Raw genomic sequence first — 57,671 nt, 5'->3', positions numbered from 1 at the left:
ATCGGGGATCTTCACCGGCTGAGTGGTGGTGAGACTCACCGAAGTTGAGTTACCATCCTTATCGACCGGGAAGGTCTGCAGATAGGCACCGGCCGAGTTAACCAGGTAGCTGTCGGCGTCCACCTTAAAGGCACCGGCACGAGTGTAGGAGAGATCTTGCGAGCCCACTTCTGATGAGGTGACAAAGAAACCACCGCCATTGATCGCCATATCCAGCGCATTGCTGGTAAATTGCAGACTGCCCTGCTGGAACTGCTGAGCCACCTGGGCTGTGGTCACACCGCCACCGACCGTGGTCTTACTGTTGGCAAAAATAGAACTGGCATACACGTCGGCGAACTCGGCGCGCGACTCCTTAAAGCCTGTGGTGTTCACGTTGGCGATGTTATTCGCCGTGGTATTGAGATCTTTTTGCGCCGCCGCGATACCACTCAATGCAATGTTAAATGACATAAATCACCTCACTAAAAATATATTATCTGTTCTGGACCTAAATGCCCTAACGCTCTGCTTTGTCTAGGTTTCAGACACGGCCAGAACATCACCGAGTTTGATACCGCCTATGCCTCTCAAGTTGAGAATCGCGCCGGTACTTGCCGTCCCCAGCGAAACGCTCGTCACGTGAGCGTAGGTCGATACGGCTAAATCTTCACTCTTACCATCGACTTTGCCCGATGCCTTGATAGAATAATTACCACTGGCAACGGGTTCTCCATCCTTATCCAGCCCATCCCAGGCCACATCTATGTTGCCGCCATCACTGCCGTCGACGGTGAAGGTCTTAACCAACTGCCCCTTCTCATCTTCGATGCGTACCGTGATCGACTCGATCGGCTCCGGCGTACTGATCACCCCTTTCAGCACAGGCTCTTCCGCCGAAATATGCCCGGTATCCGATGGGATCAACACCTTCTGTCCCACTAGTCCCGAGGCCTGCAACGCCTGACTCGAGGTCATCACAGTATTAAGATTGACGATCTCCTCGTTGAGCTTAGTGATGCCGTCCACGGTAGAGAAGGATGCCATCTGAGCGATCATCTGGTCGTTATCCACCGGCTTAAACGGATCTTGCATCGACAACTGCTGACTGAGTAAGGAGAAGAAATCCTCCTGGGTCAGCTCCTGGCTCTTGGCCTCAGGAATCGACGACTCCTCTTGCAGGCGCATGCTGTCGAGAAAAGGATTTCCCGTGGTCTGGGTGGTTGCCTGACTACTGGAAGCCTGAGGCGCCACCGTCTTGGCGCTCTGGGTCGAACTGTTTGGCGCAACCTGAGTATTTAATGGATTAACTAGGCTCACGACTTACCCCCTAGGAATTGCCAATGCGTAAGGTTTGCTGAAGCATAGACTTTGCTGCATCGGCAACCTGCACGTTCATCTGATAGGAGCGAGACGCCGAGATCATGTTGGCCATCTCCTCCATCACATTGACATTTGGCTTATAAATAAACCCATCGGCGTCCGCTAATGGATGATCCGGCGAATACTCTTTCTGCAACGGCTTGTCACTCTCGACGATACCGGCCACCTTTACCGCCTGACTGGTCTGCTGCTGATGGCTGGCCTTAGCCAGCTCCGCCTCAAACACAGGATGGCGGGCGCGATAGGTCTTATCCACACTGCTGGAGACCGAATCGGCATTGGCGATGTTACTGGCAGTGGTATTCAGCCTCACAGACTGAGCAGACATGCCGGAGCCTGCCACATTGAAGATATTAAAAAGGCTCATGATTACGTTCCTTTAAGGGCTTTTTTCAGGCCGGAAAACTTACCGTCAAGAAAACCTAACGACATCTGATATTCGAGCGCATTCTGCATAAACTCAGACTGTTCCTGCTGAATATCCACCGTATTGCCATCACCGGTATCGGGCTGATTTGGTACCCGATAACTAATGTGTTGCTGAGAAAGCGCCGCCAAGTCGAAGTGTTTCTCGTTGCTACGGCTCATCGCCAGCCCGCCTTGGGCCGTGCGCGCCGCCTGTAGCGCCTTATCAAAATCAAGGTCTTTCGCCTTGTAATGGGGGGTATCGGCATTGGCGATATTTGACGAGATCACCTCGGCCCGCGCCGATCGTATCCCCAAGGTATACTGATGTATCCCCAATGCCTTATCGAAACTAATCGCCATAAAATTGCCTCCACACACGAATGTCATAAACAAAGCAATACTTGTGCCAATAAAATCGACTCTAGGTAACTTGCACAGATAGATGCGCGATAGAAAGGCAAGGCATAAAAAATGCCAGCGATTGCTGGCATTTGAAACTTGATAGCGAACTCAGAGAGTTAGCACTTTAACTGGCTAAACTTGCACCCTAGCAAGTGCATCAGGTCCGCTTCTGGTAATAGATACCCGGATTACACCTGACCATGTCAAACTCGTCGGTCAAACCGGCAATCGACTCGGATGCCCCCAGAAACAGTATGCCCTTGGGATTAAGGGCGGCAGCAAATTGCCGCAGTATCTTGGCCTTTGCCTCTGGGGCAAAATAGATAAGCACGTTACGACAGAAAATGATGTCGAACTTACCCAGCAAGGTATAGCTCTCGAGCAGGTTGTGCGCCCTGAAATTCACCAGACGCTTGACGTTGGGCTTCACCACCATGGAGCCAGTGCCCGTGGGTTCAAAAAACTGACGTTTGCGCTCATCGGACAAGCCACGGCCCAGGGCAAGGTTGTCATATTCGGCAACCTTACAGCGCTCTAGCATTGAGGGTGACAGATCCGTTGCCAGAATAGTCGCGCTGCCGGGCAAGGCACCAGGCTTACGCTGCTGGTATTCCAAGATAGTCATGGCCAACGAATAGGGTTCCTGCCCCGAGGAACAGGCGGCCGACCAGATCTTCAGCGGACGCCCCAAGCGGGCATATTCGGGCAAGAGGTTATTGGCTAACAGCTCGAAGGGATAGCGATCGCGAAACCACAGGGTCTCGTTGGTGGTCATGGCGTCGATCACCTCGGCACGAAGTTGCCGCTCGGTGGGCTTCATCGAATGTTTAACCACTTCAGATAATGAGGGAAGATTATATTTCCCCATCAGAGGCGCGAGTCGACTACGAACCAAATATTGCTTATTGTCGCCCAACACAATACCGCTGTGTTGTTCCAGAAATAATTTAAATTGGTTGTACTCGGCTTCGGCAAGTGATTTATTCGGCACCTTGATATCCCAATATCAAAAAAGAAAACAGGCTACAACATACACTATAGCAAGCGTTGCAGAGGTCAGCGTTATACATTAGCTAACTCACTGATACAAGCCTAAACTTACCAAATTTAGGCTCAGGCCCAACTTAGTACAAATTACAAACTAAGATGTTTATTCACCGCTGCCGCTAATTCATCAGGATTAAATTTCGCGATAAAGTCATTGGCACCCACCTTCTCGACCATGGCCTGGTTAAATACGCCGCTAAGCGAAGTATGTAACACCACCTTAATGTCTTTCAATTTCGGGTTGTCGCGGATCTCAGCCGTCAGGGTATAGCCATCCATCTCTGGCATCTCGATATCAGAAATGATCAGAGGGATCTCATGGGCCACGTTATCCATCTCGGCAGCGACTGTCACCAGTTTCTCTAACGCCTCACGACCATCTTTAGCGGTATCTATCTGCAGACTCAATGATTCGAGGGCACGAATAATCTGCTTGCGCGCCACGGCCGAGTCGTCGATCACCATGATGTGATAATGACGCTCCCTGTCTATGGTCAGCTGCTCGTCGACCTCTTGACTGATCTGGGTCTTGACCGGCGAGATCTCATCGAGGATCTTCTCGACATCGAGAATCTCCACCAACTCGCCTTCAATCTCGGTCACGGCGGTCAGGTAAGAGTATCGGCCCGCCCCTTGTGGCGGCGGCATGATGGCTTCCCAATTCATGTTGATGATGCGCTCGACCGACTTAACTAGGAAGCCCTGCACACTGCGGTTGTACTCTGAGATGATGATGAAACAACCTTCGGTATCTTCAATCGGTCTACCGCCGGTAGCCGCACTAAGGTCGATCACCGAAATCGTCTGGCCGCGAATATGGGCCACGCCTCTCACAAAAGGATTAAGCTTAGGCAGACCGGTCAGCGGCGGGCACTGCAGTACCTCTTTCACCTTAAATACGTTAATACCAAACCGTTGCCGCCCGTTTAATTTAAACAGCAATAGTTCTAAGCGGTTTTGTCCTACGAGTTGGGTGCGTTTGTTAACTGATTCAAGAATACTCGACATAATGCCTTTGCCCTGTTGTCGGGTGAATGCGAAGCCGTTCCCATGATAAATATGAGTATAGGCATACTAATTGCTTTATCTAGTTATATGACAACCAGACCTTTACTTTGTCAAATTTATGACACTCATTTCTCACAAAAAAATGGCAAAGCCTTGGCGCTTCAAACGAAGTATAGGTGTAATCTGGCTAATCAAGCTAGTCAATTCATTATGAAAGTAAATTTTGCATATTTTCTGTTTTTGTTACTCATCTCTCTGCCCTTAAAGGCGGCGGAGACGACCAGTGTCCCCTCTGTATCGACCATAGCGCGATTAGCTACAGAGGTAGTACAGGAAAAAATTATCTTACCCCAGGACGCCAAGGTCATTATTACCCCCCAAAGCCTGGATACCCGGCTAAAGCCCCCCGCCTGTTTGGGTGAGCCTAAGGCGGAAATCGCCAGCGACCGAGCCATCAGTAAAAACAACACAGTCAAGATCAGCTGCGATAGCCCAGATCTCGACTACCCCTGGCAGATCTATATTTCGGTTCGTGTCGAGGTGCTCTTCCCTGTGGTGGTCGCCAATCAGACCTTGGGGCCCGGCGGTCTCATCGAGCTGGATCAAATACGTCTCGACTATGTCGAGCAGAACCAGCTCAGGGGCCAGCAATTTGATGACCCAGCGGCGGTGACTGGCACCCGGGTGAAGCGAAGAATCCCAGCCAATCAGCCTCTGTTTGCCGGTAACCTCTGCTTTGTCTGCAAGGGAGATATCGTTGCCATCTATGCGCGATCCGATAATTTCGAGATAAAAACCAACGGTGAAGCGTTAAAAGATGGTAACCTTGGCGATAAGATACGGGTGCGCAATAGCCGCTCTAACAAGACAGTTGATGCACACGTGACAGGCATTGGCGAAGTGGAAGTCAGGATGTGATCCTGATGACCTTTGACGCGCAAAAATTTATACTGTTTTTTGAAACTTTATCCTAAAGCTTTGACCATGAGTGCCGATAGACAAGTATGTTGATCTCATTTATGTAAGTTGGACCCCACAATGCCTATAGATATTAAGCACGTAAATACAAACACTAACAACCGGGTTGGCAATGCCAGCGCGAAAGCCTCGCAGCACAAAGGTGCGACTGCTGCCACTAACGCTCCATCACAGACGGTGAAGAGCGACTCAGTCTCTATCACCTCTCAGGCACAGCAACTACAAAGCGCCCAGGCCAAGTTAAATGACATTCCTGAAATCGATATCAAGAAGGTCGAACAGATTAAGGCCGCGATTGCCGAGGGACGCTATAAGATAGATGCCGACAAACTCGCCACTAATATCGCGCAGTTTGAGAAGGAACTTCAGGATCTTAACTAATTCGTTATGACGCAGATAATCGATATCATCGCCAATCAACACAAGTTACTGGACAGCTTAAAGCAGACCATCACGGCAGAGAAGGATGCGCTGATCGCACAAGATGCGGATCAGTTGCTGCGTCTCGCCAGTGAAAAGGCCCAATTGTTAAATGAGATCAAACTAGGTGATACCGAATTAGCTGCGCATCCTGAACTCCCTAGGCTCACTCAGGAGCCCCAGCTTATTGCCCAGGTCGACAACGCCAAGCAGGCATTAGCGGAGTGTAAACAGCTTAACGAGCAAAATGCCGCGCTTATCGAGCACAGCATGGCCAGCGTCAATCGTTTCTCCCAGGCCCTTCAGGCCAGTCGTAACGCCAATAGCCTCACCTATGACGGCAAGGGCAAGACCTCGACCATCTCGACGCTCGGCAATAATCTAAAGGCCTAGCCATCCCTTAAAAGCAATCTATAGACATAAAAAAAGCCTCTTTAACAGAGGCTTTTTTATTGCTGGCGAATAGGGCCAGTTGCTCTTTCAAGTTTAATTTTTGTTCAATCTAAACGCGTTTTGCGCGAGGCGAGAGCCATGAAGCATAGTTACTCTATGTGAATGGCGAACAACAAAGTGCAGCGCGCGTTTAGATGAACCCGTTGGGCAGCGTTTGTAGGCCATTTCTACGGCGTTATCGCCAGTTTGTGTAGAAGGCTACACGACACAGGCTCTGCCTTGTATAAATCACCTTCAAACTGCTGCAAAAACAAACGGAAAAGATCAACAGGCCCTAGAAATAGGTCACTTCCTTCACCGTCTGCGGTCGATGCTGCTGTTGGTATAAGGCCCATACCTGCTGGAAGTCGAGCTCCAGCTCGGTCACATAATGCTCTCCAACCGGATAGCTCTTTACCACTTTTGCACCGCGGATCACCCCGCTCACCGACGCCTGAATGCTGTCATCGGACAGCATCCAATCCTTCACACTACTGGATGCCGATAGCTGCTGGCCATAAACCTGCTCTGCCAGCTCACGATAGGCGGCGATTTTCGATGCCTGCATCGCCATCAACACTCGCTGCGACGCCTCTTTGGCCGGCTGAGTCGCCAGCGGCGCGTAGCCGATAGCCGTCAATTTAGGAAAACTTTCTGGCGCCTGGGTTTCCCATTGAATGTACCTGTCTTGAGACGCACAGCCACTCAGGACGAGCAGCAACACCACAATTAAATATCTCATTGCTTGACTCCCTTAATCTGTACATCTGCCTGACCCTGACTGTTATAACGGATCAGCTTGCCGTCATGGGCGACCACCTTCTCAGACAGGCTAAGGTAGTCAGACAACTCGGCCTGGCTGACGCTCGCCCCTGCCACAGACACCACACGATTATTAGTAACATTAACGATACGACTGTTTACCACCAGCCCATCGGGCTTCAGACTCATGGTCGATACCAGCACATGTTCAACCGGCAGATCCGCGGGTAATTGGCGCCAGTCCCGCGTCAGCAGCAATTCGCCTTGGTCCGTCACCCTAACGTTCTCGCCCACATTAAGATCCACCAGATTAAACTGATGATCATGCATGGCCGCGATCAGTCCTTGCTGTATCTGCAGTCCCAAGGCGTTAGTCGACTTAAGATTGTCCAGCAAGACAGGCGTTGCCACCAGCAAGGGCTGCTTAGGCGTCAACTGATCGTTTTGGCGCACCAACTCATTTGCCAGCTGTTGAGTCAGGTGTATCACCGACGAGCTAGCAGGCAAACTATTGCCGCTCTGCAAGCTTGGCATGGCAGGCTCATTTGCCGCGCAGGCCCCCAACAGCAACAGGGAAGATATTATCAAAGCGTTTCGCATCATGATGTCCCATGGTTTTCGATATTGACCCAGGCCAATATAGCAACTCGGCTGCGCCATATTTGTGGCCAACCAATCCTATTGGCAATATCTCAGCAATATATATGCCATAAACTTAGCCCGACTCATTTTACACTTGCTCTCACGCTTGACGCGCTAACTTGGCAAAGTCATCAGGAAAATAGGCTCTGACCTCATAACCTTCAGGCATTTTACCTGGGGTTCACCAACTCGGGCATAGATATTGCTTTGAGCTTATTTAGTTAATGGAAACCTTAAAATGAGCGCAAAACTGTCAGCATTTTGGCACCGCCTACGCGCCAGGTAAACCAGCTCAGTCGAGACAGATACGATGAAACGAATTCAATTACTATTGCTGTTACTCGCCGCCTTTAACACTCAGGTAATGGCTCAGTGGCTCGAGGCACAAGGCGAAGCCAAGATCATCAACGGCAATATCACTCAGGCGAGAGAAGATGCCATCGCACAGGCCTTAAGCTATGTCACCCTACAATCGGGCGGCCAGTTTACCAGCGTGCAGCATACCCAAAACGGCAAACTGACACAGACTCAGTTTTCTATGACGCAACAGGCCGAGGCGGGCCGCGTCGAACTGATCAGCGAGCGCATCCAGGACGATACGCTCACCGTCAATCTAAGGGTCGATGTACTGCAAAACGCTAAGGTGCAGACCTGTGGAGCGAGTCAACTCAAGGCGGCGATTCTAGTGCCCCAGGCGCAAATTGCCGATCGCAGCCAACTTAGATATGGCAATCTCGGTAACTTCGAGAAAGCCCTGTCAGAAAAACTCGGCACCATCATAGGCCGGGAAGGCAAGGCGAGCTTTGCCCATGTCCACGCCAATGAGCGACTCGATATCGAGCAGTCCCTCATCGACATCCGCGGCTATCGTCTCCCCAGCTGGCTCAGTGAGATCACCGACAGTCAATATATACTACTGCCGGAAATCATCGACATCTCCACGGCGCCAGTCGAAGGCAGCCTGTTTGGCCTATGGGATAGCTATCCCCAACGCCAGTTTCAGCTACGCCTCTCCCTCTACCATGGCATCAGCGGCGAACAGATCTGGAGTGAATACTATGACGCCCCTGCCCCTTGGGAATTTGAACGCCAGGCGACGGTGCCGGCCCATAGCAACCGTTTCTGGGCATCTAGCTATGGTAAAAACATCGAGATGCTGCTGACCCAGGCCAGCGAAGATATCGACAAGGTGCTCGATTGCCGTCCGCTACTCGGGCAGGTGGTATCCCGCGTCGACAATCGGGTGATCATCAATCTGGGGCGTAACCATGGCGTCAGAGTGGGCGACCAGTTCCAACTGGTGCTGCAGCAAAACCTGCCGGATCGCCTGGATAACATGCGGGCGGTTGCCAGCGAATCTCGAGCAAAGATCACCATAGATCAGGTGACCCAGGAAAGCGCCACCGCCATACTGCAAGGCGCCAATGGTGCAATCAACATACAAATTAACGACATCGCGATGAAAATCTAACTTAATTAGTGCACTAATTAAGCAACTAAATCTAAAGCCTTTTCATCGCGATGAAAAACAGTATAATCACTTGCGTCTCCCTATAGCTCAACAGGATAGAGCAGTCGCCTCCTAAGCGATCGATCGGGGTTCGAGTCCCTGTGGGGAGACCAGTTAGTGAACTAGCCTAATAGATGAAGTATGACTTCGAGGGACAGTGTCAATGACTGAGCTTTTTAATGCCAATCTCAACATCATCAGCCAGCGTTGGCCTATCATTGCCTCTGCACTTCAACAAGTATCATTCGACCATCTCGACGCCGCACTCGTTACCGGCCAGAATCAAACAATAAGTGTTAACGGTATTCAGCTCAGTAGTCGCCATGACAGGCTAGCAGAAGCACAACTCTTGATTAATACCTTACCGAAAGAGACCCAAGAAGTTAACGTATATGGTATAGGTATGGGCGATGTACCGAGTCTGTTAATCGATAACCCTCAGTATACTCAGATCAACATTTTCATCTTGAACTTGGCAGTATTTGCCTTGGTTCTCTCCTATACAGATCAAAGTGAATGGTTAAGTCACTCAAACGTCAGGCTACGGATAAAACCTAATTCTTTACTGAACTATCCCTATGTTGCCATAACGCCAGAGCTCTCTATTTGCGATGAAGAAAACGCTAGAGTAAGGGATCTTTTAACCATTGAGTTAAATCAAGATTTTGCCAATAAAAAACATCAGCTTGATGATCCTTTGACACAAGAAAGATTCAAATGCAATGAAGAACGAATAGTCAATGATCCCGATGCCGCCTCACTAATTAATACCTTGAGGGTAAACGAGGTGATAGTGATCGGCTCAGGTCCCTCTCTTACAGAGCACTACGAGTATTTAAAAACAGTAAGCCAGCAACCCAATAAGCCTCTGATGATTGCAGCCGATACGGCACTCAAGGGGCTGCTCCATCATGGCATCAAACCCGATATTGTCATAACCGTTGACAGCCTTATCGATAGCTACCATCTGCCACTTGAGGATACAAATGGCATTAACCTGGTATATTTCCCCAAGACAAACCCAACGGTGCTAGAGAACTGGCAGGGCCCCAGATTTGTCGCCTATGGCCAGGATGCCCGATATAACGAGTTGGCTAAGCGATACCCTAAATTGAGGCTCTATATCAGTGGTAGCGTCATCCATCCCGTCGTAGACTTAGCTGTCAAAATGAATCCCAAACAGATCACGCTATTTGGCTGTGACTTCGGTTATTGCCATAACATGAGCCATGCATTTTGGAGTACAGCTCGAATTAAACCTGAGGATGAAGAAGCTCGCGCCTGGGTTAAGGCCATTGATAACAACAGGAAAAACGCTCGCCACTGGGTATTAGATGGCCATGGCAATCGAATCACAACCGATCTGAATTTAAGAGCCTATCTAAGATATTTAGAGCTTTATATCGCCAGGCACCCGGAAGTGGCCTTCTATCGCGCAAGTCTTTCAGGTGCAAATATACAAGGAACTCGTTACATGGAGCCAAACGCATGAGCCTAGCTGCGTCTCTTATCAATACTGCGCATCAGTTTCGATTAGGTCACGAAGCAGAAGCCTCTTTGCTACTGCGCCAGTGCATCGATGAGATAGAGAAAGATCACCCTGAAATCATTCAGCAGTCAGAATTTGGCCAAATACTCTCTCCTATGTTGCAAGCGCAAGAGAGGCAAGACTGGCTTGCACTGGCTGATTATTTAGAATATGAGTTACCTCAACTATTTTAGTTGTAACACGCTAATTAAAAAAAGTTATTATCAAGAGTTACCTTACTAACCCTAACCAAAATAATTGTGGACAATTATGACAACACAAGCACCTTTATTCATTGCTGAGGTGTCCAGCAATCATCATAGAGATCTGGACAGGTGTTTCGAGTTTATCAAGGCGTCGGCAGAGATAGGCTGCGATGCGGTAAAGTTTCAACTATTCAAAATCGAGCAGTTATTTGCCCCCGAAATACTCGCTCGAAGTGAGATGCATAGAGCGCGCAAGCAGTGGGAGTTGCCCGTTGGTTTTTTACCCGACCTTAAACGATGCTGTGACAGTTATGGTATCCAGTTTTCCTGCACGCCTTTCTATTTGGATGCCGTCAAAGAACTGGCTCCCTATATCGATTTTTATAAAGTCGCCTCCTATGAATTGCTGTGGGACGACTTACTTATCGCCTGCGCTAAAACTGGTAAGCCAGTAGTTATCTCTGCCGGCATGGCCAATTTCGATGAGATAGATCATGCCATCTCAGTGTTGAAAGATTCAGGTTGCCAAGACATCACCCTATTGCACTGCGTATCGGCCTACCCTACTCCGAAATCTGATTGTAATCTCGCAGTCATTGGCGCGTTCCGCGACCGCTATGGTGTCAAGGTCGGCTGGTCGGATCACAGTGTATCGCCGACCGTCATTCGCCGCGCGGTTAATCGTTGGCAAGCAGATTGCATTGAGTTCCATATTGATCTCGATGAACAAGGAGCCGAATATGCGGCCGGGCACTGCTGGCTACCGCATCAGATACAGCCCGTGATCAGCGAATGTCGTGATGCGACGACCATAGACGGACGTGCAGATAAGGTGCTGGCCCCCAGCGAAGCTCCTGACCGAGACTGGCGCGCCGATCCTAGTGACGGTTTAAGGCCGCTTAAACACCTTAGATAATTAAATATACAGATAATGAACCATTTCTAAGAGGCCATAATGACATTTAGACCTTGTATTGTTTGTCAACATTCTCAATCTACCGAGGTATTTAGTAAACCATATCATTTGACCGATCTCGGAGAGGTGGCCCTGTGTATCACAGTATGTGATAAATGTGGTGCGGTATATCAAAATCCACTGCCTGATCTGCAGAAGATCCGCAAGACCTACAGTGAAATGTCAAACTACACAAATCCTGGTCGAGACGGCAAACCTTCAGCCACTAAAATTGCCGCCCTCGATAGACAGCTTGCCTATTTGTCAGAATTTTTAACGCCAAAGGGCCGCGCATTTCAGATTGGGTGCTCCGATGGGTACACCCTACACAGATTTCAATTGGCAGGTTGGGAGGTCGATGGTATCGATCCTTCTTCACGCGCCATTTCACTAGCAAAGAGCCAATATAATCTGGAATTAAATAATGGCTTTATCGAAGACTTCGATAGCAAGGGGGCCCAGTATGATCTTATTATACTCACCCATGTACTAGAGCATTTTGTCGATCCTAAAGCGGTGTTGCTAAAATGCCTTGAAATGCTGAAAGACGATGGTCATATATTCATAGAAGTCCCCTCTCTCATCGATCAAGACACCTGGCCGACAAGTTACTTCACCTTCGAACATCTTACTTATTTCTCTCCACTCTCCATGACTAACCTTATGCAAACTTGCGGCATAGAGCCTCTAGGACCTGTGGTAACAGATTTAAGTGAAAAAGATCCTTACCCAATACAGATGTGTCATGGCCGCAAAGGTGAAACCATTAGGGCTATAGAGAAGGATGACCAGGCTCTGCCCATGTGTCAGGCATATGTCGCTCGAGATGTAACTCGCTGGCAAGAAATAAATCGTAAAATTAATCATGGTACAATGAAGGCAAAAAGCATTGCTATCTGGGGTGGCGGTGTGCATACAGCACAATTACTAGAAGAAACCAACATACTGGAACACTGTGTACCAATCACCATTGTCGACTCCGATCCACAGAAATGGCAAAAGACGCTATACGACATTTCAATTGCCGCTCCTGGCTCCTTAAACCTAGAAGATCCTGAACTTGCTATAGTGATATCCTCATTTGTATTTGAGCAAGAGATCAAGCAGTCACTAGAGATGAATCCCAATCTAAATGCCCGCATCATTACTCTGTACAGCTAGCTGCCGATGAACAAATCCACATCACCAAATTCGATGGCACGCAACTGGGCCCTTTGTCTAGGCGGCGGAGAAGCCCAACTCCCCCTGATACTTGCGGCCAAACAAAAAGGGCTTTTAGTTTGTGTCGTCGACAAAAATAAGCACTGCATTGCTTCCCCTCATGCAGACAAATTCATTAAGGCCAGCACCTATGATGCAACGCCTCTTCTGAGCATACTCGACAGCATCGAATTGCCCATAGTTACGCTTCTGGCGCGAACCTCTGGACCAGCCCTGTATACCGCCGCTGCCATCGATGAGAAACTCAAGCGATTTGGTCTGAGCCAACAACTTGTCTCTTTGTGTACCATTAAGTCACGACTAAGAGATTATTGTGAGGCGAGTGATATCCCTGTACCTAAAGGTACCGTCAGCGATAATACCAACCTGTTCCCTGAACTACCTGTCGTTGTTAGACCCGACTACCCTCTAAGTGGCAAGAAAGCCGTTACACTTTGCACCCATAAGCATCAGCTTAAGCCAGCGGTCGAATCGGCCAAGGCAGCATCCGCCGATGGAAAAGCCGATGTTGCATGTTTTATCGATGGGAATGACATTAGCTTACTCGCCCACGTTAGACAGGGAAGCGTTACTCCTATAGCTTGGTGGGAAGAGGTCAATCAATTTAGCAATGGAGAATTAAAAGCGAGCGGACTCCTGTTTCCCGCACAGATCACACCAAAAATCAAAATACAGATAATAAATGCAGCAACACAGTTTTCTAATAGTTTCAGCAACTTAAATTACTTACTAGCATTTAGTTTTCGGCTCGACAGGCAGCAACAAGCCAGGCTCATCGAAGTCCATGCAGATCTCACAGGCGACTTGATTCTCGATCGTTTATTACCCGCCGCCACCCAATGTGAGGTATTGCCAGAAATCGTCCAAGGCTTACTAACAGATCACTATCCCGATTACACCCAAGGACAGCTAATACCCACTGCAATACGTTTTGATGAGGGCGAAACCAGACTCCTCCAAGCAACCGACTTTTCAGAGCTTATCAAGCAATTTAACAACACTAGGGAGTCCTCGTGCGATGAGTAACCGTCCTCCAGCCATTCTTATTATTGGCGCAGGCCATATGCAGCGCGAACACATTCGCTGGGCTCATTCTCTCGGTCTGGCAACCATAGTCACAGATTTTCGAGATGATGCACCAGCAATTGAAATGGCCGATGAGTACTACCAGATAAGTGGTAGTGATGAAGAGGCGCTCTCGGCGCTAGCCAGTCAGCTCAATAAAAAGTTCAACCTCATCGGCGCCTATTCAGGCAGCGATTTTGGCCTGCCTGCCGTTGCTAAGATCCATCATCAATTAGGACTCCCAGGGTGCCCTCCTGAAGCCGTCAGCCTGTCACTCAACAAATCAGCCGCCAAAAAGGTTTGGCTATCCCAAGGACTACCGACACCGCAGATGGCCTTATGGAAAGAAGCTCCAGCCAAACTCGACTTACTGAAATTAACCTACCCTATCATCATAAAGCCGCTTGATGCTTGTGGTAGCCAAGGAGTGACTTCTGTCAGCACACCAGATGGCGTTGCTGACGCCGTTACATTAGCTAAACAATATGGCGAACAGGTACTGATGGAGGAGTACTTCGATGGTTATGGCATAGATACTATAGGCATCATGTGGCAAGGAAGGTTCATTCCCTGTGGCATTGGCGATCGCTATTTTTCCAAGCCCCCTTACCATTTTCCAACCCATGGTTTTGCCCCAAGCGCCCTGCCAAACTGTGATGTCGAACAGGCCTATCATCTAACAGAACAAGCCTGCCGAGCTTTAGGCATTGATAACACCCCAGTAAAAGCAGATTTACTCTATAAAGAGGGAAAATTTACCTTATTAGAGGTCTCACCACGCTTTCATGGTGATGTGTTTACTACTAAACTAATCCCTTTTTCAAATGGTCAAAGCCCTGTTCTTCAATGGTTTTCGTTGCTCAAAGGTACAGATGTTCATACCTCTAGATCAAACTCCACCCCAGAGAGAATCGTAATTTGGAAGGCACTATTTCCATTAGCACCTGACATTGACTTTGCCAAGGTCGAACAGTTTTTGAGTGAGCATTCTGACTTGTTAGAATTTTTTTATGAACCACGACGCTATAAGAAGCACCAACGACATAGCGACAACACCAGTCTGGTCGGTTTTTTCTGGATAGCATTTAATAACCGCCAAGATGCAGATAGCTTTTTAACCATTTTTTCGAATCGATTTGAAGGCACATTACTATGATTAAGTTTGATTTTGATGGCAAAGTGGCACTCGTCACAGGAGCCTCCAGAGGGATAGGTAAAGCGATCTGTCATGCATTACTCGAATCCAACTGCAAAGTCATAGGTACCTACGCAAGCAATGACGACGCGGCAAACGAATGTCGCGAGGCTTTCAACATCTATGGTAACCGTTTTATCCTGGTAAAAAGTGATGTCAGCTGTCGTCAGCAAGCCGCTGAATTGTTCACTCAGGCAGATTTACACTTTAACCAAAAAATTCAGCTACTTATAAATAATGCCGGCATTTTACAGCAAGGCGACTTTAATCAACTCAGTGATGAACAGTGGGATAATACTTTCGCCGTCAACCTGAAAGGGCCCTTCATACTCAGCCAAGAATTATTGCGACGTACAGAGTCAGGAGCGGCCATCGTTAATATCTCGTCGGTGGGAGGACAAACAGGTGGCAATAAAGCACCCGATTATGCTGCGACAAAAGCGGCATTAATCAGTCTAACCCGTTCGGTTGCCAGGCTTGGTGCGGAGAAAAATGTGCGCTCAAATGCGGTAGCACCAGGTTGGATTAAGACAGAAATTTTCAATGAACAACAATTAGAAACATTACAACAACAGGCCGAAGCCGTGATCCCTCTTAAGCGAATGGGCACACCCGATGAGGTCGCAAATAGCGTGCTATTTTTGCTATCGGACGCAGCCTCTTATATCACTGGCCACTGCATAAACACTAATGGCGGAATGTACTTCGGATGAAACGATTAGACGCAATAAAGCAACCACATGACATCAAGCAACTTACCGAGTCTGAGTTAGTAGAATTAGCCTCGGAAATCAGGCACTTTCTCATCGATAGTGTTAGCCAAACCGGAGGTCATATTGGAGCAAACTTAGGGGTCGTTGAACTCACCATTGCACTCCACCACGCATTCAATATTCAATCGGGAAAATCTGATGGCGACCACATACTCTTTGACGTAGGTCACCAAGGCTATACCCATAAACTGCTCACGGGCCGCAAGTCTGCCTTCGACACCTTGAACCAAATGGGCGGTATGTCGCGATTCGTATCACATCATGAAAGCGAATATGACTTAATGGAAGCATCACATGCGGGAACAGCAATTCCCATTGCTTGCGGCCTCGCCTATAGCAAGATGCAAAATACGCAGCAAGGAAGCGTGATCGCCTTTATCGGTGATGGCTCCATGGTAGAAGGTATGGCTTTCGAAGGATTAAATTTTTCAGCCGAATATCCCCTGCCATTGTTTATCGTAATCAACGATAACGGCATGAGTATTCCACCCAATGTCGGAGGCTTACACAACCTGTTTTCAGCACCAGATTGGCAACAACGCTGCGCAGATTGGTTCGAAGGTATGGGCTTTGGTTACGTATCGGTCGATGATGGCCACGACATGACTAAGCTCTTAGAAGGAATGGCAAAAGCCCAAACGGCGGCTAGTTACTCCCATACAGGCCCAATAGTCATTCATGTCAAAACAGAAAAGGGGCGTGGACTCGCGCTGGCGGACAATCATCCTTATAAATTGCATTTTTCTATGCCATTCAATCCTGAAACGGGCGAAGGTGTAGCTGCCACACTAACCGGAACAACCTTTCAAGGTATAGTGGGCAATACTCTGATGCAGCATATGGAAAAAGACAAAACTGTCTATGCCCTAACGCCAGCAACGCCCTATGCGTCAGGTGTGGAAGCCTTGATGAAGACTTTTCCCGATCGCGCAATTGATGTTGGTATGGCCGAACAACATGCTGTAGGCATGGCCGCAGGACTCGCCATGGCAGGAAACAAAGTATTTATGTGTTTCCAATCTACCTTCATGCAGCGCGCCTGGGACCAACTATTTCACGACATCTGCTTTCCCAAGCATTCTGTCACAATAGTCAGTGCTCGCTCGGGGTTTGCCGGTTTCGATGGTCCTACCCATCATGGTATCTATGACTTTGGTCTACTTCGCACACTACCCGATATAAAAATCTTCTATGCCGGCACAGCCCGCGATCTTCAGGCCATTATGCAGACTCGCTTGGCCGATACTAATATACCTATCGCCCAAGGCCCTATGATAGTACTACACCCCTATGAAACAGTACCGCAGAATGAAGAGAACTACCTACCAAGTGAACTCACGCCATTGGAAGATGTGGAAGTCGTGCGCTCTGGCGACGATGGCTTGATCATCGCGGTTGCAAATCAGCTACAAACTGCAATCGCCTTGCGCGAAAAAATTAAGTCACAGCGTCAGCAAACCTTTAAGGTAGTAAACCTCAGATGGTTAAAGCCCTTGCCTTTTAAGAGCCTAATTCCACTTCTGCAAAGCCATGCCAAAGCAATTAGCCTTGAGGAGGGCTTAAAAGATACGGGTGTTGGTACCGCTATTAATCAGCTTATCAATGATCAACAACTTGATTGTGATCTTTTGGTCAGCGCACTAGAGCAAGGCATATTACCCGCCGGCGATAAACAGACTCTGGCAGAAATTGGCGCCATTGATACTGACAGCATCTATCAGCAAGCTGCCAAACGTTGGGAGTGGCAGGCATGAGGCTGCATAAGAAAGCACTGTTAGTTTTGGGCGCAGGCTCAGATCAATGCTTTATGATACAAACTGCGCAGCAGATGGGATATTACGTTGTCGCCGTCGATGCTAACCCACTGGCGCCGGGTCTGGCGAAAGCCGATTGTGCTCGCGCAATCGACTTTTCCGACCTATCAGGAGTCATCGACTACTGCCAAAAACTACTCGACGAGGGCATCAAACTTAGTGGTGTATCCACTATGGGAAGCGACATACCACATATTCTAGCCGCTATCGCTAAACATTTTGGTTGGCCAGGTCCCACCGAGGAAACGGGTTATTGGGCAACCCATAAATTGGCAATGAAGCAACGCTTCGAGAAAATGGGCATCCCGATCCCTCCATACGCCCAGGTTGAAAGCGAAGCCGATGTCATGGCCAAGTGGCGAGAGTGGGGCTGCGACAAACTCATTATCAAACCAACCGACAGGGCAGGCTCAAGAGGGGTGCGTATTATTCGCCAAGAGGAAGAGGTCCGTGCGGCGCTCGCCCACGCCAAATCTTTCTCGCTAAACGGCGAGATCCTATTAGAAGAGTTTATCGACGGCCCGCAAATCAGCACCGAAAGCATCATCGTTGGCGAGCAAGCGGCAACCCCGGGTTTCGCCGATAGGGTGTACGAAGGAATGGAGTGCTTCTGGCCCAATATAATGGAAAATGGTGGTTGGTTACCGACTCGTCACCGCCAAGCAGACCAGGCTGAAATTTCAGCCTTGGCAGAACGTGCAGCCAGGGCTCTCGGCATAGAAAGAGGAGTGGCAAAAGGAGATATCGTGGTCTGTCCCACGCGCGGCGCCATGGTTATCGAAATGGCGGCACGCCTTAGTGGTGGCGATTTTTCTGCCAGCCTGGTCCCCCTATCTTGCGGTATTAACTATGTAAAAACTGTCATCAATATTGCGTTAGACAATCCAGTTGATCTGAGTACTCTTACACCTCAGCATGAACTATGGGTGGCAAATCGTTACTTTTTCCTTCCTCCCGGTCAATTGGAGGCCATTGAAGGATTAGAATGGCTTGAGACACAACCCTTCTGCCAAAAACTTGAGTTCTATCCCTCTATTGGCACTCAGTTACCCCCCATCTTGTCTCATGCGAACCGCAGCGGTGTCTTTGTATTGACAGCAAATACATTGCCACAGCTAGAACAACAAATAGAGGCAGTATATAACCAAGTACGATTTAAAATAGAGAGTAACTGGTTCTCGGGCCGCCCAACGTCCATGCAAGAAACTTCCCGTAGCCATTTATGCTTGGGCGAAAAAGGACAATCAAATGACCAGTGAACACATAGGTCGCAAGCTGGGTGCAAAAGAAGGCTATGACATCATAGAGTGTGAGGCATGCGGTTTTACTCATATCTCACCGCTCCCTACATTTGAAGCGCTCGACAAGTTCTATAAAGAAGAGTTTTACGTGACTGAAAAACCAGAATTCTTCAAACAAAAACAGGAAGACGAGGCTTGGCTAAACCTCCAGTATTCTGATAGATACGACACCTTTGAGCAATACTTACCCGTTACCAGACGCACGCTGTTAGACGTCGGAGCCGGAGCCGGTTACTTCTTAAAACATGGTCAACAACGAGGATGGACAGTTAAAGGAATTGAGCCTTCTCCCCAAGCCGTGGCTTATGCACGCGAAATGGGGGTTGATGAAATAATAGGGTACCTCACCGCCGACAGCAGTAAAGCACTCGGCAAATTCGATGTCATTAACGCCAGCCTAGTGCTAGAGCATGTTCCCAACCCGAGCGAATTGATTGAGCTCATGTATGACATGCTCAACGATGGCGGCATCTTATGTATTAGTACACCAAATGACTACAACCCATTTCAACAAACGCTTGCCGAAGTAGAGAACTACCGGCCTTGGTGGGTCTGCCCCAAACACCATATCAACTATTTTTCCCCCGATAGCCTGCAACGGCTACTTGAGAAACATGACTTTAGTGTTGTCCATAAGGAAACCAGCTTTCCATTAGATATGTTCTTGCTAATGGGTGACAATTACATTGATGACGGCAATTTAGGTCGAAGCTGCCATCACAAACGTGTTCGATTCGAGAGTAAGCTTGCACAGGCTGGTCGAAACGATCTCAAACGTGCCCTCTATCAAGCCTTTGCCACACTTAATATTGGCCGAGAGATTTGCATATATGGACGAAAGTAAACCTTGACTGAGACATTATCGAAGCAGAGCAACATCATGCATTCTTCCACTTATCTATATACTGTCTTTCATCTCAACCTAGCGTTTTCTTCCATTGATAGCGCCAGCCACCCTCAGGTTGTCACTTCCTGTTATTGGCCGCTACTCGAAATAGCCGACTCAGGCATTCCACTGGGTATTGAAATGACTGCCTATACGCTGGAATCAATCCAAGCAGTCGATGAAGCTTGGGTCGAAAAATTTAGACAACTACTGCATCAAGGCAAGTGCGAGTTAATCGCCAGTGGCGACAGCCAGATTATTGGCCCCTTGATCCCAGCGAATGTGAATCAAGCTAATCTGAGACTGGGTCAAACCACTTATCAGTCAATATTAGGAATTACACCTAAGATAGCCTACCTCAATGAGCAGGCGGTCTCCGCCGGATTATTGGATATTTACATAGATGCAGGTTTTGATGCTGTTGTCGTCGAGTGGGATAATCCTTACTCTCACAACAGTGACTGGCAAGCCGAACGACTACACAGGCCTCAAACATTAAAGGGTGCCAGCGGGCGCAGAATTAAGGCTATCTGGAACCATGCCATCGCCTTTCAAAAATTTCAGCGCTATGTCCACGGTGAGCTAACCCTCACTGACTACGACCATTACCTTGAGAAAGTGCTACAGCCAGATACTCAGGCATTTCCAGTCTATGGCAGTGACGCAGAGGTTTTCGACTTTCGCCCTGGCCGCTACCATACCGAGGCGGAGCACATAAGCGGCGAATGGCAGAGAATAAAACAACTCTTTAGCTTTCTAGCGGGCAAAAAAAAGTACCACTGGAATACACCTTCACAGATATTAACGCAGTGGCGTAACGATGATCCACTAGCGCTGACCAATGCCCAACACCCAATCTCGGTCAAGAAACAGGCAAAATACAATATATGCCGCTGGGGGATCAGCGGCCGAAATGATCTTCAGCTCAATACCTTGTGCTATCAGAGACTAAAGGAATTAGAATTAAAGCCAAATAATGACGACCAATGGCGAAGCTTATGTCGCCTCTGGGCCAGCGACCTGCGCACTCATCTAACCCAAAACCGATACGAGGCATTATCGCTGCCCCCAATCGAAAATCCTGCCCCCGTTTTTGCTCCTTGGAAAGTCCAAAAAGATATCAACATTCAATACGATTCTGAACGCCGCAGGCTGCATATCACCACTCCATGGATAAAACTGACCCTAAACGGTCACCGCGGGTTGGCCATCGACTCTCTGGCATTTGCCTGCCACCAATTTATCCCGGTAATAGGAACATTGTCCCATGGTTACTTCGATCACATCAGCTATGGCGCCGATTTCTATAGTAATCATCTGCTCCTGGAGCGCTTTCGAGATCGCGACAGAGTAGCTGATCTAAACCGGGTGGAATATCAGTTAGGTGAGCAAAACGGCTGCCTAGTCATCTACTGTCAGCAGACGCTTAAGAGTGGCAGCATAGTAAAATGGTATCGTCTCGATGGGGAAAGCCTACACACAGGTATTCATTTCGGCGATACAGAAAGACCCGAAGCCTCGATTCGACTTGGCTATTTAACTCTGCTCGATTGCCAGCAACGCGCTTGGTATCAGACACACCTCGGTGGCATGACTACAGAATTTTTCCAGCTTTACCAAGACATAGATCAAGGCGCGCCAATCTCCTCTATCGTATCCAGCAGCAGTGCCCTAGGAGCCACAAAGGGGGTTATTCGCTTTGGCAACCAAAATCGAGCAATACAAGTCAGCTGGGATCCAGCCCTTTGCGCAGCCTTGCCCATGATCTCATCGAAACAGATAGATACTCAGTATTTAAACCGTCTATGGTTCTCACTCGCCGAAGCCGATGAAACCCTTAAACCTGGCGGTAGCTTGCTCGACCTCAACTTTAGCATCACCCCAACAAAGGAGCCGCAACTGTGACAAAGACTCTCGCCCTTGTCGGTGCCCGGCTTAATTCGAGTCGCCTCGCAGGAAAGCACCTATTGCCTTTATACGGCGCCCCTATGATTGCCCACATCTGGCGACGTCTGGCACTCTGCAGCGAAATCGATTGCAGCGAACTGGCAACCACAGCCGATAATTTCAATCAGCCACTTGTTGACTGGGCGCGCGAGCAGCAGATCGATTGCCATCCCTTTAACGGAGACGTTAACAACCTGATGGCGAGGCTTGATACCATCATCCAAAGGCAAAACCCAGATTATATTCTCTACATATGCGGTGACTGTCCGCTAATCGATCCGGAATTTATTGATCATGGTCTAAAGGCCCTAAAAGAGTCTGGTAAAGATGCAGTGATATTAAAAGAGGGCACTAATACCTTGCACGAGGGACTCTCTTTCTATAGTCGAAATGGTTGGAACAAGTTGATGGCGGCTAGCCAATGCAAGATGTCGCAAGAACATGTAGGTTACGCCGATAAGCTGACGCCAGTACTCGATAGAGTAGTCATTAATGATAGTGATGACTATGGCCGAGTAAAACACCGGATCTCTGTGGATACTCAGGCTGATTATCACTTTATGGCAGAGGTATACCGTCGTTGGTATACGAGTCATGAAGCCGAATCTATTGTCAGCTTGGCTTGGGTACAGCAACAACTTTTACATGATACCCAATTGGCCAAGATCAATGCCCATGTCACCCAAAAAGCCGCTGATAAACAATACGCTAAAGCCAGCCTTTACTGCCACCTTGGCGGAGATATCGGTTTAGGGCATTTCAAACGTACAGTGCTCATTGCCGATGCAATGCAAGAGTATTTAGGCATAGGCTCCACCATACATGCATTATTTGATGGCGAACCGCTAACTAATTGTTCGACCAAAATTAATTGGTACCGCACAGAGGAAGCACTGTTAAACGCCATGACAGAGGATAGAAATCCACTATTATTCCTCGATTTTCATCCAGACTTTATAGCGCCTATTTTACTAATACAGGCCTTAAAAGGCCCCAAACAGAGCGGCGCTAAGCTTGTTGGCATAGATAAGTTATCTCCCTTGATTGACATTCTTGACTGGTTATTTATTCCAAGCTTTTATACCGACTTAACAGACGAAATAGTCTCTAATGGCTGGCAAAATTACCTGTTTAACATCACGCCGAAAGAAGAAAAGCAAAGACAAATTTTAGTATTAACCGGGGGTAGCGACGCATTAGGCTATGGTGAGCTTTTACCTGCCATGCTAACAGAATTACAGTTAGACTGGCCGATAACTTGGATACAGGGACCTTTGGCACCCACGCCCACTATTCCGCCAAATAGCAATATCACCCTGTTACAAGACCCACCGGAATTAGATAAATTAATAGCCAGCTCCGAAGTGATCATAACATGCTATGGTCTTTCATTATTTGAAGCCATCTATTCTGGCGCCGCAACCCTATTGCTACCACCTCAACATCTGGTTAATGCCAATGAATTGCAGCAACTTGCAGTGGAAAAATGCTGTCTCATCAGCAACTCACTAGAGCATGCCTGCACACAACTAACTGACTTAATTGCACGCAAGCCGTTAAGAGAGGCATTACAAAATCAAACTAAACGTGTCTTTGAAAATCATCAGGGAATAATACGGCTAGTGAAAGAGATAAAGGAAATGATGGCCGATGGTTAATTATCGGTGTTAAAGAATCAAGCTAATCAATTGGTTGTTTCAAGAAAATAGAGTTAATCGGCGAACCTAAGCAAAAGCCTGGCAATTTATGCCAGGCATGCCGCTAGCTCGTTTATCACCCTTTGTTGATCGCTGGATGCTAAGGTCGGATAGAGTGGCAGGGTCAAAATTTGCTGATAGAAAGCCTCTGCGGAAACAAAGTCACCTTCCTTAAAACCACGTCCCAGATAATATGGCTGTAGATGCACAGGAAAATAATGTACGTGTACCTGAATTCCCTTGGCACGCAGGATGTCGAAGATCTCTCGTCGCCTTTCGCTCTGATGTAAACGTATCATGTAAAGGTGGCGTGCACTTTGTGAGCCAGTTAAGGGGTCTACTGGCGTAACAGGTAAATCACTGCAGTAACTGTCATAGATAGCCGCCAAACGATTACGTTCTGCGACAAAATGATCTAGCCGATTCAGTTGCGACAAACCAAGCGCCGCATGCAGATCCGTCATGCGATAATTGAACCCCAGCTCATGCTGCTCGTAGTACCAATCTCCCTCGTTTGGTCGCAACATAGTATCAGGATCCCGGCGAATCCCGTGACTGCGAAAGAGCGCCAACTTATCGGCCAATAATCGACTCCGGGTCAGTGCCATTCCACCTTCGGCACTGGTAATTATTTTTACCGGATGAAAACTGAAAACCGTGATATCCGAGTACCCACAGCTCCCCAGTTTATGGCCCTGATAACTGCCGCCGATGCCATGAGAGGCATCTTCAATGATCTTAAATCCATACTCTTTACCAAGCTCGAATATGGCAGCCATGTCACAGCTGTGGCCACACAGGTGCACGGGGATCACAACCTTAGGTAAAGCTCCCTGGCTCTTTGCCTGAATAAGCTTGATTCTCAATGCCTCTGAAGACATGTTACCTGTGCTGGGGTCTACATCGACAAAGTCAACTGTGGCGCCGCAGTATAGTGCACAGTTAGCTGATGCCACAAAGGTGATAGGCGATGTCCACACCCTATCGCCGGGGGCTACACCAAGCGCTAGGCAAGCGATGTGTAAAGCTGACGTAGCACTGTTTACCGCTACCGCAAACTTAGCGCCGCTATAGTCACATAAAGCCTGCTCAAAAGCGGGGATATTGGGGCCCTGAGTCAACCAGTCGGATTGCAGCACCTCAACAACTGCATCGATATCATCCTGGCTGATATCCTGTCTGCCGTATGGGATCATGCGTCAGCATCCAATTTAACGATATCTTCCCCCGTCAGGAAATGTGAATTGGTTCCCGAGTTGTATTCAAACCCCATGGCCACAGGCTTCCCTTTCTCGCCAAGGCCATTGGTGCAAAAGTCTGTTTCCCGTCCAAAGAAGCGAATACTCGGCGTAAGACGAAGTGATCGTCAAACTCTAGGGTATGATGTGAATCATCGGCAGGACACATGATTTCATGCATCTTCTCACCGGGGCGGATACCGATAATGTCATGATCTAAATTGGGCGCGTAGGCCTTGGCCAAATCTGTAATGCGAATCGAGGGGATTTTTGGCACAAAGATCTCTCCACCCTGCATTCGATCGAAGTTCTTCAACACAAAGTCGACACCATCTTGCAAGGTTATCCAAAACCGCGTCATATCTGGATGAGTAATGGGGAGTGATTGAGAACCTTCAGCGATCAACTGCTTGAAAAAAGGCACAACAGAGCCACGGGAACCGACAACATTACCATATCTCACAGCCGCAAAACGTGTCTTGCCGCCCCCAACAATATTATTAGCGGCAATAAATAACTTGTCAGAAGCCAGTTTGGTGGCGCCGTAAAGGTTAATCGGATTGGCTGCCTTATCTGTCGATAACGCTATCACCTTAGCGACATTGTTGGCGATTGCCGCTCGTATGACATTCTCGGCGCCATGAATATTTGTCTTGATACATTCGGTGGGATTGTACTCGGCAGCGGGGACTTGTTTAATCGCAGCAGCATGGATGACATAGTCGACCTCTTTAAACGCCTGCATCAATCGGTCGCCATCTCTCACGTCACCAAGAAAATAACGCATACAAGGGGCGTTAAATCTCTGTTGCATCTCATATTGTTTTAATTCATCACGAGACAAAATGATTAACCGCTTCGGCTTGTATCGCTCTAATATGGTCTTAGTGTACTTCTGACCAAAAGAGCCTGTGCCACCTGTGATCAGGATAGATTTATTATCGAACATTAACGCTCCATATTCGCATTAAACTCAGCATCACTAAAATAAGAAGTTATTAAAGCAAAGCCTTTGGTTACGAGCCCATGGCTTAATTTTAATCGTCAAAAAGGTAAGGCAAATTTCGTACCATAACAGCTAGCTCAGATATTCAACCGACAATTGTCTCAAATTGCCACCACCGATCAATATATAATAAACATCTTTAATCTTAGTAACTTAATATCTAATGTCTAACCTTATTTTTCAACAAGTCCCTAAGTGGTCTCATTTTGGCTAAATTTTAATCCCCTTCTACTTCAAATACTTACTATAGGCTGTCTGGCATAAAATTCGCATACATATCGGATTAATCCCAGATTAACATCGCGCTTGTGTCGTATTTGAGTCAGACTCTAAGCCATGCAGCGATTTAAATCGGCAAAAGTCGGCCAGAGTGTCAATAAATTGTCTACAAACATCGAATTGAGGGTGCAATGCAGAACATTCAATCTGAAATAACCAATACCTTTGCCGTCAGCCAGTTTGGTGAATGTTACCTGCCAAGCGTCAACCGCAACACCTTCGAAAAAATCGATTCGACGACCCTCTTCGACAATAAACTCAAAAAAGCGTTATCAACCCCGGATACGCTGCATATCATTGCTGGGCTAGACTCTGGCCTACTGGCAAACTATGTGATGGAGCAACCCATCCCCACAGGTAGCAAGTACATCTTTGTCGAACTCGATGAGATCTTATCTCTACTCTCTATCGAGATCCCCTCGCCTCTTTCTGATGCTATTCAGGTCGTTCCCCTCGAACAGTTTTCGACGTTAATTCAATCCTATGAGAACAATTTATTCATCGTAAAGCAGCAATTTAAATTACATAGATCCGTTGCGGCTGACGGTAACTATCTCGATAGCTATAGCTGGCTACACGCCCAAATAGACAACGCCGTCAGACAGGCTTATTTCGAGAATAGCATAGGCTTCACCCAAAAAATCTTCGTCAAGACTCAACTAAAGAATGTCGCGGAAACCCTCAGACCGGCATCGATTTTAAGGGATCAATTCAGAGGCAAGAGCTGTATCATCCTAGGGGGTGGCCCCTCGCTGGATAACCATGCTCAATGGATAAAGGCAAATAGCGATAACTTGGTGATCATCGCCGCTTCTCGCATCATAGGCAAACTCAACCGACTGGCCATCAAGCCTAACATTATCGTCTCGGTCGACCCTCAGTCCGTCAGCTTCGATGTCAACAAGGATATGATGTCACTTCCCCATGACACCCTGCTCACCTGTTCATACCATGTGACGCCGCAGATCTTGGGGCAGTGGCGTGGCGCCTGCCTATACACAGGGCCGCGCTATCCCTGGAATGATTTTGCCAAAGACAAGAATATTCAATCCATAGGTCCGACCGTGATCAATAGTGCGATGGAAATTGCACGGGAGATGGGATTTAGCCAGATATTGCTCAGCGGCGTCGACTTCTGTCATTCCCAAACGGGCGCCAGCCACACCTCGGGCACCTATGCTGCTAGCCTTGGGCCAAATTTGGGCGCCGTCATGGAATGGGTTGAAACCTATTCAGGAGAGATGGCCGAGACCCCAATGCAGTTATTGCAGGCCATCGGCGCGACCGAGGATCTAATCGCCTCTCACCCCCAGCAAGCTAACTATATCAATCTATCCGCCGATGCAGCCAAGGTAAAAGGTATCCAACATCACCCGGCAGATACTATCGCCCTCACACAGATAGATGCTGTCCAGCGACATCTACTCGCACCAGAGGTACACCTTGCGAACGATGCCGAGTGGATGGCGCATTTCACTCGTACTCTCAAAGAGTTGACCACAGCTCGACAGGCTTTAATACAGCTCAATAGCAAGAATAATGACGCGCTGGCCATCATTGGTAAACTGGAGAAAGAAAGGACAAATGAGCGCATCGCGCAACTCGCCAACAAGCTGGAAAGCATCGAACAGAGCATCAATAAAGAACACAAGGTGCTAGCAAGCCTCATTAAATTCTATGGTTACTACGAATTCAGTCATTTCTTATCTACCCAACAATCCGATGACTGGTCCCAAGAAGAGATCAACAAGCGCACGCGCATCTACTACAGCGCCTTCAAAGAGATGAGCGAGCAGCTCCTGGACCAGGTTCAATCGGCGATCGAGAGAACAGAGTCTCGCCTAGCCGAATATCAACAGAAAGTCGACGTAGAGGCACTGTGCCAAAGATGGGCTCAGGATAAGCAGTGGGGCCGTGCGTTACTTTGGCAGGAGCGACATCCCCAGCAGTATCAAAAGCTGTCAGCCGCAGAGCGAGAAATGCTTACCGAGTGCCAGAAGACCTTTGATGCCTTGTTTGTCGTCAAGGAATACATAGATCATTCGGCTGAGCGTACCGCCCCAATCATGGATAACGCCTTTAAAAAACTACAGTTACTCAGGCAGCAAAAACACCTGCTGGGCATCACTAAGATGGTGCAATATACGGCGCCTCATATTGATGAAGATCCCGAGATTGCCCGTTTATACAACCTGGCACTCAGCTATCGTTACCTACTGGAGAATCAATTACAGGCCTCACTCGATGCCGTGCTGAAGACCCCCTTAGCCGACCGCCAAGAGGAGGAGCTAAAACAGATCATTCAGCTTTCCCTGCAGCTCAACCAACTGCCGCTGGCCCTAGAGCACTATGCCAAGATAATCGCCTACAGCGACGAATATCTGCCGCAATATGCCCATGCATTGAACTTGAGTGGCGATCCTCAGGCGGCGCTGGGTATCTACCTGGATTACCTGGACAAGTACCCGCAGGACATTCCTGTCATGTTGAAATTAGGGATATTTCTGGCCCAGGCGGGTCAGATCGACGGCGCCGCCTCCTGTTTCGAAAACGTCCTCATGCTGGATGAGCATAATCAGGCGGCGCTTAACTATCTCAATCAAATAAAGCCCTAAGGAATATTTAGGCGCCAAAGGTTCAATTATCCTGCGGCGCAGTTTCCCTTGCCCGGTGGCAGGCCGTATAATGTCGGGCGTTAACAACTTACTGCCGATAGCGAGGCCCTGTGGCGCACACCTATATCCCACTCGAACAATACAAACGCAAATGGATCTTTAACCATAAAGATCTTCCTGTCACAGATGAAGACAAGGCCTGCATCAAGCCCCTGGATCAAAAATCATCCATGACGGTGTGGAATCAGTGGGTGAGCAACAAGAGCAGCCGCAGCGAGCAATTTACCAAGGGCGACTGGGCCGCCAAGGGCGATGCCTGGCAGGAAACCGACCACTGGCAAAGCGCCTGGGACAGCGACTCCCCCGCCCTGCCCGAGCTGTTTCAGGGCCACTTCGATTGGAGTGATGATACTCAGGTCTATTTCTGCTACGACAAGTACCAGATCATTGAGACCCGCTGGGACATCTTCGTGCGTAACTGGAAGTGCTTTCTCTTCTTCGATGACGGCCCACTACTAATCGCCCCCAAGAAGAAACAGGCGGCGCTTTTCCACCAGAGCGGTCAATATCAGCTAGGTAAACGCGGCTAGTCCAACTATTACAATATTGATAAGAGGTTATATGAAGTCCCTCCTACGCCAACTACTCCTGATGACAGCCGTGGTCAGTGCTCCACTTACCGCCGACACACTGACCAGCAACATGCTGGCCGACGTGCCACTCGCCGACGAGGTAAACCTAAGCGGACAGCCTTTGGCCCTCAACGGCGCCGGCATTCGCAGCAAGTTTTTCATGGATCTCTATGTGGGTAGCTTGTACACCACCAGCCCAAGCCAAACCCTCGATAGCGTGCTCCAGGCACCGAGCGTAGCGATTCGTTTAAATATCGTCTCGGGAATGATCACCTCAGAGAAGATGCAAGATGCGATCATCGACGGCTTCGACGACGCCACAGACGGCGAGCCTCAGGCGATTCAGCCCCAGATAGATGCCTTCATGGCCCTCTTCTCGGCGCCGATCATCGAAGGGGACCAATTTACCCTGGAGGCGACCAAAGATCTCGGTGTCACCGCCTATAAGAACGGCGAAAAGCAGGCCACGGTTGAGGGCGAAGCCTTTCGCCAGGCGCTGCTGAAGATCTGGCTAGGCGATAAGCCAGCGCAGAAGAGCCTCAAGCGGGCAATGCTAGGCGAATAAACAATAGCTGGGGCTAACTGAAAGCTAAATGACAGCTTAATGAAGAATCATAAAAAATGGCCTGACGGAATGTTCAGGCCATTTTTGTATGCATCACATTTTCTGATTCATCACATTTTCTGATTCAACATTAGCATCCTAGAATCGATACTGGGCGGAAAATGCCAGTGCCAGCTGATCCTCAAGCGACACCTTTGTTTTCGGCGAGGAGAGCTCTAGTTCGCCGCTGAAAAAATACCCCAGGTAAGCGTCGAACTTCAGTGGCTCGCTTGCCTGCCAGCCCGCCCTGACAAAGCCGACCCACTCGTCGATCTCCAGCGTCACATCCTCATCTTCCACCAGAAAACGCTGGGTACGCTTAGAGCTGCCAACGCCCACATCGAGCGTGTCATACCACTGGTAACTCAGCTCCAGGCCGGCGGGACCGCTAAAGCCCGCCGAGAAGGGGTTAGCCAGCTTCAGCTTGTCGGTTATCTGCCAGTTCACCGCCAGATAAGGCAAGGTGCGCACCTCGGAGATGTCATTGAGGTAGGCCACCCCAAGCCCCAACATGTTGCCGCCATTGAAGCGGTACATGCCCGATGCCACCACACCATAGCTTTGGGCATTAGACGCCGAGGCGCCATCGGCGTAGGCATATTGCAGCTTGGGCGCCAGCAGGAACAGCCAACGATCGTTGGGGCGATAGCTGAGCCCCACACCCACACCATATCTGTCTACGTTAGACCAGGGGGCAAGATTACCATTCAGTAGCGAGCCGCGGCCGCTCCAATCATAATCCAGCCTGTCGTAACTAATGTTGGCACTAAGCGACCATTGCCTGTTTAGGGCAAAGCTGGTCTTCGCCCCAAAAAGCCAGGTATCACGCTGCAACGCCAAGCCGCCGTCACCCACATCGACCTCACCGACGCCGATACGCGAAACCGACAGGGTCAGCGGCGATTGATGTCGCTGTCCGCCTTGGGCCGCCTCGGCTGCGATGGGTGCCAGGCTGGCAAACGCTAAAGCCAACGCGTTAATCTTCAATAAAAATGTAAGGCTATGCTTCATACCCTCTCCCTAGGGAATATTCAGACCGACTAAAATATCGACCGGCTTGGATGTTATCCCCTCAGGCCAATTAACAATCTTCAACTAAATAGGTTAAAGCTTAGTACGATGAAACAGGCTAAAAGATCACTCTTTACTCAGGCTTTGCTCAAAGTTTTTTGCCCAAGCTCTTGGCTTAAGCTCTTTGTTCTAGCTCTTGGCTTAAGCGCTTTGTTCTAGCTCTCTACTCAAGCTTTCCCCAAGCTCCTTATTTAAGCTTTCCCCGCAACTAGCCTCCACGGGCAGCATTAACAACGATAGGCGCGCAAAAACATACTCACGGTATCCTTGATATAGGCGGGGCGCCTTGCAACTAAATCATCGACCGGCAAGCCTAGCTCTTGTTTCAGGCGCATCTCGCCAAACAGCATCATACATAGCCTAACCGAGGCATTGCGCAGATCGCCAAAATGATACTGACCTAGCTTCTCCACCTGGGCGAAATAGTTTTCTAAAAGGTTCAATAAAAATTCAGGCCCGGCATTAAAAAACAGCGCCGATATTTCCGGGTGGGTATCGGCCTGGGCGACACAGGTCTTAAACACCTCGATCGCCTCGGGCGAGACGATCATCTCACCAAAATAGTTACCGAAATGTAGCAGCGCCTGCTCGGGTTGCTCCGGGCTGGTAAACAACTCGGCCGTGACCTGATGCACGACACACTTAGATTCGATAGAGGCAACGAACAGATCATCCTTGCTGCCAAAATGCGAATAGACGGTCTGTTTAGAGACGCCCGCCAACTTCGCGACCTCATCCATGCTGGTATTGGGAAATCCTTGCCCACAGAAGAGCTCTATCGCCGCATTTAAGATCTGCGCCTTCTTCTGTTCACTGCGGCTAAGGTGTGTTTGTACCATTGAAACTTCCTATAAGGTCTTCATTTATATCACGACATATTTATACACAAACTAGACTAGACAGTCCAGTTTCTGCAAATTAGACTAACAAGTCTAGTTTAACGATTTTTTCACCAACTGTTAACCACGGAAGCGTATCAGTATGACGATGTTTACCGCCAAATCCCTCGCCAGGGTGTTGTTATGGAGCAGCCTTAGCCTAGTGGCCAGCGGTTGCCAGCAGGCCCAGTCTCCGGAAAGTGCTCAAGGCAGCAGCGAACACTTTCCCAAGGTCTCGAGTCAGCGCCTGATACGCTCGACGAGTTATGACACGGCCCAGGTCTTTACCGGCAGCATACGCGCAGGTAACACCACGGCTATCGGCTTCGAGCTGGCGGGTAAGATAAAGCACCTGGCGGTCGATAGCGGTAATCATGTTAAACAGGGCGACCTCTTGGCCGAGCTGGACACCTCCCTGCTTGAGGCCGAGAAGCGCGAGCTGCAGGCAAGCCTTGCCCAGAACCGCGCCGACAAGGAACTGGCCCAGAGCACACTCAAGCGTAGCCTGGCGTTAAAGAAACAGGGCTACGCCTCGGCCCAGCAGCTCGATGAACTCAAGGGACAACTCAGCAGCCTACAGGCGGCCGAGCAGCGACTGCGCGCCGCCATCGACGCCAACGCGCTTAGGATAGCCAAATCCACTCTGGTTGCCCCCTTCGACGGTGTTATCGCCAAACGCAACAACAACTTAGGCGAGGTGGTGGCCCTGGGCGCGCCCCTGTTTACCCTGATCCAACATAACAACCCCCAGGCAATTGTCGGCGTCCCCGTGAGCCTGGCGCAGACCCTGGAAGACAGCCAGCAGCTGACCCTGACGGTGAAAGAAACGCCCTACCTCGCTACCGTGGCGGGCATAGGTGCCGAGGTCAACCTGGTGACCCGCACAGTGCCGGTGCGCCTGACCCTCCCCAAAGATGCCAAGGTGATCAACGGCGAGCTGGCCTACCTGCATTACAACAAGACAGTAGATAGTGCCGGCTTCTGGGTGCCCATCAGCTCACTCACCGACGGCCTGCGCGGCCTGTGGAACCTCTATGTGCTGGTAGAACAGGCGCCAGAACAATATCTTATCGAGCGGCGAGACATAGAGATCCTCTACACCCGTGGCGATCAGGCCTTTATTCAGGGGGCGGTGAGCGAAGATGAACGCTTTGTCACCCAAGGGCTGCACAAGGTCGTGGTGGGCGAGCGCGTCATGCTCAACACCCAAGTGGCGACGAGGTAAGTCATGATTAGAGCCTTAGTCGAAAATGGCCGTCTGGCCAGCCTGGTCATCGCCCTGCTGATCGTGGCGGGCCTAGGCGCCATTACCAGCCTACCCCGCATGGAAGATCCCAGCATCACCAACCGCTTTGCCTCTGTGGTCACCCAATATCCCGGCGCCTCGGCGGAGCGAGTGGAGGCCTTGGTCACCGAGGTGCTGGAAAATCAGCTCAGACGCTTAGAAGAACTCAAGCTGGTGCAGTCCACCTCGCGTCCGGGGATCTCCGTCATCCAGCTTGAGCTCAAAGACAGGATAACCGATACCGATCCCGTCTGGTCTCGGGCCAGAGATCTGGTCAACGACGCCAAGGCACTGCTGCCCCCCGGAGCGCAGAATGCCCTGCTCGACGATCAGCTGGGCTATGCCAATACCGCCATCTTAGGCCTGGTATGGAAAGGGGCCGGTGAGCCTCGCCAGGATATCCTCAACCGTTATGCCAAGGAGCTGCAGAGCCAACTCAGGCTGATCCCGGGCACCGACTTTGTCAAACTCTATGGCGCCCCCACCGAAGAGATCTTGGTACAGATCGACGCCCAAAACGTCAATCGCATCGGCCTGAGCGCCGCTGCTATCGCCCAGATCCTGGCCAATGCCGACACCAAGGTGTCCGCCGGCGAGATCACCAACGACGCCTTTCGCGCCCTGGTGGAGGTCTCTGGTGAGCTAAACTCGGTCACCCGCATCAAGCAGGTGCCGCTCAAGGTGGATGATGACGGTCAGATCATCCGCCTCGGCGAGGTAGCCAACGTGCAGCGACAACCCAAGACCCCGGCCGCCAGTATCGCCCTGATAGAGCAGGCTCAGGGGATCATGGTGTCTGCGCGCATGCTCAACAACACCCGGGTCGATCTCTGGCTGCAACAGGTGCACGGCGTGGTCGAGAAGGTACAGGGGGATCTTTCCTCCAACGTGGAAATTCAGTGGCTGTTCGACCAGGAGGGCTACACCACTACCCGCCTGAGCGACCTCATCGCCAGCCTGCTGCTGGGCTTCATCATCATCCTGGTAGTGCTCATGCTGACCCTGGGGCTGCGTAACGCGGTGATCGTCTCACTGTCGCTGCCGCTGACCGCCCTCTTTACTCTGGCCTGCATGAAATATGTCGGCCTGCCGATTCATCAGATGTCGGTCACGGGTCTGGTGGTGGCGCTGGGGATCATGGTGGATAATGCCATCGTCATCGTCGATGCCATCGCCCAGCGCCGTCGTCAGGGGCTGGATCGCATCAGCGCCGTGGGCGAGACCCTCAAACACCTCTGGTTGCCGCTGGCGGGCTCCACCATCACCACCATGCTGGCCTTTACCCCCATCATACTCATGCCGGGTGCGGCGGGAGAATTTGTCGGCGGCATCGCCATCTCGGTGATCTTCGCTCTGCTGGGCTCCTATCTTATCTCCCATACGCTGATCGCCGGCTTCGCGGGCCGCTTCGGCGCCGAGGGCGATGCCAGCCATTGGTATCAGCGAGGCGTCAACTTCCCCGTCATCGCCCGCGCCTTCAGTGCTACGCTACATATCGCTCTCAAACGCCCCCTGCTGGCAGGCGTGGTGATAGGCATTTTGCCGATAACCGGCTTCATCGCCTCGGGGCAGATGACGGAGCAGTTCTTTCCGCCCTCAGACAGAGACATGTTCCAGATAGAGGTGCACCTGGCGCCTCAGTCCAGCATAGACAACACCCGTGCCCTGGTGAGTCGTATCGATGCCAAACTCAGGGCCACAGGTGAGATGCAGAGGCTCGACTGGGTGATCGGCGGTAATGCGCCCTCCTTCTACTACAACCTGCTGCAACGCCAGCAAGGGGCGGCCAACTATGCCCAGGCAATGATCAAGGTCGCCGACTTCGAGCGCGCCAACCAGTTGATCCCCAGGCTGCAAACCCAGCTGGACAGCGAGTTTCCCGAGGCGCAGATCCTGGTGCGCAAGCTTGAGCAGGGCCCGCCCTTCAATGCCCCGGTGGAGCTGCGTATCTATGGCCACAACCTGGATACCCTGAGGGAGATTGGCGATGAGGTGCGGCGAATTCTGATCACCACAGAGCACGTGCTACACACCCGTGCCACCCTGAGCGCCGGCGCGCCCAAGGTCTGGTTTCAGATCAACGAAGATGCCAGCAAGATGAGCGGCCTGAGCCTCACCGACATCGCCAACCAGATCCAGATGGCCACCACGGGCATCAACGGCGGCAGCATACTCGAGCAGACAGAATCCCTGCCCATCAGGGTACGGACCCAAGATCTGATGCGCGAGCAGCAGACCGAGCTGTCGCAGATCAACCTGCTGTCAAACAATGGCGTCGGTATTCCGCTCTCGGCCCTTGCCAGCAGCCGTATCGATGTCAGCCTGGGCGCCATCCCGAGGCGTGACGGCCAACGGGTCAACATCATAGAGGCCTACCTGGAGAGCGACGTGCTGCCCCAGCAGGTGCTCGACCAGGCGAAGGCGAGAGTCGACGCCCTCCCCCTGCCCGCCGGGTATCGTATCGAGGTGGGCGGCGAGAGCGCCAAGCGTAACGAGGCTGTGGGTAACCTGCTGTCGAACATAGTCCTGGTGATCACTTTGCTGCTGGCGACCGTGGTGCTGTCGTTCAACTCCTTCCGCCTCACCGGCATCATACTGCTCAGCGCAGTGCAGTCGGCGGGCCTGGGGCTACTGGCCGTATACCTGTTTAACTATCCGTTCGGCTTTACCGTGATCATCGGCCTGCTGGGCCTGATGGGGCTGGCGATCAATGCCGCCATCGTGATCCTGGCGGAGCTTGAGGATATGCCAAATAAACGTGAGGCGAGTATCGAGGCCATCGTCCAAGTGGTTAGCAGCTGTGGCCGCCATATCGGCTCGACCACCATCACCACCATAGGCGGCTTCCTGCCGCTGATCATCGCAGGCGGCGGCTTCTGGCCTCCCTTTGCCATCGCCATCGCCGGCGGTACGGCGCTCACCACCCTCTTGTCCCTGGTCTGGGTGCCGACCATGTATCAGCTACTGATGCGCAAACGCCAGACGATGACCGCGCCCGAGCTTCAGCACGGCTAATGTTTAAGCAGCACTGGATCGCCCATAGTGAGGTGAGTGATCCAGTGCATATTTAGACTAATTGCCAACATGGCGCGCATTTTTTCGTTTACTTAAATAGACCTACGTCAAAACAATCTCATACCACCTTAGTTACATTGGCTGGAGTATAACCATAAGGTGGATGACCAAAATGAATTATAAGAACTGGACTATCGCCAAGCAGATAGGCGCCCTCGCCCTGATCCTCACCATAGTTGTTTTTGCCACTCTCAGCAGCGTCTCCTACCTCACCGCCGCCGACGTGCTGGAAGAGAAAGGTAAAACGGCCGTTAAGGCGCAGATGCATAACACAGCCGATCTGGTTGAGCTCGAATACAACAGCTTCCTCAGCCTGGCCAGGCGCAACGCCGACGTGCTCAGAGCCATGTACCCCGGGCAATTCTTTAAGCCAGACAAAACCGTTAAGGTGATGGGTAAGCCCACCCCCGCCCTGGTACACGAGCGCGAGCAGATCAACGCCTCCAAGAGTAAAGTGGATCGCTACTCTAACCTTACCGGCGGTAACGCCACCGTCTTCGTGCGCGATGGCGACGACTTTATCCGCATCTCCACCTCACTGAAAAAAGCCGACGGCAAACGCGCCCTTGGCACCTATCTGGGTAAGCAACACCCAGGCTACGCCGCCCTGATCGCGGGTAAAGAATATGAAGGCTATGCCAGACTGTTCGGCAGAGACTATATGACCGTCTACCGCCCCATCAAGGGCCCCCAGGGGGACATCATAGGCATACTCTATATCGGCTTCGATATCTCAGACGCCCTGACCGAACTGCAACGCTCGATGAACCAGCTCAAGCTGGAAGAATCAGGCTACTTTACCCTGATCCGCAACGTAGATAACGCCATCATCGCCCAGCCCAACCAGGAACCGGGCACCATACTGACCGAGGCGATGCTCGACGGGTTAAGTCTGGAGCAGGCCAAGCATGGCGGAGAGGAGAGCGAATACCTCAACCACGACGGGCAGCCCATGTATGCCTACGCCGTCACCATCCCAGGCTGGCAATGGACCCTGCTTGGCCAGGCCAAGAAGCGTGAGCTCAACGAAGAGAGCCTTAAGTTGCTGAGCATCAATGCCGGTGTCGCCGCCGTCGGTGTGCTGCTGATCACCCTGCTGCTCTCTATGGTGCTGATTAAGACCCTGCGCCCGCTGCGTCAGCTGCAACACCAACTCACCGCCCTGGGCGAAGGCGATCTGACCCAGGCGTTTGCGCAGATCAGCCCGGACACAGACAATGAGGTCGATAAGATCACCCACGCCGCCCGCCAGATGGCCATGAGCCTAAGAGAACTGGTCGGCGCCCTGCGCGTCTCGGTCAACACCCTTGAGGAGCAGGCCGCCAGCGCCCAGGAAGTGGCGCGGCTCAACGGCGAAGAGGCCCAGTCGCTGATGGCACAAACCGACCAGATAGCCACCGCCATCGAAGAGATGTCCACCTCGGTGCGTGACGTCGCCAACCATGCCAGCGAAGGCGCGATGCAGAGCCAGCAGGTCGACAACGCCTCACGCGACGGCCACCAGCAGCTGGATCAGCTGGTACAGGGGCTTGGCAAACTCAGCGAGCAGCTTGACGCCAGTCACCAGAGCGTCGAGAGCGTCAGCAAGGAGAGTGAGGCGATTAGCCAGGTCACCGAGGTGATCAACAGCATCGCCGAGCAGACCAACCTGCTGGCACTCAACGCCGCCATCGAGGCCGCCCGCGCAGGCGAGCAAGGCCGTGGCTTCGCCGTAGTGGCCGACGAGGTGAGAACCCTGGCGCAGCGCACCCAGACCTCGATCTCTGAGATCAGCCAAACCATCACCGGGTTGCAGCAGCAAATAAAGGTGACCGCCGAGCAGATGGGTCAGAGCCACCAGCTGGGCACCGCCTCGGCCACCCAGGGTGAAGAAGCCGCCACCAACCTCAACCAGATCACCATCGCCATCGGCGAATTAGCCATCGCATCGAGCAGCATCGCCAGCGCCACCGAGCAGCAGAGCGCGGTCGCCGACGAGATCACCCGCAACCTACATGAGATCACCGAGCTGGCCCGCGACGGCGAGCAGCGCGCCGGCGACACGGTCGACGCCGCCCAAAACCTCTCCACCATCGCCGCCGACATCAAACAACAGATCAGCGTGTTTAAGTCGTAAACACTGGCTAACGCTCATCTCAACGAAAAAAGCCGCTTCAAAGCGGCTTTTTTATGTCTGTTAGGCTCAGCCATTTCGGCTATCTATGTGGTGGTCTGTAGTGGTCAACTAAAATTGGGCAGAATCTCACTTCCGTAAAATTTTGAGAGCAAAAGCTATCTAACATTCGGCCAAATTCAGTATTGGCAATGCAAGCCGTAACCATGGCTTTATGGTGTATCAATTGCCTGCCGCAGGCCTTATGTGCAAACACATTTGTGACACGCTGCAAGCACCTCCCTGTGAGCTCTACCTCGGCATCCATGCCTCGAAAGGTCACAAATGTGTTTACACCGAGTTATCACTCTCTTCGATTTGACCTGGTGCGAAGCTTTAAACATTCTTGAGATAGAATTTTAGCCCTAACCTAATGAGTGAGATTCGGATTAAAACTGCTATAGGCTAAGGCCGCGTTAAGTAACAACGCGACCACCTAACCAAAACCGTTATGCCGTAACCGCTAAAGCTAAATCAAACTGAAAATGCCAAGCGTTGTGAATCTGTCTTGAACGCTTTGTTATGTTACTGTATACGATTGCTTTGTATCTATTTTAGCTACAGCTTGAAAAACACCAATTTTAACATTTACATCCTGCCTCATTGCCATATATACACTTTCATCAGGATTATTTTTATTCAATAGTATGAATTGATTTACAATGTCAAAGAGTTCACTTGCTTTAACACGAACATCATCACTGCCAATGACTTGAATATGGTTGTACGACTTCAAATATGCGAAATATTCTGGAGTATCAAAGGTACTACTTACGTGAATATGCTCATAAACTAGTTGATGTGATTGCGATAGAAACTCAACATACATAGCTTTTTTCTCTTCATTTATAGCATAAAAACGTTCTCGTTTTTCTTTATCTACAGCATGAGAGTTTGTTTTACAAAGAACCACATAACCCGAAATTGCCGAGATGAAAGCACCTAACCCAATTTTGATCGCTGTATCAATAACATCAAGATAAGTAAGCAAATTTCCTCCAAAACTCGATTGCAACATAACGCCGTGCTCTGGGGCAAACCGAAGCGCAGCATAGGTTTGTCCCTAGCAGCACTTTGTTAGGCATTGTTTGCCTCAGCAGCAGCAATCGTTTGGTTTCCAAACGGACTCACTTCTAAGCCCGAATTATTGATCTCGACAATTAGTTTGGCAACGGCCTTAAAAGTTGACCGTATTTGTTCAACCCTTACATCCTGACCATCCAATTTGTCTATATCAAGATCCTTAAAAGTATTTTCGATTCGAGAAATCCATTTAGAAATTTCTGGGTCATTAGACTCAAGCATCGATTCAAACTCTTTAAATCCAATAACATCAAAATCTCTTGCATCGGATTCCGACTTACGAACCATCAACTCCCCGATTCCCGCTTGCCAGTCTCGATATATCCACGCCTCACGAATAGAAAGTCGTCGGGCAGACTGTTGCATTGTTTCCTTAATCAATTCGTCTCGAATTTGGTTACAACCAAGCTGACCACATAAATAATCTGCACAGTCCTTACAAAGATCGAATAAGTCTTGCTCACCAAGCTCTGTGGCTAGAGTAACACTCTTACTTTTAAGGAAGGATTTGTGCCTTTTTTCTAAAGCAATTGACAAATCAATAGATTTTTGGGGAGAGCATTCTAGCGACCATAATTCGACAAGACGTGTCAGCCTTTCAGTTTCCACATGAGGACCATCGGCAAGGGCAGACTCAAATACACGCATGGATTCTGATATAGATGCCTGTGACACGGCACCAACAGGCTTCATGTAAGATTGTTCTTTTTTAATCGCATAAATCCAGCCGATAAGAGATGCCAACCGATACAGTGTACTTTTATATTTGTAATCTTCGAAACCTGTTATTATGTCACTTCTTATTAAGAAATGAGCCCGCCCCTTAACATTAAATATTTCATTGAGCCTCCAAAACATGCTTTCGGCTGCGGCCGCCAAGGGCTCCGCATATTTTTTATACACATCTTGCGTACTTTTCGATTGATCACGTTTCTCCTTTAATTTTTGAAAAACGAAATCCTTCAGAAAAATTCCGAGCAATGTCACAATTGATGCTATTAGAGCGGCTTGTATTTTTACATCCAATGTTTGAATCCAACTCATTATTTATGTATGCCTAACGCTTATTAGCGAGAATGCCGCCTATGCAAATCACTTCCTACTAATGTACATCGCGGCAATTTTTTTAACTATCTGAAATTTATATCAATAACAGCATTACATAACAAGGAGAAAATAAGCAGCCCGAAAACAAAGCGAGAATCGCAAGATTACATAGTAGGAAGCGAAAGGGGCGCTTTTTTTCAATATCCCATTATACCTCCATAGATGCGCAGTCTAGCGAGTAGGGTTTGGCAACCTGCCGAACACTCACCTAGCCCTCCTACTCACATCAAATGAGGCCAAATCGAAGAAACGTTAGATACCGAGTGTAGATACGCCAGTGAGCTTCCGTGACAGGGCCGCTCTTTAACATCCATGTCAACGCGGCATTCGTGAGTCCTTTCAAATCAGATGTTTCGGCAGAGCCTAAAGGGACTTATTCACGGCGTCTCACAGGCGTATATACACATCCCCCGCCGGGCAGGCGTTAGATAACCATGAAGGTGTGACTTTCATGTCCATAGTAAATACCCAAGCAGCCAAACGCTACAACCCGAAAGCATTCCCACATTTCCCCCGCTGGGTAGACACTAAGTTACTATGAAGTAACATCCTCTAGCTGATTAGCTACTCGTATCACATACCGCTAAATCGAAGAGACGTTGGACACCCAGTGTAGATGCATTTGCGGACGTCGATGGCAGGGATGCCATCGTCGAGCCTCCACGGATGGATTCACGGCGTGTAGCAAATGTATCTGCACATAAGCGAGCCGCAGGCTATAGGTAGCCATGAAAGTGTGACCTTCAATGTACTAGCCAATACCAATTACTGCCATACGCAAATACCACTCCCCCCCGCCGGGCAGGCGTTAGGTTGCCATGAAGGTACAACCTTAAAATGATCTCAACAAACGCCAATGAAGTCTGCGGCAAGCACTAAACATCAACAAAAGTTCGACCTTCAAATCCCCAGCCAACACAAATACCACCAAACGCTAAACCACTGTCAATCCAAAACGTTAGCCCGTGCGCCTAAACCACGGGCAATAAAAAACCCCGTATTCTCATACGGGGTTTCTCATCAATCGCGATTCATGGCTTAATCGTTAAGCTCAGAATCCCTATCCATGTTCTCAGTATTCTCTAACCACAAGGCGTTGATGATACCGAAAGAACACGCCAGCAAAATGCCTAATATCCAAGCAAAATACCACATAGTGTCGGCTCCTGTTAGTAAAGTGACGTCTTGTTGTCTTCGATGTAGCTACGACTCAGGCGGCCAAACATCTTGAAGTAAGTCCAAAGGGTGTAGCTTAGCACGATAGGAACAAATATCGCCGCCGCCCAGGTCATTACCGTCAGTGTCATGTGACTCGCGGTCGCATCCCACATGGTCAGACTCACATTTGGCTCGAGTGATGATGGCATCACGAACGGGAACATGGCCGCACCACAGGTCAGGATCACCATGGCTACCGCCAGTGAGCTGAACAGGAAGGCAAAACCAGAGCGATTGAAACGACTCGCCAGCAGCGCCAGTACAGGCATGGCGATACCCAGGATTGGGAACAGCATGGTCACTGGATACTTGTCGTAGTTGGCCAGCCAGGCACCCGCCTCTACCGCAACCGTCTTAAGGGCTGGGTTAGACGCGCCGTGGGTGTCGATAGTCGAGGTCACCACATAGCCGTCGATACCATTAGCCAGCCATACACCGGCCAAGGTAAAGAGTACGGCTACCAGCGCCGCAGCTACCTGAGTCGCCGTCGCCGCACGCACACGCAGCTCGCCTTCTGTCTTCATCTGTAACCAAGAGGCGCCTTGCATGATGATCATCGATACGCTCACCAGACCGGCCAGCAGACCGAAGGGGTTTAGCAGGCCGAACAAACCACCGTGGTAGGTCGCACGCAGGTACTCGTCGAAGTTAAACGGTACGCCTTGCAGCAGGTTACCAAAAGCAACGCCTATGATGAGCGGCGGAACGAAGCCACCCACAAACAGCGCCCAGTCCCAGGCCTTACGCCATCTTGGATCTTCGATCTTAGAGCGGTAATCGAAGCCCACAGGGCGCAGGAACAGGGCAAACAGCACCAACATCATGGCCACATAGAAGCCAGAGAAGGAGACCGCATACACCATAGGCCAGGCCGCAAACAGCGCGCCACCTGCGGTGATCAGCCACACCTGGTTACCGTCCCAGTGCGGGGCGATCGAGTTGATCATAATACGACGTTCGGTATCGTCCTTACCTATGATAGGTAACAAGGCACCCACGCCCATGTCGAAACCGTCGGTGACGGCGAATCCGATGAACAGCACACCAATGAGCGCCCACCAGACAAATCTTAATATTTCATAATCAAACATAATCAGATCTCCGGTTTAAGCTTCTAGGTTTTCAAAGTGATAACGGCCCGTCTTGAGACTGCTAGGTCCCTTACGTGCAAACTTGATCATCAAGAACAGCTCGATCACCAACAGCACAGTGTAGAACAGAGTGATAGAGATGATACTGAACCAGAGATCCGCCGCGCTTAGGCTAGAAGCCGACATGAAGGTTGGCAGCACCTCGGAGATGGTCCAAGGCTGACGGCCGTACTCGGCGACGAACCAACCACACTCGATGGCGATCCAAGGCAGTGGCAGGCTGTATAGCGCCGCCTTAAGTACCCAAGGCTTCTCTTCGATCTGATGACGTGTGCTCTGCCAGAAGGCCGCCGCAAACACGAACAGCATAATGACACCCAGACCAACCATCACACGGAAGCTCCAGAACATAGGCGCAACCGATGGGATTGAGTCCTTGGCGGCCGCCTTGATCTGCTCCTCGGTGGCATCAACCACATTGTCTGTGTAACGCTTCAGCAGCAGGCCATATCCTAAGTCGACTTTAGCTTCTTCGAAGGCCGCACGAAGCTCTGGGGTTTCGTTACCGGCGCGCAGCTCGGTCAACATGGCATATGCCTTCATGCCGTTGCGAATACGCTCCTCGTGCTCGACGATAAGGTCACGAATACCGGTAACCTCTTCATCGATAGAGCGGGTCGCGATGATACCCATGGCGTATGGGATCTTGATGGCATAATCTGTGTGCATGGTTTCCTGATTCGGGAAACCCACCGCAGTAAAGGCCGCAGGTGCAGGTTCTGTGTGCCACTCGGCTTCGATAGCCGCCAGCTTAACGCGCTGGGCCTCACCCACCTTATAGCCTGACTCGTCACCCAGTACGATAACCGACAGGATAGACGCCATACCGAAGCTGGCCGCGATGGCAAAAGAGCGACGGGCAAACGGCAGGTCACGCTTCTTTAGGATGTAGTATGAGCTAATCGCCAGTACAAACATGGCACCGGCCACATAACCAGACGCGACGGTATGAACAAACTTCACCTGGGCAACCGGGTTAAACAGCACCTCGGCGAAGCTGGTCATCTCCATACGCATGGTTTCGTAGTTGAACACACTACCCACAGGGTTCTGCATCCAGCCGTTGGCGACCAGGATCCACAGCGCCGACATGTTTGAACCCAGTGCCACCAACCAGGTGACCGCCAGGTGTTGACGCTTACTGAATCTGTCCCAACCAAAGAAGAACATACCGACAAGGGTCGATTCCAGGAAGAAGGCCATCAAGCCTTCGATAGCCAGCGGTGCACCGAAGATGTCACCCACATAGTGAGAATAGTATGACCAGTTGGTTCCGAACTGGAACTCCATCGCCAGACCTGTGGTAACACCCAGGGCAAAGTTAATACCAAACAACTTACCCCAGAACTTGGTCATATCTTTATAGATCTGCTTATTGGTCATCACATAGAGTGATTCCATAATGGCCAGCAAGAACGCCAGCCCCAAGGTCAAAGGTACAAACAGGAAGTGATACATAGCTGTCAGCGCAAACTGTAAGCGCGAGAGCTCTACAACCTCTTCAACAATCATCAGTGACTCCTTAGGTGGTGCGATCATTCTTCAGGGTTAGATCCCCATCAACCCGGAAAAATGCCTAATTAGGAATTTTATTATTCAAGTAATTTGTCAGACCTGAATCTCACAAACCGCCAAATTTTAACTTTTTGCCTCTCTCAAACGTCCTTGACGCCCAAAAAGGCCCTCTCGCCCCGGTTTTTGAGAGGTGGCTCACAAAACCGTTTGGTTTTTAAGCTCACATCTCATAAAACGGCAGAGAAAATCAATTTAAATCATTTTTTTCAAAAACTTATAACAAGGCATATCAAACGTACCCTAGCCATTTTATACCATTCAAAATTGATTCAAATCAATCAATCACGGCGCGGATAGTGGGTTTTGCGGACGGCGCCACACTTCACCCGACAACAAGCTTGCCAAAACATTACACATATGATAGGAACGCCTTGAATTTTGATAAAAAGGCTATTTTTACCAAACTTCACCAAACATCAGACAAAAAACAATATTTAACAAATTTTAACAAATCAAGGGTTAGTATTAATAACCCAAAACCAACAAATAAAAACCCACAAAAGCACATAAAAACAAAAAGATATAAAGCGCAAACCCAATCAAATCGATTAAAAAAACACAAACAGCATTAAAAATACTAATGCGATACTGGAATTTTAATCGTTTGTCGTCGAGGCGGTATTTGCTTACTATATCCCTGTGTTAAGGAGACGGCCCAATCAACCCGGTGAAGTTGCCCGGCAAGCCACACTCCGCTCACATCATTAATCACTGTGTGGAGAATCCGTTATGAAAAACCTATTTGAACGTCTAGTTAACAGCTACAAGCGCACTTTTGTTGAACTCTATACTGCAAGAGAGCTGTAAATAGCCCTTAACCCCATCATTACTTGAAGTTTTGTTAGCGCAAAACGGCCACCGTTTTCTTCTCGAAGGCGGTGGCTTTTTACTTTCTAACGACTCGGTTTAGATGATTTCAGGCTAGTTTAGCAGATACTAAACAAACCAGTTCGCCTTTTAGCCATTTTCAGGGCTGATCCCATTAAGCATTATTTGCGTGAATTAAGAGTGAAAACCGGCAGTATGGCTTCTTTATGCCTATTTAGCAGTTCAGGATGTAATAAAGTAAGACTAAGTGCATGTATATGTAAGATTTTAAGTTAACCCTTTATGGGTATAAAAAAAGGGCCTCGAAATTTCGAGGCCCTTTTTGCATCCATCAAGCTGACAAGCTCAGGTTAACCTAATTTAGCTCTGACGTTTCTGAACATTCTCATCCATGGGCTGTCTTCACCCCACTCATCAGGATGCCATGAGTTGGCAACGGTTCTAAATACGCGCTCAGGGTGTGGCATCATGATGGTGACACGACCGTCGCTGCTACAGATACCGGTTAACGCGTTTGGTGAGCCGTTAGGGTTCTCTGGGTATTGCGTCGCTATCTGACCATGGCCATCAACAAAACGCAGCGCGACTGTGCCAGAGGCCTCTGCGGCCGCCAGCGCCTCAGGCGATGCGAACTCGGCGCGACCCTCACCGTGAGACACGGCGATTGGCATACGTGAGCCTTCCATGCCTTCGAAGAAGAAAGATGGACTCTTCTGCACTTCTACCAGGCTGAAACGGGCCTCGAATCGCTCGGAGCGGTTACGCACGAAGTGTGGCCAGTGCTCGGTACCCGGGATGATATCTTTCAGGTTAGACAGCATCTGACAACCGTTACATACCCCGAGGGCGAAGCTGTCGCTGCGCTCGAAGAAGCGGCTGAACTCTTCACGGGCACGGCCGTTGAACAGAATCGACTTAGCCCACCCTTCACCTGCGCCCAATACGTCACCGTAGGAGAAGCCACCACAAGCCGCCAGGCCCTGGAACTCTTCTAGGCTGATACGGCCGGAGAGGATGTCAGACATATGCACGTCGCGGCTCTCGAAGCCGGCACGGTCGAAGGCGGCAGCCATCTCAAGATGAGAGTTAACCCCCTGCTCACGCAGAATCGCCATCTTAGGCGCCGTTCCCTTGAGGATATAAGGCGCGGCGATATCTTCGCTCGGGTCGAACTTAAGGTCGACGGTCAGGCCTGGGGCATCTGCCACCTGCTTAAGCTTGAACTCTTCCAGCGCACACTCTGGGTTATCACGCATCGCCTGCATGCGGTAGGTGGTCTCGGCCCAGATGGTACGTAGCTCGGTGCGTGACTCGGCTAACACCTCGGTCGCTGCGTCGCGGATGATGATGCTGTCGCCAGCCACCGGCTTGGCAACCGCGTAGCAGGCCACGCCTGCCGCCTGGTACTGCGCCTTGATCGCCTCGCTGTCACCGGCGCGCACCTGGATAACCGCGCCCAGCTCTTCGTTGAACAGACGCTCGAGGTGAGTACCGCTCAGCGCGCTGAGATCCACATCCAGACCCGTGTTACCGGCAAAGGCCATCTCAACTAAGGTGGTGAACAAGCCACCGTCGCTGCGATCGTGATAGGCCAGCAGCGCCTTGTCGGCCACCAGCGACTGAGTCACCTCAAAGAAGCCACGCAGCAGGGCCGCATCGGCTAAGTCTGGCGCCTTGTCTCCCAGCTGGCCGTAGACCTGGGCCACACAGGAACCGCCCAGGCGATGCTCGCCCTGGCTAAGATCGACCAATAACAGCTCGGTTTCACCCTTGTCGCTTCTCAGCTCAGGGGTAACCGTCTTGCGAATATCCTGCACCGCGCCAAAGGCAGTGATCACCAGCGACATAGGCGAGGTTACCGTCTTATCTTCATTGCCATCCTGCCAGGCCGTCTTCATCGACATGGAGTCTTTACCCACTGGGATGGTGAGATCCAGCTCAGGACACAACTCTTCGCCCACGGCCTTGACCGCCTCGTACAGACCCGCGTCTTCACCCGGGTGACCCGCCGCAGACATCCAGTTGGCCGACAGCTTGATACGCTTGAGTGAGCCGATATCACTGCCGGCGATGTTCATGATAGATTCGGCCACCGCCATACGCGCCGAGGCGCCAAAGTCCAGCAGTGCCAGCGGCGTGCGCTCGCCCATCGACATGGCTTCACCGCTGTAAGAATCAAAACTAGAGGCTGTCACGGCGCAGTCGGCCACAGGCACCTGCCAAGGACCCACCATCTGGTCGCGATTGACCAGGCCGGTTACCGTGCGGTCACCAATGGTGATCAGGAAGGTCTTCTCGGCAACGGTAGGCAGACGCAGCACGCGGCGCACCGCCTCTTTGAGTTCGATAGACGCTTGCGCCAATGCAGGCGAATCCGCCTTTTGCGACACCACGTCACGGCTCATCTTAGGCGCCTTGCCTAGCAGAACTTCCAGCGGCAGATCGATAGGCTTGTTGTCGAAGTGCTCGTCTGACAGGGTCAGGTGACGCTCCTCGGTTGCCTCACCCACCACGGCAAATGGGGCGCGCTCGCGCTCACAGATGGCGGTGAATAATGCTAGATTTTCCGGCGCCACAGACAGCACATAACGCTCCTGAGACTCGTTACACCAGATCTCCAGCGGACTCATGCCCGGCTCGTCTGATGGCACGTTACGCAGCTCGAAACGACCACCGCGTCCGCCGTCATCCACCAACTCAGGGAAGGCGTTTGACAGACCACCCGCGCCCACGTCGTGGATAAATTGAATTGGGTTAGCCTCGCCCATCTGCCAGCAGCGATCGATCACCTCCTGACAGCGACGCTCCATCTCTGGGTTGTCACGCTGCACCGAGGCGAAATCGAGATCTTCGCTCGACTGACCAGAGGCCATAGAGGAAGCCGCGCCGCCGCCAAGGCCGATGTTCATCGCAGGGCCACCCAGCACGATAAGCTTAGCGCCGACGGTGATCTCACCCTTCTGCACATGCTCTTCGCGGATGTTACCCAGGCCACCGGCCAGCATGATCGGCTTGTGATAACCACGTACCTCGACGCCGTTGTGGCTCGAGACTTCCTGCTCATAGGTACGGAAGTAGCCCAGCAGCGCCGGACGACCAAATTCGTTGTTAAAGGCCGCGCCGCCCAGTGGGCCTTCGGTCATGATATCCAGCGCGGTAACGATGCGATCTGGCTTACCATAATCGCCTTCCCATGGCTGAACGAAGCCTGGGATCTTGAGGTTTGATACGCTAAAGCCGGTGAGGCCGGCCTTTGGCTTAGAGCCGCGACCGGTTGCGCCTTCGTCGCGGATCTCACCGCCAGAACCTGTCGCCGCACCTGGGTATGGGCTGATGGCTGTCGGGTGGTTATGGGTCTCCACCTTCATCAGGATATGCATCGGCTCTGTGTGATAGGCATAAACCCCGTTTGGCTCGGGGAAGAAACGACCGGCGACAGAACCTTCCATCACGGCGGCGTTATCTTTATAGGCAGATAACACGTGTTCAGGGGTCTTCTCGAAGGTGTTCTTGATCATCTTGAACAGCGACTTTGGCTGCACCTCGCCGTCGATGGTCCAGTCGGCGTTGAAGATCTTGTGACGGCAATGCTCTGAGTTCGCCTGGGCAAACATCATCAGCTCGACATCGTTAGGGTTACGACCCAGACGCTGGAAGTTCTCTACCAGGTAGTCAATCTCATCCGGCGCCAGCGCCAGACCCAGCTTAACGTTGGCCGCTTCCAGTGCCGTCTTGCCTTCACCCAGTACGTCGACACTGGTAAAGACCGCAGGCTCGGTGCGGGCAAACAGGCTGCTCGCCTGCTCGAAATCTGGCATAACCACCTCGACCATACGGTCGTGCAGCAGACCCAGCAGCTGTTTTTGCTGGGCTTCATCCAGATTATCGGCCTGAACATAGTAGGCGATACCACGCTCTAAGCGCTTTACCTTGTTCAAACCACAGTTATGAGCGATGTCGGTCGCTTTAGACGACCATGGAGAGATGGTGCCCGGACGCGGCGTTACGAAGTACAAATTGCCTTGGGGCGCATGTGCTTCGATCGCAGGTCCATAGGTTAACAGTTTGGCCAGCTGCTGGGTTTCACCAGCATCCAATGCCTCTGTCAAATCGGCTAAATGTATGAACTCAGCATAGATATCTTGTACTGGAAGCGCCGCACTCTGACAGGCCTCCATTAGTTTTTGGACTCTAAACGCTGATAATGCAGGGGCTCCGCGGATGATCTCCATCACGTCTTTTCACCTTATTATTTATAATTGCAGGGTCAGATCTGGCGCTATTATAGGGAAATGTGGGGCACAAATCATCCGTAGCATGGCTTCAAAACGGCGTTTCCTTCGATTTATTATCACCATAGCGCGAAAACAGCTTTACGTTTTAAAGAAACTGGCGCGGCGCTAAATTCATGCCCCATACTTAAGTGGGCTAAACGCCAAAATCATCCATAGACCAACAAACAATTTCAGCCGAAATAATCGCCATTATTGCCTTTGAACAGCTTGTGATATAATCGTCAGCCGATTTTTATAAAATGGATTAAAAAATAGTAACTTAATGAGAACTCTCCTGCTGATTCTATACTGTGTATCGCTACTGACGGCTTGTCAGGGCGAGCGCGTGGAACCAGCAAAAGTGGTTGAGACCCAGCCCAAAACCCAGCTCAATGTCGGCACCCTCTACGGCGCGCAGATCTATGTGACCACGGGCCAGGGACTCGCCGGCTTCGACTATGAGATGGCGGCGCGTTTTGCCGAGCATCAGGGTCTCACGCTCAACATGCTGCCCTACCCCACCATAGGCGATCTCTACCAGGCGATGCGAAATGGTGAGATCGATCTGATCGCCGCCGGACTGGCTGATACCCAGAGCCGCCGAGAACAATTCAGGCTTGGCCCGCCGCTCTACTATGTTAATCAGGTACTGGTCTACAAGCAGGGGGCCAAATACCCGACGGACGTGAGTCAGCTGGAGGATAACATCACCGTGGTTTCAGACTCTTCCTTTATCGAGACCCTGGCCGAGCTGCAAAAACTCTACCCCGAGCTGGTATGGGATCAGCAAGGCGACAAGGACAGCGAAGAGCTGCTGGCGATGATCGCCCGCGACGAGATAAGCTACACCATTGCCGATTCGACCACCTTCGAGATCAACCGCCGCTACATGCCGGAACTCAGGGCCGGCCCGGTTCTGCGTGAAGGTCAGGCCGTGGTCTGGCTGCTGCCCCCCAACGGCAGCGATCAGCTGATGAGCGACTTGCTGAGTTTCTGGCACCAGGAGAAGCGAGCCGGCACCCTGGCCCATCTCAACGAGAAGTATTTCGCCCATGTGAAGCGTTTCGACTATGTGGACACCCGTGCCTTCCTAAGGGCCATCGACAGCAGGCTGCCCAAGTATCGCGACAACTTTGTCGAATACGCAGGTGACCTTGACTGGCGTAAACTGGCGGCCACCGCCTATCAGGAGTCCCATTGGAATCCCAACGCCCGCTCTCCCACCGGGGTGCGCGGCATGATGATGCTTACCCTGCCCACGGCCAAGCAGATGGGGATCGACAACCGTCTGGACCCAGAGCAGAGCATACGTGGCGGCGCCAAATACCTGAGCGACATCCTCAATCGCCTGCCAGAGTCGATTCCCGACAATCAACGCATGTGGTTTGCGCTGGCTTCCTACAACATAGGCTATGGCCATGTGGAAGATGCGCGTAAGCTGGCGCAGTCTATGGGACTAAACCCAAGTGCCTGGCGGGATTTGAAAAAAGTATTGCCCCTGCTGCAGAAGCGCAAATACTACAAGCAGACGCGCTATGGCTATGCCCGCGGCAGCGAAGCCGTTCACTATGTAGATAACATCAGACGCTACTACGACACCCTGGTTTGGATTGACAATCAGAATCAACAGTTACAAGATGAAATGGTGGAAACGCAACAAACGGCCGAAAAACAATCACAAAGCGAGGTTTCAGCGAGTCAACCCGATTAATGAGCTAAAGCTTGTGATAGAGATAGCGCAGCGGCCTAATGGAGGTTCATTATGAGAAAAAAAGCCTTAAATAATCTGTCTTCACGTAGAAGAACCCTGCTTAAAATACGCCACCAGCATACGATTAACAGGCAGAAACAGTACTTCACTTTTATTAAGCATCCCGATAACGACAATCAACCGGGCTAAAAAATTGAGTGACCGACAAATAAAAACAAGGGCTATTGCCCTTGTTTTTTTTCTGCCATCTTCAGCGCCTTCTTCTCCTGACGCCGCCGACGAAAGAAGGCGCTGAGCTGCTCGCCGCACTCCTCGGCCAACACGCCTGAGGTCACGGTTAACTGATGATTGAAGGCGCTGCTGCGCACCAGATCCACCACACTCCCCGCCGCGCCCGTCTTGAGATCGGCCGCGCCATACACCAAACGCGCGATCCTGGCATGCACCATGGCACCGGCGCACATGGCGCAGGGCTCTAAGGTCACATAGAGGGTGGTATCGAGCAGACGATAGTTCTCCACCGCCTGACCCGCGGCGCGAATGCACTCCATCTCGGCGTGGGCACTGGCATCATGACGACAGATGCTAAGGTTAAAGCCTGTGGCTATCACTCTATCGTCTTTCACCAATAGCGCGCCCACGGGGACCTCCCCCCGCGACTCGGCCTCGGCGGCCAGTGCCATCGCTTGACGCATATAGGCTTCATCTTTTACCGCCTGCTGCTCCAGGCTGGCTTGCTCTTCTACTGCCTTACTCATCTGCTCTCTATTACTTAGGTTCACACGGCCATTTTTTAAGGATGATGTTTTTACCTGGGCCTACCGGCCAGGCCAATAATGTCACTCAAATAAAAAGGGCATATCGCTATGCCCCTTTCATCAATCATCTCAACCTATCGCGAAATTATTCCCACTCGATGGTTGCAGGTGGCTTACCTGAGATATCGTAAACCACGCGAGAGATGCCGTCGATCTCATTGATGATACGGTTTGAGACTCTGCCGAGGAAATCGTATGGCAGATGTGCCCAATGGGCCGTCATGAAGTCGATGGTTTCTACCGCACGCAGCGATACAACCCAGTCATACTTACGACCATCACCCATCACGCCTACACTGCGAACCGGCAGGAAGACGGTAAAGGCCTGGCTCACCTTGTTGTACAGGTCGGCCTTGTGCAGCTCTTCGATGAAGATAGCATCGGCGCGGCGCAGCAGATCACAGTACTCTTTCTTCACTTCACCCAGTACACGTACCCCCAGGCCTGGGCCAGGGAATGGGTGACGGTAGAGCATGTTGTAAGGCAGGCCGAGTTCTAGACCTATCTTACGCACCTCATCCTTAAACAGCTCACGCAGCGGCTCGACCAGACCCAGCTCCATATCATCCGGCAGACCGCCGACGTTATGGTGTGACTTAATCACGTGCGCCTTGCCTGTTGCACTGCCCGCCGATTCGATAACATCCGGGTAGATGGTGCCCTGTGCCAGCCACTTGGCGTTAACACACTTGCGCGACTCTTCGTCGAAGATATCGACAAACACCTTACCGATGATCTTACGCTTGGCTTCTGGGTCGGCCTCGCCTGCTAAGGCATCGAGGAAACGAGATTCGGCATCGACGTGAACTATGTTAAGACCAAAGTGATCGCCAAACATCTCGAGGACCTGGTCGGCCTCGTTCAGACGCAGCAGACCGTTGTCGACAAACACACAGGTCAGCTTGCTGCCGATGGCGCGGTGTAGCAGCATGGCCACCACCGAAGAGTCGACACCACCTGACAGACCCAGGATAACCTCGTCATCACCCACCTGCTCCTTGATGCGAGCAACCGCGTCTTCGATGATAGAAGCCGGCTTCCAATTAGCCTCACACTGACAGATATCCAGGGCGAAATGCTCCAGCATACGCTTGCCCTGACGGGTGTGGGTCACCTCTGGGTGGAACTGTACGCCGTAGAAACGCTTCTCTTCGTTAGCCATGGCCGCATAAGGACAGGTATCTGTCTTAGCAACTGTCACGAAACCTTCTGGGATCTCAGAGACCTTGTCACCATGGCTCATCCATACGTCCAGCAACGCCTTACCGCTGTCACTGACCGCATCTTCGATGCTCTTGAACAGCTCTGAAGCCGCCTGAACTTCAACCTGGGCATAGCCGAACTCACCTTCGCCAATGCCTTGAATTACCTTGCCGCCCAGCTGCTCTGACATGGTCTGCATGCCATAGCAGATGCCGAGTACAGGCACGCCGGCGTTAAACACATATTCAGGGGCACGAGGCGAGTTGTCGGCGGTGACGCTCTCTGGGCCACCGGCCAAAATAATACCGTTAGGCGCAAAGGCTTTGATCTGCTCTTCAGACACATCCCAGGCCCAAAGCTCACAGTAAACACCGATCTCACGGATACGGCGGGCAATTAATTGCGTGTACTGAGATCCAAAATCGAGGATAAGGATCTTATGATCATGAATGTTGCTCATGCTTTACCTTTTATCTTTCAGATTTTTCGCCAATGTCATTTATTAAGACCTGGCTTAAGAAAAGGCAGTGTATTTTTCAATGACACTGCCTGATTTCAATAATTAAGAACCGCTGCGATAGTTAGGGGCTTCTTTGCTGATGGTCACGTCGTGAACGTGGGACTCACCCATACCCGCCGAGGTTACCTTCACAAATTCCGCCTTCTCATTAAGATCTTTAATGGTAGGACAACCTGTGAGGCCCATGCATGAACGTAGGCCGCCCATGTACTGGTGGATGATCTCCTTCAGCTTACCCTTGTAAGGTACGCGACCTTCGATACCCTCGGGTACCAGCTTGTCGGCAGCGTTATCGCTTTGGAAGTAACGGTCAGAAGAACCTTGTGTCATGGCGCCCAATGAGCCCATGCCGCGGTATGACTTGTAGGCACGGCCGTTGTATAGCTCTGTCTCACCTGGCGCCTCGTCGGTACCGGCAAACATAGAGCCCGCCATGATGCATGATGCACCGGCTGCCAGCGCCTTAGCCAGGTCACCAGAGAAGCGGATGCCACCATCGGCGATAACAGGGATATCTAAGTGCTTAACCGCAGCGGCCGCATCAGAAACGGCGGTGATCTGCGGTACGCCCACACCGGTAACGATACGGGTAGTACAGATAGAGCCAGGACCGATACCCACCTTAACCGCGTTCACACCGGCCTCGACCAGTGCCAGGGCACCTTCGGCCGTGGCCACGTTACCGCCCACGATCTGAAGATCTGGGTATTTGGAGCGGGTGTCACGAATACGCTGCAACACGCCTTCAGAGTGACCATGAGATGAATCGATAAGCAGCACGTCGATACCGGCTTTTACCAGCGCATCGACACGCTCTTCGTTACCGGCACCTGCACCTACAGCCGCGCCCACACGTAAACGACCTAACTCATCCTTACAGGCGTTAGGCTTACGCTCGGCTTTTTGGAAATCTTTAACTGTGATAAGGCCCTTGAGACGGAAGTCGCCATCGACAACTAGGACTTTCTCGACGCGGTGAGCGTGCATCAACTTCTGCACTTCATCCAGCGGCGTGCCTTCAGGCACTGTCACCAGACGCTCTTTCGGCGTCATTACCTTGTCGACGGTGCGAGACCAGTCGGTGATGAAACGTACGTCACGACCCGTGATGATACCCACCAACTCATTGGCTTCGTCAATCACTGGGTAACCGGCAAAGCCGTTCTTCTCCGTAAGCGCTTTAAGCTGCTCAAGTGTCGTATTAGGCGTGACCGTTACAGGTTGCTGAACGATACCCGCTTCATAGATCTTTACCTGGCGAACTTGCTCGGCCTGCTGCTCTATGCTCATATTTTTATGGATGAAACCAATACCACCTTCCTGTGCCATGGCGATGGCAAGGCGCGCTTCAGTCACGGTATCCATGGCTGCAGACACGATAGGCATATTGAGTTCGATCTTCTGGGTTAAACGAGTCTTAAGAACGGCAGTGTTAGGGAGTACGGTCGAGTGTGCAGGAACAAGCAACACATCATCAAAGGTTAGTGCTTCTTTTTTTAAACGTAGCATGGCAACATCTCCCCATGTAGGTGATATAAGAGGTAAAATATTGCGGCGGGATTATACCTTGCATATTGGGTGTGGTAAATGGAAAATAGTAAAAAAGTCGCTTTAGTAGCAAAATATCTATGAAAATGCCGAAAAATAATGTTTACACCGTATCGCGCCTCAATGGAGAAGTGCGGCAATTACTCGAAGGTGAACTGGGTAAAGTCTGGCTCGAAGCAGAAATATCCAATTTTTCGGCCCCCAGCTCAGGCCACTGGTATCTCACCCTAAAGGACAATTACGCCCAGATCCGCGCCGCCATGTTTAAGGGGCGCAATCGTGCGGTCACCTTCCGCCCGGCCAATGGCCAGCAGGTATTGGTCAAGGGCGCCATCAGCGTCTATGAGCCCAGGGGCGACTATCAGCTGATCATAGAATCCATGCTCCCCGCCGGCGATGGTTTACTGGCTCAGCAGTATGAAGCCCTCAAGATGAAGCTGGCCGCCGAGGGCCTGTTTGCCGCCGACACCAAGCGCCCGCTACCAGAAAACATTCAACGCATCGGGGTGATCACCTCTGCCACCGGCGCCGCCATCAGAGACGTGCTCCATGTCCTGCAAAGACGCGACCCTTCTATCGAGGTGATCATCTACCCCAGCCAGGTACAGGGCGAACACGCCGATAAGTCACTAATCCATGCCATCATGCAGGCCAACGACCGGATGGAAGTGGATGTGCTGCTGCTCACCCGTGGCGGCGGTTCCCTAGAAGATCTCTGGTGTTTCAACAGCGAGGCCCTGGCCCACACCATCTATAACAGCGCCCTGCCCGTGGTCTCGGCGGTGGGCCATGAGGTAGACACCACCATCAGCGACTATGTCGCCGATCTACGCGCCCCTACCCCTTCTGCCGCGGCTGAACTGCTCTCTCAGGATGCGCTCAGCAAGGCCGATAAGCTCAAGATGGCCATGACACGCCTCAAGCAGGGTTGGCAGCACTATGGGCTAAAACAGGCCCAGCGTTTCAGCCAGCTGCACCATAGATTAGAGCGACAAGATCCCAAGCGCCGCCTAGAGCAGTATGAGCAGAGATTCGACGAGCTACAGCTTAGGCTCAACGCCGCATTAACCGCCAAGTTGCACAAGTTAGAGCGTCACCAGCAATCCCTGCACGCCAGATTAAATCAGGTTTCCCCCAGTCATCAGCTCGCCCTGGCATCGAGCCGCCTGAGCCACCAGAGTCAAAGGTTGCACGGCGCCATGCAGGCCAAGCTCAAGATGGCGGAAAAGTCGCTGCAATATGCCGCTCACCAACTGGAAACCGTCAGCCCACTGGCGACCCTGAGCCGTGGCTATAGCATCACCCTAGACGCACAGGGCAAGGTGCTGCACAGCACTCAAGATGTCAGCACAGGCGATCGCCTCACCACTAAGCTGGTCGATGGCGAGATACAATCGACGGTAGTTTAAAAACTCACATAAAAAACGCCCTTGCGGGCGTTAAAATGAGTATTTAGCAAAAAATCCAAGGCCTATTTTCTCGGGCCAACCGGTACCATGATGTGCGCGTAAGGTGTGCCCTTCCACATCACGTAGGGGCCACCGGCGTAAGGGTCGGTTGGCAGACTGTCGAGCAAGGCAGGATCCGGCATGATGATCATCAGGTGCGGCCCCTCGACAATCCACTGATTATCGGCGGTTTCGCCCTCGGCATAGGGATCGGTATTGCTCGCGCCACCATCACCGGCCAGCATATAGGAAATACCCACAGCCTTGGCCTGAAACGGCTTCTTATTCATCCAGGCGTCGGCCCACTCCATCCAGGGCCCATCCATACACATAGGTGCCGTGCCTTGCAGACTAGGCGGGGTCGGGAAACAGGTATAGTCGACACTACCCTTTTGCAGGACATTATTGTCCCAGTCCATCACTGTAACCTTATCCCTCAGGGTCGGCGGCGCCGCATTGAGTGCGTCTTCGAGTAAGGCCTGTTTATCTGCAGCCTGGGCGGCACCAGCCAAGAGAGCCAGCGTGGCGGCAAGCAGCAGGGGTTGTTGGTGTTTCATAACACTATCCTCAGGTGAGTTAAACTACCTTAATTACTGCACTCTTGAGTATAGTCGGCATCGCTATAAAGGCTCGGCTTGCTTGTAATAAGCAGTTTATAAGACCAAATATGGGAGAGTGAGCAGGATAAAACACCGAGATAACAAAAAGGCCAGCACTAGGCTGACCTTTTTAGTGAGACAGAGAAAATTATACCAATCACAGTAAATATGTGATCAGAAATAGCGCAGGAAAT

46 protein-coding genes, 1 tRNA gene and 1 pseudogene (1 of these 48 running past the window's edge) are annotated in these 57,671 nt (G+C 50.9%); 26 read left to right on the top strand and 22 right to left on the bottom strand.

The features are described 5' to 3' along the window. The 6 genes from flgE to DB48_RS12560 all read right to left on the bottom strand — a co-directional run. Positions 1–453: the beginning of a flagellar hook protein FlgE gene (gene flgE / locus DB48_RS12585; RefSeq protein ID WP_041510621.1), read on the bottom strand. The gene continues 909 nt to the left of window position 1, outside the view; only the first 453 of its 1,362 coding nucleotides appear in the window; it begins with the start codon at positions 451–453; its stop codon lies beyond the left edge, outside the window. Positions 454–516: 63 nt separating this feature from the next. Continuing rightward, positions 517–1,299, bottom strand: a complete 783-nt coding sequence (gene flgD, locus DB48_RS12580) for a flagellar hook assembly protein FlgD (RefSeq protein ID WP_041510620.1) — start codon at positions 1,297–1,299, stop codon at positions 517–519. A gap of 10 nt (positions 1,300–1,309) precedes the next feature. After that, entirely contained in the window at positions 1,310–1,729 is a 420-nt protein-coding gene (gene flgC, locus DB48_RS12575) for a flagellar basal body rod protein FlgC (RefSeq protein ID WP_041510619.1), read from the bottom strand. A gap of 2 nt (positions 1,730–1,731) precedes the next feature. Then, entirely contained in the window at positions 1,732–2,130 is a 399-nt protein-coding gene (gene flgB / locus DB48_RS12570; RefSeq protein WP_041510618.1) for a flagellar basal body rod protein FlgB, read from the bottom strand. 199 nt (positions 2,131–2,329) lie between these two features. Further along, positions 2,330–3,169 (bottom strand): CheR family methyltransferase, encoded by an 840-nt coding sequence (locus DB48_RS12565; RefSeq protein WP_052813781.1) that lies wholly within the window; start codon positions 3,167–3,169, stop codon positions 2,330–2,332. Between the two features lie 137 nt (positions 3,170–3,306). Beyond that, entirely contained in the window at positions 3,307–4,227 is a 921-nt protein-coding gene (locus tag DB48_RS12560) for a chemotaxis protein CheV (protein WP_041510616.1), read from the bottom strand. Between the two features lie 210 nt (positions 4,228–4,437). On the opposite strand from DB48_RS12560, the gene flgA reads away from it, so the two are divergent. The 3 genes from flgA (at position 4,438) to DB48_RS12545 (ending at position 6,018) form a co-directional block, all read left to right on the top strand. Continuing rightward, positions 4,438–5,145 (top strand): flagellar basal body P-ring formation chaperone FlgA, encoded by a 708-nt coding sequence (gene flgA / locus DB48_RS12555; RefSeq protein ID WP_041510615.1) that lies wholly within the window; start codon positions 4,438–4,440, stop codon positions 5,143–5,145. Between the two features lie 120 nt (positions 5,146–5,265). Next, positions 5,266–5,586 carry a flagellar biosynthesis anti-sigma factor FlgM gene (gene flgM, locus DB48_RS12550; protein ID WP_041510614.1) on the top strand — a complete coding sequence of 107 codons (321 nt, stop codon included), beginning with the start codon at positions 5,266–5,268 and terminating at the stop codon, positions 5,584–5,586. Between the two features lie 6 nt (positions 5,587–5,592). Beyond that, on the top strand, positions 5,593–6,018 hold the full coding sequence (locus DB48_RS12545; protein ID WP_041510613.1) for a flagella synthesis protein FlgN: 426 nt from the start codon (positions 5,593–5,595) through the stop codon (positions 6,016–6,018). 334 nt (positions 6,019–6,352) lie between these two features. Here the strand turns inward: DB48_RS12545 and DB48_RS12540 are convergent, their stop codons facing one another. Further along, a complete protein-coding gene (locus tag DB48_RS12540) occupies positions 6,353–6,799 on the bottom strand; it encodes an LPP20 family lipoprotein (RefSeq protein ID WP_041510612.1) in 447 nt (148 codons plus the stop codon). Continuing rightward, complete coding sequence (locus tag DB48_RS12535; RefSeq protein WP_327270765.1) at positions 6,796–7,353, bottom strand: FlgO family outer membrane protein; 558 nt, start codon at positions 7,351–7,353, stop codon at positions 6,796–6,798. The genes DB48_RS12540 and DB48_RS12535 overlap by 4 nt, the downstream gene beginning before the upstream one ends. A gap of 418 nt (positions 7,354–7,771) precedes the next feature. Between DB48_RS12535 and DB48_RS12530 the strand changes: the two genes are divergently transcribed. The 14 genes from DB48_RS12530 to DB48_RS12465 all read left to right on the top strand — a co-directional run bounded on the left by DB48_RS12530 (position 7,772) and on the right by DB48_RS12465 (position 23,520). Continuing rightward, positions 7,772–8,932 carry a flagellar assembly protein FlgT gene (locus tag DB48_RS12530; RefSeq protein WP_041510611.1) on the top strand — a complete coding sequence of 387 codons (1,161 nt, stop codon included), beginning with the start codon at positions 7,772–7,774 and terminating at the stop codon, positions 8,930–8,932. A 76-nt stretch (positions 8,933–9,008) separates the two neighbouring features. Further along, a tRNA-Arg gene (locus DB48_RS12525) sits at positions 9,009–9,084 on the top strand. A 50-nt stretch (positions 9,085–9,134) separates the two neighbouring features. Next, the gene (locus DB48_RS12520; RefSeq protein ID WP_041510610.1) at positions 9,135–10,463 is read left to right on the top strand and encodes a motility associated factor glycosyltransferase family protein; all 1,329 of its coding nucleotides are present in this window, start codon (positions 9,135–9,137) and stop codon (positions 10,461–10,463) included. Next, positions 10,460–10,693, top strand: coding sequence for a hypothetical protein (locus DB48_RS12515; RefSeq protein WP_041510609.1), 234 nt, complete (start codon positions 10,460–10,462; stop codon positions 10,691–10,693). Before DB48_RS12520 ends, DB48_RS12515 begins: the two co-directional genes overlap by 4 nt. 76 nt (positions 10,694–10,769) lie before the next feature. Continuing rightward, positions 10,770–11,621 (top strand): N-acetylneuraminate synthase family protein, encoded by an 852-nt coding sequence (locus tag DB48_RS12510; RefSeq protein ID WP_041510683.1) that lies wholly within the window; start codon positions 10,770–10,772, stop codon positions 11,619–11,621. Positions 11,622–11,660: 39 nt separating this feature from the next. Continuing rightward, the gene (locus DB48_RS12505) at positions 11,661–12,821 is read left to right on the top strand and encodes a class I SAM-dependent methyltransferase (protein ID WP_041510608.1); all 1,161 of its coding nucleotides are present in this window, start codon (positions 11,661–11,663) and stop codon (positions 12,819–12,821) included. 6 nt (positions 12,822–12,827) lie between these two features. Beyond that, positions 12,828–13,907 (top strand): hypothetical protein, encoded by a 1,080-nt coding sequence (locus DB48_RS12500; protein ID WP_152619154.1) that lies wholly within the window; start codon positions 12,828–12,830, stop codon positions 13,905–13,907. Next, entirely contained in the window at positions 13,900–15,102 is a 1,203-nt protein-coding gene (locus DB48_RS12495; RefSeq protein WP_041510606.1) for an ATP-grasp domain-containing protein, read from the top strand. Before DB48_RS12500 ends, DB48_RS12495 begins: the two co-directional genes overlap by 8 nt. Continuing rightward, entirely contained in the window at positions 15,099–15,854 is a 756-nt protein-coding gene (locus DB48_RS12490; RefSeq protein ID WP_041510605.1) for an SDR family NAD(P)-dependent oxidoreductase, read from the top strand. The genes DB48_RS12495 and DB48_RS12490 overlap by 4 nt, the downstream gene beginning before the upstream one ends. Continuing rightward, positions 15,851–17,668: a 1-deoxy-D-xylulose-5-phosphate synthase gene (locus DB48_RS12485; RefSeq protein ID WP_041510604.1), complete on the top strand. Its 1,818-nt coding sequence runs from the start codon at positions 15,851–15,853 to the stop codon at positions 17,666–17,668. The genes DB48_RS12490 and DB48_RS12485 overlap by 4 nt, the downstream gene beginning before the upstream one ends. Further along, the gene (locus DB48_RS12480; RefSeq protein ID WP_052813780.1) at positions 17,665–18,987 is read left to right on the top strand and encodes an ATP-grasp domain-containing protein; all 1,323 of its coding nucleotides are present in this window, start codon (positions 17,665–17,667) and stop codon (positions 18,985–18,987) included. Before DB48_RS12485 ends, DB48_RS12480 begins: the two co-directional genes overlap by 4 nt. Beyond that, on the top strand, positions 18,977–19,873 hold the full coding sequence (locus DB48_RS12475) for a class I SAM-dependent methyltransferase (RefSeq protein ID WP_041510603.1): 897 nt from the start codon (positions 18,977–18,979) through the stop codon (positions 19,871–19,873). Before DB48_RS12480 ends, DB48_RS12475 begins: the two co-directional genes overlap by 11 nt. Before the next feature lie 3 nt (positions 19,874–19,876). Then, complete coding sequence (locus DB48_RS12470) at positions 19,877–21,820, top strand: glycoside hydrolase (RefSeq protein ID WP_235375397.1); 1,944 nt, start codon at positions 19,877–19,879, stop codon at positions 21,818–21,820. Then, complete coding sequence (locus tag DB48_RS12465) at positions 21,817–23,520, top strand: cytidylyltransferase domain-containing protein (protein WP_041510601.1); 1,704 nt, start codon at positions 21,817–21,819, stop codon at positions 23,518–23,520. The genes DB48_RS12470 and DB48_RS12465 overlap by 4 nt, the downstream gene beginning before the upstream one ends. Positions 23,521–23,606: 86 nt before the next feature. On the opposite strand, the gene pseC is transcribed toward DB48_RS12465, so the two are convergent. Both pseC and pseB read right to left on the bottom strand, forming a co-directional pair. Beyond that, positions 23,607–24,755, bottom strand: coding sequence for a UDP-4-amino-4,6-dideoxy-N-acetyl-beta-L-altrosamine transaminase (pseC, locus tag DB48_RS12460; protein WP_041510600.1), 1,149 nt, complete (start codon positions 24,753–24,755; stop codon positions 23,607–23,609). Continuing rightward, positions 24,752–25,746 (bottom strand): annotated as a pseudogene (pseB, locus tag DB48_RS12455) (UDP-N-acetylglucosamine 4,6-dehydratase (inverting)). The gene pseC and the pseudogene pseB overlap by 4 nt, the downstream one beginning before the upstream one ends. Before the next feature lie 467 nt (positions 25,747–26,213). On the opposite strand from pseB, the gene DB48_RS12450 reads away from it, so the two are divergent. From DB48_RS12450 to DB48_RS12440, 3 genes are all read left to right on the top strand, one after another. Next, positions 26,214–28,697, top strand: coding sequence for a 6-hydroxymethylpterin diphosphokinase MptE-like protein (locus DB48_RS12450; protein ID WP_041510599.1), 2,484 nt, complete (start codon positions 26,214–26,216; stop codon positions 28,695–28,697). A gap of 110 nt (positions 28,698–28,807) precedes the next feature. After that, a complete protein-coding gene (locus tag DB48_RS12445) occupies positions 28,808–29,287 on the top strand; it encodes a DUF2947 domain-containing protein (RefSeq protein ID WP_041510598.1) in 480 nt (159 codons plus the stop codon). Between the two features lie 31 nt (positions 29,288–29,318). Next, complete coding sequence (locus DB48_RS12440; RefSeq protein ID WP_041510597.1) at positions 29,319–29,894, top strand: chalcone isomerase family protein; 576 nt, start codon at positions 29,319–29,321, stop codon at positions 29,892–29,894. Between the two features lie 138 nt (positions 29,895–30,032). On the opposite strand, the gene DB48_RS12435 is transcribed toward DB48_RS12440, so the two are convergent. Both DB48_RS12435 and DB48_RS12430 read right to left on the bottom strand, forming a co-directional pair. Beyond that, entirely contained in the window at positions 30,033–30,944 is a 912-nt protein-coding gene (locus DB48_RS12435) for a TonB-dependent receptor (protein ID WP_041510596.1), read from the bottom strand. A gap of 287 nt (positions 30,945–31,231) precedes the next feature. Further along, positions 31,232–31,843 carry a TetR/AcrR family transcriptional regulator gene (locus tag DB48_RS12430; protein WP_041510595.1) on the bottom strand — a complete coding sequence of 204 codons (612 nt, stop codon included), beginning with the start codon at positions 31,841–31,843 and terminating at the stop codon, positions 31,232–31,234. 142 nt (positions 31,844–31,985) lie between these two features. On the opposite strand from DB48_RS12430, the gene DB48_RS12425 reads away from it, so the two are divergent. The 3 genes from DB48_RS12425 (at position 31,986) to DB48_RS12415 (ending at position 38,358) form a co-directional block, all read left to right on the top strand. Next, positions 31,986–33,107 carry an efflux RND transporter periplasmic adaptor subunit gene (locus tag DB48_RS12425; protein WP_052813779.1) on the top strand — a complete coding sequence of 374 codons (1,122 nt, stop codon included), beginning with the start codon at positions 31,986–31,988 and terminating at the stop codon, positions 33,105–33,107. A gap of 3 nt (positions 33,108–33,110) precedes the next feature. After that, positions 33,111–36,182: an efflux RND transporter permease subunit gene (locus DB48_RS12420; RefSeq protein WP_041510594.1), complete on the top strand. Its 3,072-nt coding sequence runs from the start codon at positions 33,111–33,113 to the stop codon at positions 36,180–36,182. Between the two features lie 172 nt (positions 36,183–36,354). Next, entirely contained in the window at positions 36,355–38,358 is a 2,004-nt protein-coding gene (locus DB48_RS12415) for a methyl-accepting chemotaxis protein (RefSeq protein ID WP_041510593.1), read from the top strand. 556 nt (positions 38,359–38,914) lie between these two features. On the opposite strand, the gene DB48_RS12410 is transcribed toward DB48_RS12415, so the two are convergent. The 5 genes from DB48_RS12410 to DB48_RS12390 form a co-directional block, all read right to left on the bottom strand. Continuing rightward, positions 38,915–39,412 carry a hypothetical protein gene (locus tag DB48_RS12410; RefSeq protein ID WP_041510592.1) on the bottom strand — a complete coding sequence of 166 codons (498 nt, stop codon included), beginning with the start codon at positions 39,410–39,412 and terminating at the stop codon, positions 38,915–38,917. A gap of 59 nt (positions 39,413–39,471) precedes the next feature. Next, entirely contained in the window at positions 39,472–40,521 is a 1,050-nt protein-coding gene (locus DB48_RS12405; RefSeq protein WP_041510591.1) for a hypothetical protein, read from the bottom strand. A gap of 1,101 nt (positions 40,522–41,622) precedes the next feature. Then, the gene (cydX, locus tag DB48_RS19925) at positions 41,623–41,739 is read right to left on the bottom strand and encodes a cytochrome bd-I oxidase subunit CydX (protein WP_041510590.1); all 117 of its coding nucleotides are present in this window, start codon (positions 41,737–41,739) and stop codon (positions 41,623–41,625) included. Between the two features lie 14 nt (positions 41,740–41,753). Further along, on the bottom strand, positions 41,754–42,893 hold the full coding sequence (gene cydB, locus DB48_RS12395) for a cytochrome d ubiquinol oxidase subunit II (protein WP_041510589.1): 1,140 nt from the start codon (positions 42,891–42,893) through the stop codon (positions 41,754–41,756). Positions 42,894–42,908: 15 nt separating this feature from the next. Next, positions 42,909–44,465 (bottom strand): cytochrome ubiquinol oxidase subunit I, encoded by a 1,557-nt coding sequence (locus DB48_RS12390; protein WP_041510588.1) that lies wholly within the window; start codon positions 44,463–44,465, stop codon positions 42,909–42,911. A 359-nt stretch (positions 44,466–44,824) separates the two neighbouring features. On the opposite strand from DB48_RS12390, the gene DB48_RS20125 reads away from it, so the two are divergent. Beyond that, positions 44,825–45,100 carry a hypothetical protein gene (locus DB48_RS20125; RefSeq protein WP_152619153.1) on the top strand — a complete coding sequence of 92 codons (276 nt, stop codon included), beginning with the start codon at positions 44,825–44,827 and terminating at the stop codon, positions 45,098–45,100. 606 nt (positions 45,101–45,706) lie between these two features. On the opposite strand, the gene purL is transcribed toward DB48_RS20125, so the two are convergent. After that, positions 45,707–49,588: a phosphoribosylformylglycinamidine synthase gene (gene purL / locus DB48_RS12385; protein ID WP_041510587.1), complete on the bottom strand. Its 3,882-nt coding sequence runs from the start codon at positions 49,586–49,588 to the stop codon at positions 45,707–45,709. Positions 49,589–49,913: 325 nt separating this feature from the next. Here purL and mltF point away from each other — a divergent pair, with 325 nt between their 5' ends. Further along, positions 49,914–51,341 (top strand): membrane-bound lytic murein transglycosylase MltF, encoded by a 1,428-nt coding sequence (mltF, locus tag DB48_RS12380; RefSeq protein WP_041510586.1) that lies wholly within the window; start codon positions 49,914–49,916, stop codon positions 51,339–51,341. A 221-nt stretch (positions 51,342–51,562) separates the two neighbouring features. Here mltF and tadA read toward each other — a convergent pair whose 3' ends face one another. The 3 genes from tadA to guaB all read right to left on the bottom strand — a co-directional run bounded on the left by tadA (position 51,563) and on the right by guaB (position 55,391). Then, positions 51,563–52,099 carry a tRNA adenosine(34) deaminase TadA gene (gene tadA / locus DB48_RS12375; protein ID WP_052813777.1) on the bottom strand — a complete coding sequence of 179 codons (537 nt, stop codon included), beginning with the start codon at positions 52,097–52,099 and terminating at the stop codon, positions 51,563–51,565. Between the two features lie 145 nt (positions 52,100–52,244). Further along, positions 52,245–53,822 carry a glutamine-hydrolyzing GMP synthase gene (gene guaA / locus DB48_RS12370; RefSeq protein ID WP_041510585.1) on the bottom strand — a complete coding sequence of 526 codons (1,578 nt, stop codon included), beginning with the start codon at positions 53,820–53,822 and terminating at the stop codon, positions 52,245–52,247. A 102-nt stretch (positions 53,823–53,924) separates the two neighbouring features. Then, positions 53,925–55,391 (bottom strand): IMP dehydrogenase, encoded by a 1,467-nt coding sequence (gene guaB, locus DB48_RS12365; RefSeq protein WP_041510584.1) that lies wholly within the window; start codon positions 55,389–55,391, stop codon positions 53,925–53,927. Positions 55,392–55,510: 119 nt separating this feature from the next. On the opposite strand from guaB, the gene xseA reads away from it, so the two are divergent. Then, on the top strand, positions 55,511–56,839 hold the full coding sequence (xseA, locus tag DB48_RS12360) for an exodeoxyribonuclease VII large subunit (protein WP_041510583.1): 1,329 nt from the start codon (positions 55,511–55,513) through the stop codon (positions 56,837–56,839). Positions 56,840–56,901: 62 nt separating this feature from the next. On the opposite strand, the gene DB48_RS12355 is transcribed toward xseA, so the two are convergent. Beyond that, complete coding sequence (locus DB48_RS12355) at positions 56,902–57,435, bottom strand: hypothetical protein (protein ID WP_041510582.1); 534 nt, start codon at positions 57,433–57,435, stop codon at positions 56,902–56,904. Positions 57,436–57,671 lie beyond the last annotated feature (236 nt).

The sequence above is a fragment of the Shewanella sp. cp20 genome (assembly GCF_000832025.1).
GTDB lineage: Bacteria > Pseudomonadota > Gammaproteobacteria > Enterobacterales > Shewanellaceae > Shewanella.
The sequence above is the reverse complement of the archived record's forward strand: the minus strand, read 5'-3'. Positions and strand labels throughout refer to the sequence as shown.

What these genes read in the sequence shown, in the direction of transcription:
- flgC (WP_041510619.1), bottom strand. Translation starts at nt 1,729, where the DNA reads ATGAGCCTTTTTAATATCTTCAATGTGGCAGGCTCCGGCATGTCTGCT.
- flgB (WP_041510618.1), bottom strand. Translation starts at nt 2,130, where the DNA reads ATGGCGATTAGTTTCGATAAGGCATTGGGGATACATCAGTATACCTTG.
- DB48_RS12560 (WP_041510616.1), bottom strand. Translation starts at nt 4,227, where the DNA reads ATGTCGAGTATTCTTGAATCAGTTAACAAACGCACCCAACTCGTAGGA.
- flgA (WP_041510615.1), top strand. Translation starts at nt 4,438, where the DNA reads ATGAAAGTAAATTTTGCATATTTTCTGTTTTTGTTACTCATCTCTCTG.
- flgM (WP_041510614.1), top strand. Translation starts at nt 5,266, where the DNA reads ATGCCTATAGATATTAAGCACGTAAATACAAACACTAACAACCGGGTT.
- DB48_RS12545 (WP_041510613.1), top strand. Translation starts at nt 5,593, where the DNA reads ATGACGCAGATAATCGATATCATCGCCAATCAACACAAGTTACTGGAC.
- DB48_RS12540 (WP_041510612.1), bottom strand. Translation starts at nt 6,799, where the DNA reads ATGAGATATTTAATTGTGGTGTTGCTGCTCGTCCTGAGTGGCTGTGCG.
- DB48_RS12535 (WP_327270765.1), bottom strand. Translation starts at nt 7,353, where the DNA reads ATGCCAAGCTTGCAGAGCGGCAATAGTTTGCCTGCTAGCTCGTCGGTG.
- DB48_RS12530 (WP_041510611.1), top strand. Translation starts at nt 7,772, where the DNA reads ATGAAACGAATTCAATTACTATTGCTGTTACTCGCCGCCTTTAACACT.
- DB48_RS12520 (WP_041510610.1), top strand. Translation starts at nt 9,135, where the DNA reads ATGACTGAGCTTTTTAATGCCAATCTCAACATCATCAGCCAGCGTTGG.
- DB48_RS12515 (WP_041510609.1), top strand. Translation starts at nt 10,460, where the DNA reads ATGAGCCTAGCTGCGTCTCTTATCAATACTGCGCATCAGTTTCGATTA.
- DB48_RS12510 (WP_041510683.1), top strand. Translation starts at nt 10,770, where the DNA reads ATGACAACACAAGCACCTTTATTCATTGCTGAGGTGTCCAGCAATCAT.
- DB48_RS12505 (WP_041510608.1), top strand. Translation starts at nt 11,661, where the DNA reads ATGACATTTAGACCTTGTATTGTTTGTCAACATTCTCAATCTACCGAG.
- DB48_RS12500 (WP_152619154.1), top strand. Translation starts at nt 12,828, where the DNA reads ATGAACAAATCCACATCACCAAATTCGATGGCACGCAACTGGGCCCTT.
- DB48_RS12495 (WP_041510606.1), top strand. Translation starts at nt 13,900, where the DNA reads ATGAGTAACCGTCCTCCAGCCATTCTTATTATTGGCGCAGGCCATATG.
- DB48_RS12490 (WP_041510605.1), top strand. Translation starts at nt 15,099, where the DNA reads ATGATTAAGTTTGATTTTGATGGCAAAGTGGCACTCGTCACAGGAGCC.
- DB48_RS12485 (WP_041510604.1), top strand. Translation starts at nt 15,851, where the DNA reads ATGAAACGATTAGACGCAATAAAGCAACCACATGACATCAAGCAACTT.
- DB48_RS12480 (WP_052813780.1), top strand. Translation starts at nt 17,665, where the DNA reads ATGAGGCTGCATAAGAAAGCACTGTTAGTTTTGGGCGCAGGCTCAGAT.
- DB48_RS12475 (WP_041510603.1), top strand. Translation starts at nt 18,977, where the DNA reads ATGACCAGTGAACACATAGGTCGCAAGCTGGGTGCAAAAGAAGGCTAT.
- pseC (WP_041510600.1), bottom strand. Translation starts at nt 24,755, where the DNA reads ATGATCCCATACGGCAGACAGGATATCAGCCAGGATGATATCGATGCA.
- DB48_RS12450 (WP_041510599.1), top strand. Translation starts at nt 26,214, where the DNA reads ATGCAGAACATTCAATCTGAAATAACCAATACCTTTGCCGTCAGCCAG.
- DB48_RS12440 (WP_041510597.1), top strand. Translation starts at nt 29,319, where the DNA reads ATGAAGTCCCTCCTACGCCAACTACTCCTGATGACAGCCGTGGTCAGT.
- DB48_RS12435 (WP_041510596.1), bottom strand. Translation starts at nt 30,944, where the DNA reads ATGAAGCATAGCCTTACATTTTTATTGAAGATTAACGCGTTGGCTTTA.
- DB48_RS12430 (WP_041510595.1), bottom strand. Translation starts at nt 31,843, where the DNA reads ATGGTACAAACACACCTTAGCCGCAGTGAACAGAAGAAGGCGCAGATC.
- DB48_RS12425 (WP_052813779.1), top strand. Translation starts at nt 31,986, where the DNA reads ATGACGATGTTTACCGCCAAATCCCTCGCCAGGGTGTTGTTATGGAGC.
- DB48_RS12420 (WP_041510594.1), top strand. Translation starts at nt 33,111, where the DNA reads ATGATTAGAGCCTTAGTCGAAAATGGCCGTCTGGCCAGCCTGGTCATC.
- DB48_RS12415 (WP_041510593.1), top strand. Translation starts at nt 36,355, where the DNA reads ATGAATTATAAGAACTGGACTATCGCCAAGCAGATAGGCGCCCTCGCC.
- DB48_RS12410 (WP_041510592.1), bottom strand. Translation starts at nt 39,412, where the DNA reads ATGTTGCAATCGAGTTTTGGAGGAAATTTGCTTACTTATCTTGATGTT.
- DB48_RS12405 (WP_041510591.1), bottom strand. Translation starts at nt 40,521, where the DNA reads ATGAGTTGGATTCAAACATTGGATGTAAAAATACAAGCCGCTCTAATA.
- cydX (WP_041510590.1), bottom strand. Translation starts at nt 41,739, where the DNA reads ATGTGGTATTTTGCTTGGATATTAGGCATTTTGCTGGCGTGTTCTTTC.
- cydB (WP_041510589.1), bottom strand. Translation starts at nt 42,893, where the DNA reads ATGTTTGATTATGAAATATTAAGATTTGTCTGGTGGGCGCTCATTGGT.
- DB48_RS12390 (WP_041510588.1), bottom strand. Translation starts at nt 44,465, where the DNA reads ATGATTGTTGAAGAGGTTGTAGAGCTCTCGCGCTTACAGTTTGCGCTG.
- purL (WP_041510587.1), bottom strand. Translation starts at nt 49,588, where the DNA reads ATGGAGATCATCCGCGGAGCCCCTGCATTATCAGCGTTTAGAGTCCAA.
- mltF (WP_041510586.1), top strand. Translation starts at nt 49,914, where the DNA reads ATGAGAACTCTCCTGCTGATTCTATACTGTGTATCGCTACTGACGGCT.
- tadA (WP_052813777.1), bottom strand. Translation starts at nt 52,099, where the DNA reads ATGAGTAAGGCAGTAGAAGAGCAAGCCAGCCTGGAGCAGCAGGCGGTA.
- guaA (WP_041510585.1), bottom strand. Translation starts at nt 53,822, where the DNA reads ATGAGCAACATTCATGATCATAAGATCCTTATCCTCGATTTTGGATCT.
- guaB (WP_041510584.1), bottom strand. Translation starts at nt 55,391, where the DNA reads ATGCTACGTTTAAAAAAAGAAGCACTAACCTTTGATGATGTGTTGCTT.
- xseA (WP_041510583.1), top strand. Translation starts at nt 55,511, where the DNA reads ATGAAAATGCCGAAAAATAATGTTTACACCGTATCGCGCCTCAATGGA.
- DB48_RS12355 (WP_041510582.1), bottom strand. Translation starts at nt 57,435, where the DNA reads ATGAAACACCAACAACCCCTGCTGCTTGCCGCCACGCTGGCTCTCTTG.